Genomic DNA, 41,042 nt, shown 5'->3' with positions numbered 1-41,042 from the left:
CCCCGGCCCCCAGTCCGGGGTCCGCCCACGCCTACCCGAGGTACCGCGCGGCGAAATCGATCTCCAGCCGGACCTGCTTGATCCGCTCCTCCACCACCAGCGAACCGTGCCCCGCGTCGTACCGGTACACCTCGTACGCCGCCCCCCGCGCCTCCAGCCGGTCCACGTAGTTCTCGACCTGGCGGATCGGGCAGCGCGGATCGTTGACGCCCGCCGAGATGTACACCGGCGCCTTGACCGCGTCGACGTACGTCAGCGGCGACGAGGCCGCGAAGCGCTCCGGCACCTCCTGCGGCGTACCGCCGAACAGCGTGCGGTCCAGCGCCTTCAGGGCCTCCATCTCGTCGTGGTACGCCGTCACGTAGTCGGCGACCGGCACCGCCGCCAGCCCCACCGCCCAGGCGTCCGGCTCCGTGCCGAGCCCGAGCAGCGTCAGGTACCCGCCCCACGAACCGCCCGCGAGCACCAGCTTCGCCGGATCCGCGAGCCCGGACGAGACGGCCCACTGCCTCACCGCCGCGATGTCCTCCAGCTCGATCAGCCCGACCCGGTGCTTGAGCGCGTCCGTCCACGCGCGCCCGTACCCGGTCGAACCCCGGTAGTTGACCCGCACGACCGCGTAACCGTGGTCCACCCACGCCGCCGGCCCGGCCGCGAAGGCGTCGCTGTCGTGCCAGGTCGGGCCGCCGTGGATCTCGAAAACCGTCGGGAACGGCCCCTCACCGGCGGCCGGCCTCTGCACGAGCGCGTGGATCCGCCCGCCCGGGCCCTGGACCCACACGTCCTCGACCGGCACCGAGCCCGGCGCCTTCATCCCCGGCGGATCGAGCACCACGCCCCCCGACGTCGACCGCACCACCGGCGGCTCGGCGGCCGAGGACCACAGGAACTCCACCGTCCCGTCCGGCCGGGCCGTGGCCCCGGACACCGTCCCGGCCGGCGTCGGCACCACCGTGAGCCGCCCGGTGGCGACGTCGTACCGCCACAGCTCGCTGCGGGCCTCGAAGCTGTGCGCGACGAGCAGCGCGGAGCCGTCCGGGTACCACTCGGCCGCCACGTCACCCGGCAGCTCGATCCCGAGCTGCGTCTCCTCGCCCGACGCGACGTCCCACACCATCGGCTCCCAGCGGCCGCGCCGCTGGTGCCGGACGAGCAGCCGGGTGTCGCCGTGGACCGGCGCGAAGCCCAGTACCTCCAGCCCCAGCTCGGCCTCCCCGCCACGGGTGTCGTCCAGCTCGGCCACGGACGTGCCGTCCAGCCGCGTCACCCGCAGCGCGGAGTGCAGGGCGTCGCCGTGCTCGGTGTGCTCGATCGCGACCAGCGTCCCGTCGTACGACAGGTCCCCCACCCCGGCCGACTCCCGGTGCCGGTAGATCTCGACGGGCTCGGCGCCCGGCCGTACGACGTGCACCGTGGACCCGTCCTCGTCGGTCGAGCGCCCGACGACCGCCGTCCCGTCCCGGCCGAGCGCGAGCCCGGCCGGGTACGACGCCGCCAGGCCGGGAGCCGCGGGCTGGTCCTCGCCCCCGGCGAACGGCTGCCGCATCCAGACGCCGAACTCGTCCCCGTCCGTGTCGCTGAACCACCAGATCGACTCGCCGTCGGGCGTCAGCACCCCGTCGGTGGTGCCGTTCGGCCGGTCGGTGGCCTGCCGCTGCGCCCCGGTGGCCCGGTCCCACGCGTACAGCTCGTAGGTCCCCGTCGCGTTCGAAACGAACAGCGCCCGCTCCGGCGCCTCCTCGGCCCAGTCGGGCAGCGAGACCCGGGGAGCCCTGAACCGCTTCTCCCAGTCGGGCATGGCCACGTCCTGCACGTCCCCGGTCTTCTCAGTCATCCCCCTATTCTGCTCCGCCCCACTGACAGCGGTCCCGCCCCGGTGTCCCGGCCACCGGGCCGCCCCCGTCGTCCGCCCGCCGCTGCGACCGTCAGCCGAGGAGCGGCCAGGCGTGGAGAGCGGCACGAGCGAGCCACGAACCGCGCAGGGCGACCCGGTCCTCGTCCCAGGCGGCGGCCCACGTCTCGCCGCCCCCGTGCGCGCCGAGCCCCTCCGGTGCGGAGAGAACGGACGAAGTGGTGAGACGCATCAGGCTGTGAGAGCGGAGCTCCTCCTTCTTTCGCCCCCACGCCTGGTTGCTCAGTGACGGGTTGAGTTTCGTGGTGACGAGCGTGAGGTTGCCCAGCTGGTGCACGGCGTCCTGACGCCGCTTCAGCCGCTTCTCGTAGTCACCGTCACCATCACCGTCGGTCAGCGGCCAGTGCGTCTCCCACTTCTGCGGGAGGATGTGCTCGATGTTCAGGCTCGCGTCCGTACTCGACAGGACGGGGCCCGTCTCGGTCTTGGGCGTCCGCATGTGGTTCTCCAGCCCCACGAGCAACGCCTTGAGGCGGGCACGGTAGGAGCGGCGGTAGAGGTCCGGCGCGAGCAGCGCGTTCAGGAACATGTTGTCGTCGGGCCACAGGCGGGCTTCGGCGGTCTGTCCCCGCAGGCTCCGTACGACGGCGTCACCGGCCCCGGACGGGTCGCTCTGCCGTACATCGGCGAGGACCTGCACGAACAGCCGGTTGTAGTCCTTGGACGTCAGCAGGCAGACGGCCCGCCGCATGAGGAACGAGTCGATCGCCCGGGCCGCGATCGCACGCTGCTCCTCCGGCACGGCGTCCGTCGCGTGCAGGTACAGCAGAACCGGCCACGGGGTCGCCGTCATGGTCTGCATGCGGTCGAGGAGCCGCCCCGTCGGACTGGTCATGGGCAGTTCCCGCAGCCGCAGATAGGTGTCGGCGTAGTGCCTGATGTCCAGGATGACGTCGGCCGCCTGCGCGCCGCTGTTCCGCAGCCACGTCTTGAAGTCGGCGAAGAGGTGCTCCACCAGCACGTCCTCGCGCTTGTGGACCGTCAGCCAGTACGCCAGGAGCAGGTCGACCAGGGCACGTTTGATACGTCCGGTCGTGACCTGGCCGCGCCACGGCTCGGCGTCCAGCGGCAACCACCCCCGCATGAGCAGTTGTTCGGCGCGGTGGTGCTCGCCCTGGGCGTCCACCGTCTGGAAGAGCAGGTTCTTCACCAGGTCGGCCGCGTCGAGCCGCACACCGCGATGATTGAGCGCTTCGAAGATGACCTGCGGGTCGTCGCCGGCGTCGAGAACGATCTCGACGAGCTGCATCCGCTCCTGAAGGGTGTAGTAGAGGTCGTCCAGCCGCTGAACGGGCTTCTCCGCCCCCCTCGCCCAGTCGCCGATCTCCTGCTCGAACCACGAGCGGGCCCTGACGAGCCGGTGCTGCGCGTCGGGCGCGGCCCGCTGGTCCTCGTCCCGGCGTACGGCCCACAGGAAGGCGTCCCGGTCCTGCGGAAGGGGCCACACCTTGTAGCGGTCGTCCGGGAAGGCCTCGTGGACGGTCTCGGCCCGGTTCTCCAGCAGGCTCGTGAAGCGGCCGGCCACACTGTGCGCTCCCAGCCCCTGAGACACGGCGCGAGCCGCTGCGAAGAGGACCTGCAAGGTCGTCATGCGCTGCTGGCCGTCGATGATGTGCGACGATGCGAGCCGCCGCGGCGGCCGGTGTCGCTCCTGCACGACCACGGCGCCCAGAAAGTACGTACGCGCCTTCGCCGGTCCGCCCCCGCCACCCTCCCCGGCCTCGGCCTCCACCTCCTCGGCCGCGGTGCGGACATCGCCCCACAGGGGCTCCCAGTTGCGCTCCTGATCCCAGACGTAGGGCCGCTGGAAGATCGGAATCACGCTCTGGTGGTCGTTGGCGAAGACCTTTCCGAGCTTGACGTCACCAGCTTGCATCGCACCTCCGGTCGTACGGACGACAAGATCTCGGCAGCGTATCGACGCCTTGCACGACTGGGTGGCGTATCCGCGAACCCCGGCGGCCTCCACTCGGTCCGGGAGCCACGGCCGAGTACGCGTCGCTCTCGCTCCTCGCTCGCGCACATCGAGCTCCGGCCGGCGCCGCAAGCCCTTTACCGGGGGCGCCGGTTGGGTGATGCTGACCCGGCGTTGGAGAAATGATCAACGCCTGGGGGGCCGACCGGTCCGGAGGGGGAGACCGCCGTGGTGCGCGTGAAGTTGCTTGGGCCGATACAGGTGTACGCCGACGAGGGGACGCCGGTGGAGGTGGGCGGCGTCCGGCTGCGGATGCTCCTCGCCAGGCTCGCCCTCGACGAGGGCCGGGCGGTGTCCGCCGACTCGCTCGTCGACGGCCTGTGGGGGGAGGAGCCGCCCGCCGACGCGGCCAACGCGCTGCAGGCGCTGGTGTCCCGGCTGCGCAGGGCGCTGCGCGGGCACGCGACGGTGGAGTCCGCGTCCGGCGGCTACCGCCTCTCGGTGCGGGCCGAGGACGTGGACGTACACCGCTTCGAGGACCTGACCGCTCGCGGGCGGCGGGAACTCGCGGCCGGGCGGGCCGACGAGGCGGCCTCGCTGCTCACCACGGCGCTCGGGCTGTGGCAGGGCCCGGCGCTCGTCGATGTCCTGGACGCCCCGTTCGCCGCCCCCGTGGCCACCCGGCTCGACGATGTGCGGACCGCGGCCACCGAGGACCGCTGCGATGCCGAGCTGCGGCTCGGACGGTACGGAGAGGTACTGGCCGACCTCGAAGCGGCCGGGGCGGAGCGGCCGTTGAGTGAGCGGGTCGCCGGGCTGCGGATGCGGGCGCTGGCCGCGGCCGGGCGGCAGTCCGACGCCCTCGCGGTGTACGAGGCGGTGCGGGAGCGGCTCGGCGACGAACTCGGCGTCGATCCGTCGGCCGACCTGCGGGAGATCCACCTGGCCCTGCTGCGAGGTGAGCTGGAGACGCCCGTCGAGCGGGCCGAGGCCGCACCGAGCCGCCTCCCGGCCAGGCTGACCAGTTTCATCGGCCGCGACGAGGAACTGAGCCGGCTCGCCGACCAGTTGGTCCGCCACCGGCTCGTCACCATCGTCGGCCCCGGTGGCGCGGGCAAGACCCGGCTCTCCCTGGAAGCGGCCACCCGGGACCGCGCCCACGCGCGCGGCCGTGTCTGGTTCGTGCCGCTCGCCGGCGTGAGCGCACCGGACCAGCTGGCCGACGCGGTGCTCGGCGCCCTAAGCTCCACCGACGGCCGCCTCTACGACGCCGGCCCGGGGCAGCGGGCCACCCCGGTCGAGCGCATGGCCACACTGTTCGGCAGCGGCGACGCGCTGCTCCTGCTCGACAACTGCGAGCACCTCGTCGAGGCGGCGGCGGAACTCGCCGCGGAACTCCTCGACCAGCTGCCGGAGTTGCGGATCCTCGCCACCAGCCGCGAGGCCCTCGCCATCACCGGCGAGTCCCTGTGCCACCTCGGCCCCCTCGACGTGCCGACGGGGTCACCGGAGCCCGCCGAGGCCGCGCAGTCGCCCGCCGTCCGCCTCTTCGTCGACCGGGCCGTCGGAGTCCGGCCGGACTTCACGCTCGACGACACCACCCTGGACGCCGTCGTCGAGGTCTGCCGGCGGCTCGACGGGGTGCCGCTCGCCCTCGAACTGGCCGCGGCGAAGCTCCGCTCGATGAGCGTCGAGCAGATCGCGCGGCGCCTCGACGACCGCTTCCGCCTCCTCGCCTCGGGCAGCCGCACCGCCCTGCCCCGCCAGCGCACCCTGCTCGCGCTCGTCGAGTGGAGCTGGGACCTGCTCGACGAACCCGAGCGGACCCTCGCCCGCAGGCTCTCGGTGTTCCCGGGCGGTGCGACCGTCGCCGCGCTCGAAGCGGTCTGCGCGGACCCGTCGCTCCCGGCCGACGACATCCCGTACGTCCTGGACGCCCTGGTCGAGAAATCGCTGGTGCACACCGTCGACGAGGGGGCGGGCGAGCCGCGCTACCGGATGCTGGAGACGGTACGGGCGTACGCCGCGCGGCGGCTCGCCGACGCCGAACCCACCGATGCCGTGACCCAGCGCTTCGCCGCCTACTTCCTGGCCCTCGCCGAAGAGTACGAACCGCGCCTGCGCACCGGCGAGCAACTGCGCGCGATCGCGGTCTTCGACGCCGAACACGACAACCTCGTCCTCGCGCTGCGCTCGGTCGTCGACGCCCGGGACGGGGAGCTGTCCGCACGCTTCGCCAGAGCCATGTTCTGGTACTGGGGGATCAGGGGGATGAGCACCCACCTCGACACGTACCTGGCGGAGGCCGTCGGACCGGACACCCCGCGGGCACCGGGCACGCCGGGGGCAGGGGGCGGGGAACGTCCGGCCGCCGAGAGCGAGTCGGCGACGGCGCGCGAGTTCCACCCGGCCGTACTGCTCCTGCGGATGTCCCGGGTCTCCTTCACCGCCGACGGGTCGGGGCCGGGCGCGACCGCCGGCCAGGACCCCCTCGAATCCCCCGACCCCTGGGTGCGGGCCAGCGCCCACCTGGCACGGGACTTCGCCCTCACCGAACAGGGCGACCTGGTCACCGGCGCCGAGTCCCGGATCGAGGCACTGCGCGGCTTCGAAGAGGTGGGCGACCGCTGGGGGCTCGTGATGAGCCTGTTCCCGATCGGCCGCGACCACTCCCTGCGCGGCGAGTACCCCCAGGCCATCGCCACCTTCGAACGGACCGTGGCACTCAGCTCCGAGCTCGGCACCGAGGACTACCTCTACCTCAGCAAGGCCCGGCTCGCCCGCGAGCGCCGGCGCAGCGGCGACCTGGAGGGCGCCTTCCGCGATCTGCACGCCGCACACCGGCAGGCCCGCGAGCACGGACAGCTGCGCCTGGAGGCCAACATCCTGGTGGGCCTGGCCAATGTGCACCGCAGAGCCGGCGACCTGGCGCGGTCCGACGCGACCCTCGACCGTCTGGAGGCACTGAGCGCCCGCCGCCCCGCCCTGCGGGAGCTGGCCCGCGACCTGATCGTCAGCACCCGCATCGAGAACCGTCTCGCCGAGGGGGACGCCGTACGGGCCAGGGCCCTGCTCCCCGAGGCGGCCGGCTCCCTGTTCGGCCAGGGAGCGGGCGCCGCGCTCGCCTGGGTGGCCGAACTGCTCGGTGGCATACGCACGTTGGAGGGCGCTCCCGAAGAGGGCGCCAGGTCGCTCGGCATGAGCCAGGTGATGCGCGGCGCCTTCGACTGGGGCGAGCCGGAGTGGCGCGAGCTGGTCGACCGGATCGTGGCGACGCTGGGCGAGGAGGGCTTCAAGAAGGCGTACGACGAGGGGGCGGCGTACTCCCGCGAGGACGCGCTGCGGTGGCTGGAGGCGGAGACCCTGCGGGCGGTGGCGCGGATCTGACACGACGGCACGCGCGCCCACGCGGACAGCCGGGCGGGGTCCGCACTGTGCGTGCGGACCCCGCCCGGCGGGCCTGTCACCGGAGGATCAGCCGGCGTTCTTGCGGTAGGCGCGCATGGCCAGCGGGAAGAAGACCACGACCACGCCGGCCATCCAGGCGAAGGTGCCGAACAGGGAGTCGGCGACCGGGCCGCCGTTGAGCAGTCCGCGGACCGCGTCGGCGACCAGGGAGACGGGGTTGACGTCGGACCAGGCCTGGAGCCAGCCGGCCATGTCGTCCCGGGGGACGAAGACGTTGCTGGCGAAGGTGAGCGGCAGGATCAGGATGGTCATCAGGCCCTGCACGGAGGCGGGGTTCTTGATGAGCATGCCGAGGTACACCGAGATCCAGGAGAAGCTGAGGGCGAAGCCGACGAGCAGGGCGAGCGCGGCGAGCGAGGCGACCGGGCCGGTCTGGACGCGGTAGCCCATGACCAGGGCGAGGACGACCAGGGTGCCCAGGCAGACGACGTAGCGGATGATGTCGGCGAGTACGGCGCCGATCAGAGGGCTGGAGCGGGCGATCGGCATGCTGCGGAACCGGTCGAAGATGCCGGTGCTGGCGTCGGCGCAGAGCGAGGCTCCGATGCCGACGCTGGCCTGGAAGACGGCCATGACCATGACGCCGGGGGTGACGAGCTGCAGGTAGCGGTCGGTGTCGCCGCCGGACATGGCCTCCCCGAAGAGGTAGACGAACATCAGCAGGCTGATGATCGGGGTGAGGATCACGTCGACCAGCTGGATGGGCGACTTCATGAACTTGGTGACGCCGCGGCCGGCGAGGGCGAGGCTGTGCTGTGCGGTCTGCGCGAGGCCGATACGGCCGGGGAGCTCGGCGTGGGCGCTGAGGGGCTGGGTGCTCATGTCGGGGTCCTCTCGGGGGGAGTCTTCGCGTAAGTGGGGGAGCGGCGGGCTCAGACGGCGACGGGCTGGTCGCCGGTGACGGCGGGCGCGTGGCCGGTCAGGGCGAGGAAGACCTCGTCCAGGCTGGGCAGGCGAAGGCCGAGTTCGTCGGCTGTGATGCCGGCGCCGTCCAGGCGGCGGGCGACCGCGGCGACGATGAGCGGTTCGTCGGCCGGCACGGTGAGTACGCCGGAGTCCTGCGCGGGGGCGTGACCGGTCAGCTCGGCGAGCATCCCGGCCACCAGCGGCACGTCGGCGGCCACGGTGGGCCGGACCTGGAGGATCTGGCCGCCGACGCGGCGCTTGAGCTCACCGGGCCGGCCTTCGGCGACCTTGCGGCCCTTGTCGAAGACGGTGATGGAGTCGGCGAGCTGGTCGGCCTCCTCCAGGTACTGCGTGGTGAGCAACACCGTGGAGCCGTCGGCGACCAGTTCCCGTACGACGTCCCAGACTTCCTGCCGGGCGTGCGGGTCGAGGCCGGTGGTGGGCTCGTCCAGGAAGAGGACCCGCGGCCGGCCGACCAGGGAGGCGGCCAGGTCCAGGCGCCGCCGCATGCCGCCGGAGAAGGTGGCGATCGGCTTGCGGGCCGCCTCGGCGAGGGAGAAGCTCTCCAGGAGCGCGGCCGCCCGCGCCTTCGCGTCGCGCCGGGACAGGCCGAGCAGCCGCCCGATGAGCACCAGGTTCTCGGCGCCGGACAGGGTCTCGTCCACGGAGGCGTACTGACCCGTCAGCCCGATCAGCTGCCGGACCTTCACCGGGTCCTTGACGATGTCGTGCCCGCCGATGGTGGCGTGCCCGGCGTCGGGGCGCATCAGCGTGGCCAGGATGCGCACGGTGGTGGTCTTGCCGGCGCCGTTGGGCCCCAGGACGCCGACGACCTTGCCGGCCGGGACCTCCAGGTCGACGCCGTCCAGGGCCGTGAAGTCGCCGTACTTCTTGACCAGTCCCTCGGCCCGGATCGCGTACGCCATGTTCAACATCTCCTCGTCAGGTCCTCGTCGTTCTCGATGACCACGACGATGCCGAGCTCCCCTGACAGCCGGCGGACAGCGGCCTGACAGCGGCCGCCGTTACCTGTCAGGCGATGTCAGCGCACCCGGGAACAGCCGGTGCGGCTGCCGGCCGGAGACACGGGAAGGGCCTGACCCTCCACGAGGATCAGGCCCTTGACCTGGTACGACAGCGCCGGGTGTGGGCTTCGGGCCCCCGCCCGAGCCACGGCTCGAACGCCGCTAGGCGGAAGCCACGACCTCCCCGGCCAGGACGTGGGGAGGGTTGGGCAGCAGGGACGCGAGGTTGTCCCGCACGAAGTCCGCCGCCTTCGCGACCGATTCCTCGGCGCCGGCCCGGTCCTCGAAGACGCTGGTCGACACCATGACGCCGTTCCCGGCATCGAGCCAGTAGTAGGCCACGAAGCCGGGGACCTGGCGCATGAGCGGCACGAACCTCTCGTTCACCAGGCGTCCCGCCTCGGCCGGATCGGTCACCCCTTCGTACCGCCGGACTGCTGCGTACATGGCTGATCTCCTCGCCGGTTCCGGATTCGTCCTCTGCTCCTACCTCCGCGACACCCACCTCGCTCGCGACAGGCCCGGCAATCACCGGAAGGACGGCCGCCGGTGATCCGAATGGCGGCCTACGCCCCGGACACCACACACGGCAACGCCAGAGGGCCCTTACCTACCCGGTAAGGGCCCTCTGACCTGCTACTCAGCTGTCGGGGTGGCGGGATTTGAACCCACGACCTCTTCGTCCCGAACGAAGCGCGCTGCCAAGCTGCGCTACACCCCGATTGTCGCGCGCGTCGCGGCGACATCGATTACTTTAGCGGACTCACGGCCACAGGCGAAATCCGGTTTGAACGGCGCCGCAGGTCGGGGCCGAGGCTCGGGCGGATCCGGTCCATGTCGACGATCACCGGCCATGGCGTAGAAGGCCGCGCCGAGGAAGACGGAGTTGTCGGCCACCCCCACGTCCCCCTGTGCCCCGTCGGTCGAGGAAGGGGTACGGGTAGCGCGCCTCCGCGCCCGGGGAGAGCCGGGCGACAGCGAGGGCCGGCCCCGTTCAGGCGCGGGCCGCCGGGGCCCTGAAGGCGGCGGCGACCAGGACGTTCGACTGGATCGTGGAATAGCTCAGCCCGCGGCGGACGGCCCAGGGGCAGATCGATGACGAGGCCGGTGACCGCCGCCCGCAGACGAACGTACGGAAGGCGGCGGTGTACGGACGGCGGCGCGGCGGGACTGCGCGGCGCGGGGACGCCTGTGGGTACTGGCGCGATCATCGGCCCACGGTGGGTCCGCTGCCTCAGCGGCGCTCGACGAGGGTCAGCAGGGTCGCCTCCGGCGGGCACGCGAAGCGGACCGGGGTGTAGCGGTTGGTGCCGCAGCCCGCCGAGACGTGGAGGTACGCGCGCCGGCCGTCGGCGGTGTGCGCCGACAGGCCCTTCGCCCGGTCCTTGTCGATGTCGCAGTTGGTGACCAGCGCCCCGTAGAAGGGAACGCAGAGCTGCCCGCCGTGCGTGTGGCCCGCCAGGATCAGCGGATAACCGTCGCTGGTGAACGCGTCGAGCGAGCGCAGGTACGGGGCGTGCACCACGCCGATCGACAAGTCGGCCGAGGGCTCGGGGCCGCCCGCGACCTCGGCGTACCGGTCCCGCTTGATGTGCGGGTCGTCGACGCCCGCGAAGGCGATCTCCATGCCGTCGAGCCCGCCCAGCTTGATCCGGCCCCGCGTGTTGGTGAGGTTGACCCAGCCCGCCGCGTCGAAACCGTCGCGCAGCCGCTCCCAGGGGTTGTGCACGGCCCCGACGGCCGGCGGGTTGCCGTTCAGACCGTGCCTGCCCTGCGCCTTTTCCAGGAGGTAGCGGGCGGGGTTGCGCAGCTTGGGGCCGTAGTAGTCGTTCGAGCCGAAGACGTAGACGCCCGGGAACTCCATCAGCGGACCGAGCGCGTCCAGCACCTCGGGCACGGCCTCCGTGTCGGAGAGGTTGTCGCCCGTGTTGACCACGAAGTCGGGCCGCAGCCCGGCGAGCGACCGCAGCCACCGCTGCTTCTTGCGCTGTCCGCCGACCATGTGGATGTCCGAGACCTGGAGTACGCGCAGGGGGCCCGCCCCCGGTGGCAGTACGGGCACGGTCACCCGGCGGAGCCGGAACGACCGGGCCTCGAAGCCGGCGGCGTAGGCGATGCCGGCCGCGCCAACAGCCGTGATTCCCGCGGTGACTTTCAGGGGTACCCCGTAACGTGCGCGCATGCGCCCATCGTCGCAGACAGCGACCGCGCACGAAATCCGTGGGCGTCAGTGGGTGCGTACCTGCCACACTTGCCCCATGACCACGCTCAAGTCCAGGCTTCAGGAAGACCTCACCACCGCCATCAGGGCGCGTGACGAGCTCACCTCGTCCACGCTCCGGCTGACCCTCACCGCGATCACCAAGGAGGAGGTCGGCGGCAAGACGGCGCGCGAGCTCTCCGACGACGAGGTGCAGAAGGTGATCGCCAAGGAGGCGAAGAAGCGCCGCGAGGCGGCCGAGGCCTTCGCCCAGGGCGGCCGGACCGAGTCGGCCGAGCGCGAGAAGGCGGAGGGCGCGATCCTCGACGCGTACCTGCCCCAGCAGCTGAGCGACGACGAGCTGGACGCCGTCGTCGGGCAGGCCGTCGAAGAGGCGAAGGCCGCCGGGGCCGAGGGGCCGCGGGCGATGGGCGCCGTCATGAAGATCGTGAACCCGAAGGTCGCGGGCCGCGCCGAGGGCGGCCGCGTCGCCGCCACGGTGAAGCGGCTCCTGGCGGGCTGAGAGCGGGACCGAGTCCCGTCAGAGGTACGGCCGAGGAGTACGGCTGGGCCCGACCTGACGGGTGCCGCCGGGGTGTGAGGGGTACGGCGGGGCGCGCGAACCCGGCACCTGTCCGGTCGGGCCCCCTCGGATCCCGTCGGGAAGACGGAGCAGGCAGTACGCCGAAGGGGCGCCCGGTGGGAAATCCACCCGGCGCCCCTTCGGCGTACCGGCCCGGCGTGCCAGGCACGTCGTACAGCCGGCCGTCGCAAGACCGACCCGCCCCGACCCGACCTGCCCGCCCGGCCTTCCGCGTCGCCTACGGCCCGTTCCTGCCGCGGCCGCCGCCGTTGCCGTTGCCGCCGCCGATGAGGTCCGGCGGGAGGGAGATGTCCGGCCAGGGATCGCCGCCGTCGCCGCCGTCGCCGGGCTTGCCGTCCTCGTGGTCGCCGCCCCCGTCACCGCCGTCCCCGTCGTCGCCCCGGTCGCGGTCGCCCTTGTCCCTGCCCTTGTCCTTGTTGTGCTCCGGGATGTGGACGGTGTTGAAGCCGGGCGCCGGCTTGCCGTCCAGCGCGCCGCTCATCGCGTCCTTCCAGATCGGACCCGGGACCTGACCGCCGAAGACCTTGTCGTGGTAGACCCCGCCGATGGTGATGTTCTCCATCGGGACCTGCTTGGCGCCCGCCGCGCCGACCCACACCGCGCCCGCCATGTTCGGCGTGTAGCCGACGAACCAGGCGTTGTGCCGCCCGTCCGTCGTACCCGTCTTACCGGCGTTGTCCCGGCTGCTGAGCCCCGCCTGCTGACCCGTACCCGAGTCGACCACGCCCTTGAGCAGCGTGTTGATCGTGTCGGCGGTCCTCTCGGACATCGCCCGCGAGCAGGTCGACTTCGGCACCGGCAGGCTCTTGCCCTGCGCCGTCCTGACCGACTCGATGAAGACCGGGGTGCAGTAGGTGCCGCGGTTGGCGAAGGTCGCGTACGCGTTCGCCATGGTCAGCGGCGACATGCCCTCCGTACCCAGCGAGATCGCGGGCACTTCCTTGAGCTTCTGCCCGTCGGCCTGGATCACGCCGAGCTTGCTCGCCATCTGCGTCACCGGGCAGATGCCGATCTCGGAGATCATCTGGACGAAGTAGGTGTTGACCGACTTCGCCATCGCCTCCTTCATTGCGTACGGCCCGACCTCGGCCTCGTTCTCGTTCTCGACCGTGTCGCCGGTGTTGATCCACGGCTTGTCGCAGGTCTCCACCGGGCTCGGGTACGGCATGTCGTACGGCGCCGAGTAGGTCTTCGTCGCCGGAATGCCCTGCTCTATGGCCGCGGCCGCCACGAACGGCTTGAAGGTCGAGCCGGTCGGGAAGCCGTACGCCGATCCGCCCATGTTCTTGTTGGCGGAGAAGTTGATCGTCGTCTCGTTGCTCTTGAAGCCGTACGGCCGCGACTGGCCCATCGCGACGACCTTGCCCGTGCCCGGCTCGACCAGCGTGACCGCCGTGGCGATCTTGTCGGACTGGTAGACGTGGTCCTTGATCGACGCCTGCACCGACTCCTGTGCCTGCGGGTCCAGCGTCGTACGGATCTTCAGGCCGCCCTGGTTCCAGACCTTCGCCCGGTCCTCCTTCGTCTTCCCGAAGACCGGGTCGGACAGGAAGACCTCGCGCACGTAGTCGCAGAAGAAGCCCGCGCCGGTGACGGCCGTGATGCAGCCGTTCTTCGGCCGGCTGACGTTCAGTTTGATCGGGGTCGCCTTCGCGCGGTCGGCCTCGGCCTGCGAGACGTCGCGGATGTCCGCCATGCGCTGGAGCACGACGTTGCGCCGCTTGGTCGCCTCCTCGGCGTCGTTGACCGGGTCGTAGCGGCTCGGCGACTGCACGATGCCGGCCAGCAGCGCGGCCTCCTCCAGCTTCAGGTCCTTGGCGGACTTGCTGAAGTAGCGCTTGGACGCGGACTCGATGCCGTACGCCTGCTGTCCGAAGAAGGTGATGTTGAGGTAGTTCTCGAGGATCTTCTTCTTGCCCAGCTCCTCCTCGACCTGGATGGCGTACTTGAGTTCGCGCACCTTGCGGCCGAGCGTCTGCTGGGTGGCCTGGGCGACCTTGGTGGGGTCATCGCCGGCCTCCTCCACGAAGACGTTCTTCACGTACTGCTGCGTGAGGGTCGACGCGCCCTGGGACACGCCGCCCGACTGGGCGTTGCGGTTCGCCGCGCGCAGGACGCCCTTGAGGTCGATCGCCCCGTGCTCGTAGAAGCGCGCGTCCTCGATCGCGACGATCGCCTTCTGCATGTACGGGGAGATGTCCTTCAGGTCCACGACGGTGCGGTCACGCGAGTAGACCGTGGCGATCGGTTCGCTGCGCGCGTCGAGGATGGTGGTGCGCTGACTCAGCGGCGGTGTCTTGAGGTTCGCGGGGATCTCGTCGAATCCCTCGACCGTTCCCTTGGCCGCGAGTCCCAGCGCTCCTGCTGCCGGCAGTGCGATGCCCGCCAGCACAGCTCCGGAGAGCGCGGCGACACCGAGGAATTTGGCGGCCTGCTGGGCCTTGGTGAGACCCCCGCCCGAGCGCTTCTTTGGCATGGGGGCAGCCTACGTTCTCATTCGCCGGACACGCGTATATGCCTTGGCCTAAGCTGCTCTCAACTGTCACAGCGGTGGCGTGTCGCATCAAGCCCCCTGACACCGCCGGCGTCACCTCCCCCCGTTCCGAAGATCTGGCAGAGGCATGTCCGAATACGCCTCATGCGTCACCGGGTTTCCGTTGTGACCATGTCGAACTGCCCCGCATCGCCGGGTTGGTCTCGTATGCCCCCGCATCACTCCGTCGGGTGATCTGTCGCTTACGCATAGTCCGTTCGGGCCATTCAAGATTGGGCCCGAAGGGGGTGTTGCGCTGTGTCCACCTTCCGTAACGTCCTCAACTGGCAGCGGTGAATATGCCGCTGCCGCCGTGGGGGAGCCTCGATTCGGGAGAGGACGGCGCCGGTATGGGCTGGGTAACCGACTGGAGTGCGCAGGCAGCCTGCCGCACTACCGATCCGGATGAACTGTTCGTACAAGGAGCAGCGCAGAACAGGGCCAAGGCGGTGTGCACCGGATGTCCGGTGCGGACCGAGTGCCTGGCCGACGCGCTGGACAACCGCGTCGAGTTCGGCGTGTGGGGCGGCATGACGGAGCGGGAGAGGCGCGCGCTGCTGCGCAGGCGCCCCACCGTGACCTCCTGGCGCCGGCTCCTCGAGACCGCCCGTACTGAGTACGAGCGGAGCACGGGCATTCTGCCCGAGGACGACGAGAGCGGGGCGTTCATCGAGTACGCCGCTGTCGGTTAGCCCACGGGCCCGTCCGGGTGTCGGCTAGCCCACGGGCTGGTCCGACCGGTCGTACTCGACAGGCTCGACGGCCTCACGGGCGGCGAGCCGGTCAGCGATGGCCCGGAGCCCTGCGAGGTCGTGCACGTCGCCCGGCAGGGCGGCGACTTCGGTCACCGCCACCTCGGGATGGAGCGCGGTGAAGCGGTCGCGCGTTCGCTGTTCACGCGCGAGTACGTGCATGCGTTCCGCGTGCAGGCGCAGCAGACCCGCGGTCAGCTGCTCGACGGTGCGGGTGCCGCTCTGGCCCTCCGAGCCGCCTTGGCTGTCGGAGGTCTCGTCCGGTGTGGGTTCGGCTGTGGGAGAGGGCGCCGAGGAGTCACGAACTCCAGCATTCCCGGCCCCCTGATCCACAATGCCGCCCTCGTCAAGATTTTCCGCGGCGGCAAGTGCCCGCTCGGCCGAGAGCTGAGGGGCACCGCTGCCGTGGACCCGGTTGAGCACGAGCCCGGCGAACGGCATCTCCTCCGCCGCCAGCCGCTCGACGAAGTACGCGGCCTCGCGCAGGGCGTCCCGCTCCGGTGCGGCGACCACCAGGAACGCCGTACCGGGCGCCTGGAGCAGCCGGTACGTCGCGTCCGCGCGCGTCCTGAAGCCGCCGAACATGGTGTCCATGGCCGCCACGAACGTCTGGACGTCGCGCAGCAGCTGTCCCCCCATCAGCTTGCTGAGGGTGCCCGTCATCATCGACATGCCGACGTTCAGGAACTTCATCCCCGCCCGGCCGCCCACCTTCGCGGGCGCCATCAGCACCCGGATGAACTTGCCGTCCAGGAACGATCCGAGCCGCTTCGGCGCGTCGAGGAAGTCGAGCGCGGAACGGCTCGGCGGGGTGTCGACGACGATCAGGTCCCACTCGTCGCGGGCCCGCAGCTGGCCCAGCTTCTCCATCGCCATGTACTCCTGCGTGCCTGCGAAGCCGGCCGACAGGGACTGGTAGAACGGGTTCTCCAGGATCGCGCGGGCCCGCTCGGCGTCGGCGTGCGCCTCGACGATCTCGTCGAAGGTCCGCTTCATGTCGAGCATCATGGCGGACAGCTCGCCGCCGGCCGTCTCGTCTATGCCCTTCACGCGCCGCGGCGTGTTGTCGAGTTCGTCGATGCCCATGGACTGGGCCAGCCTGCGGGCCGGGTCGATGGTGAGGACGACAACCTTGCGGCCGCGCTCGGCCGCCCGTACACCCAGTGCCGCCGCGGTCGTCGTCTTGCCGACGCCGCCCGCGCCGCAGCACACGATGATGCGGGTGGCCGGGTCGTCCAGGAGCGGGTCGATGTCCAGGGCGGGCGTGGCGGCCATGGCGTCGTCGCCGGTGGTGGCGCCGGTGCTGGTGGCCGTGTTGCTGTCCGTGCCGGTGTCGGTGCCACTCACGGTCATGAAGTTCCCCCAGGGGCGAGACGGGTCCGCAGTTCCTTCGCCAGCCGGTAGAGCCCGGCGAGGTCCATGCCCTCGCCGAGCAGCGGCAGTTCGTACGTCGCCAGGTCCAGCCGGGCGAGTACGGCGCGCTGCTCGCGCTCCAGCTCGACGCGCTGCGCGTGCTCCGCGGCCTGTTCGAGGAGCGGGTCCACGAGGCGCTCGGCCAGACCGCCGCGGCGGGCGCCGCCCAGTCCGGCCTGGGAGAGCGCCTTGGCGACGGCGGTGCGCCGCTCGCCGGCGGCGGTGCGCAGGGCGTCCTCGTCGAGGAGGTGCGGGCGGACCATGTTCACGATGACGTTGCCGACCGGCAGTTCGGCGGCGCGCAGCTCGGCGATGCCGTCGGCGGTCTCCTGGACCGGCATCTCTTCGAGCAGCGTCACCAGGTGGACCGCCGTCTCGGGCGACTTGAGGACTCGCATGACGGCCTGCGCCTGATTGTGTATCGGCCCGAACTTGGCCAGCCCGGCCACCTCGTCGTTCACGTTCAGGAAGCGCGTGATGCGGCCGGTGGGCGGTGCGTCCATCACGACGTAGTCGTACGCGTAACGGTTCTGCTTGTCCCGGCGGCGCACCGCCTCGCACGCCTTGCCGGTCAGCAGCACGTCTCTGAGACCCGGCGCGATGGTGGTCGCGAAGTCGATCGCGCCCAGCTTCTTGAGCGCTCTGCCGGCCCCTCCGAGCTTGTAGAACATCTGGAGGTAGTCGAGAAGGGCGCGTTCGGCGTCTATCGCGAGGGCGTACACCTCCCCGCCGCCCGGTGCGACAGCGATCTTGCGCTCTTCGTACGGAAGCGCTTCCGTCTCGAAGAGCTGCGCGATGCCCTGCCTGCCCTCGACCTCCACGAGAAGGGCGCGCTTGCCCTCCGTCGCGAGGGCGAGCGCGAGTGCCGCGGCCACCGTGGTCTTGCCGGTACCGCCCTTGCCACTGACGACCTGGAGCCTGCTCACGTCCTGAGCCTAACCAGTCGGCGCCCGGGCTACGCAGGAGGTGTCTGTGGCAGGCACTACAGTCGCCGTATGACCAAGTGGGAATACTCGACCGTGCCCCTTCTCGTGCACGCGACCAAGCAGATCCTGGACACCTGGGGCGAGGACGGCTGGGAGCTCGTCCAGGTCGTGCCCGGGCCGAACAACCCCGAGCAGCTGGTGGCCTACCTGAAGCGGGAGAAGCAGGCATGACCGGTGTGGTCGAGGCGAAGCTCGCCGAGCTCGGCCTGACGCTTCCGGAGGTTGTCCCTCCGCTCGCCGCGTACCAGCCGGCCGTGCAGTCCGGCGTGTACGTCTTCACCTCGGGCCAGCTCCCGATGGTGGAGGGCAAGCTGCCGTGCACCGGCAAGGTCGGTGCGGAGGTCACGCCGGAAGAGGCGAAGAACCTGGCGCGTACGTGCGCGCTGAACGCGCTGGCCGCCGTCAAGTCCGTCGCCGGTGACCTCGACCGCGTCGCGCGTGTCGTGAAGGTCGTCGGCTTCGTCGCCTCCGCCGCCGACTTCACCGGCCAGCCGGCCGTGATCAACGGAGCGAGCGAGCTGCTGGGCGCGGTCCTCGGCGACAAGGGCGTGCACGCGCGCAGCGCGGTCGGCGTGACCGTGCTGCCGCTGGACGCGCCGGTCGAGGTCGAGATCCAGGTCGAGCTCACCTCCGCCTGACGCCGTCGAGCCGGCCTTCGCCGGCCCGGTCCGCCGGCCCGTGGTCGTGGCCCGGCCTCCGGACCTGGTGCTCTCGAACATCCGACCGGGAGCGGATAGCCTCCGGCCATGTCCAATGGTCAGTGGTACCCGCCCGAGTGGCCGGACCGGATCCGCGCTCTCGCCCGTGGCGAGCTGACGGTCGCGCCCCCCAAGCGGGCCGCCACCGTCATGCTCCTGCGGGACACGGCCGGCGGTCCCACCGTGCACATGCTGCGCAGACGCGCCTCCATGGCCTTCGCCGGGGGCGCGTACGCGTATCCGGGCGGCGGCGTCGACCCGCGCGACGACGACCACCAGGTGGGCTGGGCGGGCCCGTCCCTCGGCGACTGGGCCCTTCGCCTCGGTGTGGACCCGGCGTCGGCGCAGGCCATCGTGTGCGCGGCGGTGCGCGAGACGTACGAGGAGGCCGGCGTGCTGCTCGCCGGACCGACGGCCGGCACGGTGGTCGGTGACACCACCGGGGACGACTGGGAGGCGGACCGGCAAGCCCTGGTCGCCAGGGAGCTGTCCTTCGCGGACTTCCTCCAGCGGCGGTCGCTGGTGCTGCGCTCCGACCTGCTGGGCGCGTGGGCGCGCTGGATCACCCCCGAGTTCGAGCCGAAGCGGTACGACACGTGGTTCTTCGTCGCCGCGCTGCCGGCCGGCCAGCGGACCCGCAACGCCTCCACGGAGGCGGACCGTACGGTGTGGACCAGTCCCTCCGAGGCCGCCGCCGGCTACGACAGGGGTGAGCTGCTGATGATGCCGCCGACGATCTCCACGCTGCGGACGCTCCAGCCGTACGCCACGGCCGCCCAGGCGCTCGCGGGCGCGGCGGAGCAGGACATGACGCCGGTCCTGGCGCAGGCGCGCCTGGAGGGCGACGAGGTGGTTCTGAGCTGGCCGGGGCACGATGAGTTCACGAAGCGCGTCGGGACGGGAGGTGTCGCATGACCGACGCAGCCGCGCTGCCCGGGCAGCCCCGGGGCGGAGTGCTCTCCGGGCCGGCCACCGACCGCGCCGTGAACGTCCTCGCCCCGAACCCCTCCCCGATGACCCTGGACGGCACCAACACCTGGATCGTCTGCGAGCCGGACTCGGACCTGGCGGTCGTCATCGATCCGGGGCCGCTCGACGACGTACACCTGCGGGCGGTGATCGACACCGCGGAGAGGGCGGGCAGGCGCGTCGCGCTGACCCTGCTGACGCACGGGCACCCCGACCACGCGGAGGGCGCGGGGCGCTTCGCCGAGCTGACGCGTACGTCCGTACGGGCCCTCGATCCGGCGCTGCGGCTCGGGGACGAGGGGCTGGCGGCGGGGGACGTCATCACCACCGGGGGCCTGGAGCTGCGCGTGGTGCCGACGCCCGGCCACACCGCCGACTCGCTCTGCTTCCACCTGCCCGCCGACCGGGCCGTACTGACGGGCGACACGGTCCTGGGGCGCGGCACGACGCTGGTGGCCCACCCGGACGGGCGGCTCGGCGACTACCTCGACTCGCTGCGGCGGCTGCGTTCGCTGACGGTCGACGACGGCGTGCACACCGTGCTGCCGGGCCACGGGCCGGTCCTGGAGGACGCGCAGGGCGCGGTCGAGTACTACCTGGCGCACCGGGCGAACCGCCTCGCGCAGGTCGAGACGGCGGTCGAGAACGGGTACGCGAGCGCGCCGGAGGTCGTCGCCCATGTGTACGCGGACGTGGACCGCTCCCTGTGGCCGGCGGCCGAGCTGTCGGTGCGGGCGCAGCTGGAGTACCTGCGGGACCACGGCCTGATCTGACGGCGGAAGGGCTGGCCCCACGAGGGGGCGGCCCTTCCGGCGTCGTAGCGGGGTCGTCCTAGCGGGAGCGCTTCGCGAGGCGCTCCACGTCCAGCAGGATCACTGCCCGCGCCTCCAGGCGCAGCCAGCCGCGGCCCGCGAAGTCCGCGAGGGCCTTGTTGACCGTCTCGCGGGACGCGCCGACCAGCTGGGCCAGCTCCTCCTGCGTCAGGTCGTGCACGACGTGGATGCCCTCCTCGGACTGCACGCCGAACCGGCGCGACAGGTCGAGGAGCGCGCGGGCGACACGGCCCGGCACGTCGGAGAAGACCAGGTCGGACATCTGGTCGTTGGTTTTGCGCAGCCGGCGGGCGACCGCGCGCAGGAGGGCCGTGGCCACCTCCGGGCGGGCGTTCAGCCAGGGCTGGAGGTCGCCGTGGCCGAGGCCGAGCAGCTTGACCTCCGTGAGGGCGGTGGCGGTGGCGGTGCGCGGGCCCGGGTCGAAGAGCGACAGCTCACCGATCAGCTCGCCGGGTCCGAGGACGGCCAGCATGTTCTCGCGGCCGTCGGGGGAGGTGCGGTGCAGCTTCACCTTGCCCTCGGTGACCACGTACAGGCGGTCGCCGGGGTCGCCCTCGTGGAAGAGGGCGTCGCCGCGAGCGAGCGTCACCTCACTCATCGAGGCGCGGAGCTCCGCGGCCTGCTCGTCATCGAGCGCCGCGAAGAGCGGGGCGCGCCGCAGAACGTCGTCCACGAGTTCTCTCCTTGTCGACCTGCTCATCACGGGAACCGTGGTCTCCATGATGCCGGACGGTAAAACAGTGCGATCAATCACAAGTTTGACGTACCGGCGTGCCCGACCGTGCGGCAGGGGGCCGATTGGGTTGGCAATTGCCTGTGACCGGGGCGGATGTCAGTGCCGGGCTTTAGGCTGGCCGGGTGTCCAAATCGCCGGTGAGAGTGGAGCCCGAGGGGGCCGGACAGGTGACTGAAGGCCGTAATTCCGCTGTGGGCGAACAGGTCCCGGCTCAAGTTGAGAATGCCGCGAATGGGGTGAAAAGGTCCAAGTCCGGGGCGGGGGCGAAGCCCGGGAAGCCCGAGTCGCGGCTGGCCATGGTCCGCCGCGCCCGGCGGACGAACCGTGAGCTGGCCGAGGTCTACCCGTATGCCCATCCGGAGCTCGACTTCGAGAATCCCTTCGAGCTGCTGGTCGCCACGGTCCTCTCGGCCCAGACCACGGACCTGCGGGTCAACCAGACCACCCCGGCCCTCTTCGCCGCGTACCCCACGCCCGAGGACATGGCCGCGGCGGACCCCGAGGTGCTGGAGCAGCTGATCCGGCCGACCGGCTTCTTCCGCGCCAAGGCCCGGTCCCTGCTCGGCCTCTCCGCCGCGCTCAGGGACGATTTCGGCGGCGAGGTGCCCGGCCGTCTCAAGGACCTCGTCACGCTGCCCGGCGTCGGCCGCAAGACCGCCAACGTGGTCCTCGGCAATGCCTTCGGGGTCCCCGGCCTGACCGTCGACACGCACTTCGGCAGGCTCGTGCGGCGCTGGAAGTGGACCGAGCACGAGGACCCGGAGAAGGTCGAGGCGGACATCGCCGCGATCTTCCCCAAGAGCGAGTGGACGATGCTCTCGCACCGGATCATCTTCCACGGCCGCCGCGTCTGCCACTCCCGCAAGCCGGCCTGCGGCGCCTGCCCGATCGCGGATCTGTGTCCGTCGTACGGCGAGGGCGAGACGGACCCGGAGAAGGCCAAGAAGCTGCTGAAATACGAGATGGGCGGCCACCCGGGGCAGCGCCTGAAGCCCCCGCCGGACTATCCCGGCAAGCCCGCGCCGACGTTGGGAGCCGCCGAGTGACGGGCCGGGTGAGGGGTCGCACGGCGGGCGAGGTGGCGAGAAGAGCGGCGGGCCGGGTGGCGGGTGCGCGCGACCGCGCGGAACGAACGGGCCCGGTTCGGGCGTTGTGACGACGGGGGTGCCTATGACGCGTGGGAGCGAGAGATACGACGGCGGCCGGGCGGCCGCGCCGTCCGGGGCGGCCCGGACGGCCGAGGCGGCCGGCCTTGCCGAAGTCGACGTGACGAGCCGGGGGCTGCCCGCCTGGCTCGGCCCGGTGGCCGAGGTCGCCCGGTCCGTACGCCCCGAGCAGCTCAGCCGCTTCCTGCCGCCGGAGAGTGGCGCCGGGCGCCAGTCGGCCGTCCTGATCCTCTTCGGCGAGGGGGAGAAGGGGCCCGAACTGCTCCTCATGGAGCGGGCCGGGAGCCTGCGTTCGCACGCGGGCCAGCTCAGCTTCCCCGGTGGCGCCCTCGACCCCGCCGACGGTGATCCGCAGACCACGGGCCCCCTGCGCGCCGCGCTCCGCGAGGCCGAGGAGGAGACCGGCCTCGATCCCTCCGGTGTCCAGATCTTCGGCGTACTGCCCCGCCTCTACATCCCCGTCAGCAACTTCGTCGTGACGCCGGTCCTCGGCTGGTGGCGCGAGCCGAGCCCGGTCGGCGTCGTCGACTCCGCCGAGACGGCGAGCGTGTTCACCATTCCCGTGGCGGATCTCACGGATCCGGCCCACCGCGTGACGAGCGTGCACCCGCGCGGCCACAGCGGCCCCGCGTTCCTGGTCGGACCCGCTCTGGTCTGGGGTTTCACGGCCGGCGTGATCGACAAGATCCTTCACTACGCGGGATGGGAGCGGCCCTGGGACCGCTCCCGGCAGGTCCCGCTCGACTGGCACGCGTGACAGGGTGGCCATGTGAACGTCCTGGACATCTTGTTGCTGGTCGCGGCGGTGTGGTTCGCGATCGTCGGATACCGACAGGGATTCGTCGTCGGCATCCTGTCGGTGATCGGCTTTCTGGGCGGCGGCCTCGTCGCCGTCTACCTGCTGCCGTTCCTGTGGGACCAGCTGACCGACGGTTCGGAAGTCAGCTCGACGGCCGCCGTCGTCGCGGTCATCGTCGTGATCGTGTGCGCTTCGGTGGGGCAGGCCTTCACCACCCACCTCGGGAACAAGCTCCGCAGATACATCACCTGGTCGCCCGCCCGCGTCCTGGACGCCTCGGGCGGCGCGCTGGTCAACGTCGTCGCGATGCTGCTGGTCGCCTGGCTGATCGGCTCCATGCTCGCGCAGACCTCGCTGCCCACGCTGGGCAAGGAGGTCCGCAACTCCAAGGTGCTCCTCGGCGTCTCGCGGGTGCTGCCCGAGCAGGCGGACATGTGGTTCACGGACTTCAGGTCCGTCCTCACGCAGAACGGCTTCCCGCAGGTCTTCAGCCCCTTCTCCAACGAGCCGATCACCGAGGTCAAGGCCCCCGACCCGGCGCTCGCCGGCAGCCCCGTCGCCGCCCGCGCCAAGAAGTCCATCGTGAAGGTCGTCGGTACGGCGCAGAGCTGCGGCAAGGTCCTCGAAGGCACCGGCTTCGTCTTCGACGAGCGCCGCGTCATGACCAACGCGCACGTCGTCGGCGGCGTGGACGAGCCCACCGTGCAGATAGGCGGTGAGGGCCGCCGGTACGACGCCACCGTGGTGCTCTACGACTGGGAGCGCGACATCGCCGTACTGGACGTCCCCGACCTCGACGCCCCGGCGCTGGAGTTCACGGACGCCGACGCCCGCACCGGCGACAGCGCCATCGTCGCCGGCTTCCCGGAGAACGGCGCGTACGACGTCCGGTCCGCCCGTGTCCGCGGCCGGATCAACGCCAACGGCCCGGACATCTACCACCGCGGCACGGTCCAGCGCGACGTCTACTCGCTCTTCGCGACCGTCCGTCAGGGCAATTCGGGCGGCCCGCTGCTGACGCCCGACGGCAAGGTCTTCGGCGTCGTCTTCGCCAAGTCCCTCGACGACGCCGACACGGGGTACGCCCTGACGGCCGACGAGGTCCAGGAGGACGTCCGCCTCGGCCGCGCCGCCAACCAGCAGGTCGACAGCGAGGGATGCGCGCTCTGAGCGGAGCGCTGCGAAGAGGCGGCGGGGACAAGCACATGCGTCTGACGATTCTCGGCGGCGGCGGCTTCCGCGTCCCCCTCGTGTACGGCGCGCTCCTGCGCGACCGCGCCGAGGGCCGCGTCACCCAGGTCACCCTGCACGACCTCGACCGGGCGCGGCTCACCGCGATCGCCCGGGTCCTGGCCGACCAGGCCGACGGGGTCGCGGACGCGCCGTCCGTGACCGTGACCACCGACCTCGACGAGGCGCTGCGCGGCGCCGACTTCGTCTTCTCCGCCATCCGGGTCGGCGGCCTGGAGGGCAGGGCCGCCGACGAGCGCGTCGCGCTGGCCGAGGGTGTCCTGGGCCAGGAGACGGTCGGCGCCGGCGGCATCGCGTACGGGCTGCGCACGGTCCCGGTCGCCGCCGACATCGCTCGCCGGGTGGCGCGGATCGCCCCCGAGGCGTGGGTCATCAACTTCACCAACCCGGCCGGCCTGGTCACCGAGGCCATGTCCCGCCACCTCGGCGACCGCGTCATCGGCATCTGCGACTCGCCGGTGGGCCTCGGCCGGCGCGTCGCCCGGGTGCTCGGCGTCGCGGACCCGGCGGCGGCGCGGCTCGACTACGTCGGCCTCAACCACCTCGGCTGGCTGCGCGGCGTGTACGACGACGAGGCACCCGGCGGCGGGAACCTGCTCCCGGCCCTCTTCGACGACGAGCGCGCGCTGACGTCGTTCGAGGAGGGCAGGCTCTTCGGCGCCGCGTGGCTGCGCTCGCTCGGCTCCGTCCCCAACGAGTACCTGCACTACTACTACTTCAACCGTGAGACGGTCACCGCCTACCGCGAGGCGAACCAGACCCGCGGCGCCTTCCTCCGCGACCAGCAGGCGCGGTTCTACGACGGCATGGCGGGCCGTACGTCGGGCGCCCTGGCCGCGTGGGACCGTACGCGCGCCGAGCGTGAGGCCACGTACATGGCGGAGAACCGGGAGGCGGCGGGCGCGGGAGAGCGCGCCGCCGACGACCTGGAGTCCGGTGGCTACGAGTACGTCGCGCTCGCCCTGATGCGGGCGATCGCCCGCGACGAGCGCGCCACGCTGATCCTCAACGTCCGCAACGGCCTCGGCGGGAGCGACGGCGCGGTGCCGTTGCCGCTGCTCGACGAGGCAGCCGTCGTCGAAGTCCCGTGCCTGGTCGACGCGACCGGCGCGCGCCCCGTCGCCGTATCACCGCTGACCGGCCATGAGGCGGGCCTGGTGGCCGCGGTCAAGGCGGTGGAGCGGTGCGTACTGGAAGCGGGGGAGAGCGGATCGGCGCGGGCAGCGGTGAAGGCGTTCGCCCTGCACCCGCTCGTCGACTCGGTCGGGGTGGCGCGGCGGCTGCTCGACGGCTACCGCGGCGCGCACCCCGGACTCGGATACCTCAGGTTCGAAGCGGAGTAGTACGGATCCGGCCTGCCTCAGTCGCGGGGATGGCGCAGTCGCGCCGAGACCCAGCGGGCCCGGCGGCGGAGGATGCGCGGAATCCCGATCGCGCGGGAGGGCGGGCCGTGGCCCTGGTCCCGAGGACCGCCCCCTTCGTGGGTGCTCAGCGCTGTGGCCGAGCGGCGGTTGCGTGCTGCGTCACCGTAGTCGTGCGTCCAGCCCATACCCCGACGTTTGCCCGGGCCCCATGGTCCGTAATCGCGTCGGGGGCAGCCAATTGGCCTATGCGCGAGGCAATTGGCTGTTCGTAGGACAAGCGTTCCGGCGGCCGTCGGCCGGCTGCCGGCCGGTCAGCGGTCGGGCTCGGGGTCCTTCAGCCAGTTGACCAGCTCGGTCGAGAACGCCACCGGGTCCTCCTCGTGCGGGAAGTGGCCCAGACCGTCGAACAGCCGCCACCGGTACGGGGCTTCGACGTACTCGCCGGAGCCCGCCGCGCTGCGCGTGCGCATGACCGGGTCCAGCGATCCGTGCAGATGCAGTGTGGGCACTCGTACGGGCCGCTTCATGCGCCGGTTGAACTGGATGCCGTCCGGGCGCGCCAGCGACCGCACCATCCACCGGTACGGCTCGACCGAGCAGTGCGCCGTCGACGGAATCGACATCGCCCGCCGGTACACGTCGACGTCCTCGTCGTCCGGCAGCCGGGGCCCGGACCAGTCGCGGATCAGCCGGCCCGTCAACGCCGCGTCGTCCGCCGTCAGCTGACGCTCCGGCAGCCACGGCCGCTGGAAACCCCAGACGTACGATCCGGCCCGCGTCTGCGACAGGTCGGAGAGCATCGCCGAGCGCCAGCGCCGGGGGTGCGGCATCGAGGAGACCACCAGGCGGCGCACCAGCTTGGGCCGCATGACGGCCGCCGTCCACGCCAGGTATCCGCCCAGGTCGTGCCCGACGAGCGCCGCGTCCGGCTCGCCGAGCGAGCGCACCACGCCGGTGATGTCGAGCGCGAGGTTCGCCGGGTCGTAACCCCGCGGCGTGCGGTCGCTGCCGCCGACGCCCCGCAGGTCCATCGCCACGGCCCGGAACCCGGCGTCGGCGAGCGCGGTCATCTGGTGCCGCCACGTCCACCAGAACTGCGGGAAGCCGTGCAGCAGCAGCACGAGCGGGCCGTCCCCGACCTCCGCGATGTGGAAGCGCGCGCCGTTGGCCGCGACGTCGCGGTGGGTCCATGGGCCGTCGGGACGTACGACGGAAAGAGGCGTGGCGGAGCCGGAATCTGGGGCGGTCATGTGGATGAGCGTGCCACAGCCACCGCCTTGTCACCGACCTGGCGCGGGTGAGGCTTGACGCCCTGCAGTACGGCCGCCGTCTGCTTGGCCGAGGAGATGCTCTTCTCCGGCGGCTTGACCTTCTTGAACTTGGTGACGGCGATCAGCGCCAGCAGCCCCGCCAGCAGCAGAAACGCTCCGCCGACGATCAGGAAGGACCAGGCGAGCCCGAGCCCCAGGTTGTGGATGCCGTACGCCGCGGCGAAGCTCAGCACCGGCAGGGAGAAGAGCGCGAACACCCCCGCGACCCCGATCGCCGTGCCGCCCATGCCGACGCGCTTGGCGTCCTGCCGCAGCTCGGCCTTGGCCAGCGCGATCTCGTCGTGCATGAGTGCGGACATCTCGGCGGTCGCTGTCGCGACCAACTGGCCGAGGCTGCGGTCGACGCTGTCAGCCGTCGCTGTGCGGGCGGGGTCGCTCATCGCTCTCTCCCTCTTCTCCGTCTGTCTGTATCTGATGTCGAATCATGCCGGACTGTCGTCCTTGCCGCTGGATGCCCCCGCGAGTTCCGCGAGCTTGCGGTGCTCGGCGGCCTTCGCGTCGTGGATCGCGGCCATCCTCAGGTGGTATTCGCGCTGGCCGTGCTCGTAGATGTCCGGAATGCCGTCCTGGTCCTCGTCGCGCTCCTCCTCCTCGACCAACGCGCGGTACTTGCGTACCCGGAGCTTGAGCAGGATCCCGGACAGCAGGGCGGCGATCAGCGAACCGGCGAGCACGGCGGCCTTGATCCGGCCGGTGAGTGCGGCGTCACCGGTGAAGGCGAGTTCGCCGATGAGCAGGGACACGGTGAAGCCGATGCCGGCCAGCGAGGCCACGGCGAAGACGTCTGGCCAGGCGAGGTCGTCGTTGAGCTCGGCCTTGGTGAAGCGGGCCGCGAGCCACGTGCCGCCGAAGATGCCGACGGCCTTGCCGACGACCAGGCCGAGGACGACGCCGAGCGTCTCGGGCCGGGTGAACACGTCGCCGATGGCCGCACCGGACACGGAGACCCCGGCGGAGAAGAGGGCGAACAGCGGTACGGCGACGCCCGCCGAGACCGGCCGTACGAGGTGCTCGATGTGCTCGCCGGGGGAGTGCGCCTCGCCCTCCTCGCGGGAGCAGCGCAGCATCAGCCCCATCGCCACACCGGCGATCGTGGCGTGCACGCCGCTGTTGTACATCAGGCCCCAGATCACCAGGGCGAGCGGTACGTAGAGGTACCAGCCCCGTACGCGCTTGCGCAGCAGCAGCCAGAAGACGGCCAGCGCGGCCACCGCTCCGCCGAGCGCGGCGAAGTTGAGGTCGTTGGTGAAGAAGACGGCGATGATCAGGATCGCGAACAGGTCGTCGACGACGGCCAGGGTGAGCAGGAACGCGCGCAGCGCCGACGGCAGCGAGGTGCCGATGACCGCGAGGACGGCGAGCGCGAAGGCGATGTCGGTGGCGGTCGGGACGGCCCAGCCGTCCATGCTTCCGCCCCCGGCGGCGTTGACCACGACGTACACGAGGGCCGGCGCCAGCATGCCGCTGAGGGCGGCGATGACGGGGAGTGCGGCGGCCCTGGGGTCGCTCAGTTCGCCCGCCACCAGTTCGCGCTTGAGCTCGATGCCCGCGACGAAGAAGAAGACGGCGAGGAGGCCGTCGGCGGCCCAGTGCTGGACGGAGAGGTCGAGGCCCAGGGAGGCGGGTCCGAAATGGAAGTCGCGTACGGACGCGTAGCTTTCGCTGAGAGGGGTGTTCGCCCAGACCAGCGCGGCGATGGCCGCCACGAGGAGCAGTACGCCGCCGACCGTCTCGGTGCGCAGCGCGTCGGCGACGAAGGTGCGCTCGGGGAGCGAGAGGCGTCCGAGGAACTTCCGGCCGCCCTGCGGGGCCGACGGGCTGGGCGAGGCGGTCGGGCGGGGCGCGGTCACGGGTGGAACCTCCGGTCGGTGGGCAGCATGGAGCACATTGCCGACCAGACTTCCCGGCGCACCTGTGGAGTTTTGACGCGTTCCTGACGCGGTCGACCACTCTACCCGGGAGCGCAAGGGCGTAATCCGGCAATCGTCACCTTACGAGCAGAATGCCCATGATGTCCTGAACCACCAGAACGTGAGGTGCGCGTACGAACGGGCACCCGGCGCGGGGGCGGGGTGCCCGTTCTGGACGCTGGCTGAGCCGCTGAGGCGGACTGCTGCCGTCAGTCCTCGCTGGACGCGCTCGGCAGCTTCGTCTGGATGAGGTCCATCACCGAGGAGTCGGTGAGGGTGGTGACATCGCCCAGCTGCCGGTTCTCGGCGACGTCCCGCAGCAGCCTGCGCATGATCTTGCCGGAGCGGGTCTTGGGCAGCTCGGCCACCGGCAGGATCCGCTTGGGCTTCGCGATAGGACCGAGGGTGGCGCCGACATGGTCGCGCAGCTCGCCCACGAGCGTGTCGGTCTCCGAAGCCGTACCGCGCAGGATGACGAACGCGACGATGGCCTGGCCGGTCGTCTCGTCGGCCGCGCCGACGACCGCGGCCTCGGCGACGGACGGGTGCGACACGAGCGCCGACTCGACCTCGGTGGTCGAGATGTTGTGACCGGACACCAGCATCACGTCGTCCACCCGGCCGAGCAGCCAGATGTCGCCGTCGTCGTCCTTCTTGGCGCCGTCGCCCGCGAAGTACTTGCCGGGGAAGCGGGACCAGTAGGTGTCGAGGAAGCGCTGGTCGTCGCCCCAGATCGTACGGAGCATGGAGGGCCACGGTTCGGTGAGCACGAGGTAGCCGCCGCCTCCGTCGGGCACCTCGTTCGCCTCGTCGTCGACGACGGTCGCGCTGATGCCGGGCAGTGCGCGCTGGGCGGAGCCGGGCTTGGTGGCGGTGACGCCGGGCAGCGGCGAGATCATCATCGCGCCGGTCTCGGTCTGCCACCAGGTGTCCACGATCGGGGTCTTGCCCGCGCCGATGTTCTCCCGGTACCAGATCCACGCCTCGGGGTTGATCGGCTCCCCGACCGACCCGAGCACGCGCAGGCTGCTCAGGTCGAACTTGGCGGGGATGTCGTCGCCCCACTTCATGAACGTGCGGATCGCGGTCGGCGCGGTGTAGAGGATCGTGACGCCGTACTTCTGCACGATCTCCCAGAAGCGCCCCTGGTGCGGCGTGTCGGGCGTGCCCTCGTACATGACCTGGGTCGCGCCGTTGGCCAGCGGCCCGTACACGATGTACGAATGCCCGGTCACCCAGCCGATGTCGGCCGTGCACCAGTACACGTCGGTCTCCGGCTTGAGGTCGAAGACGGCGTGGTGGGTGTACGCGGCCTGAGTGAGGTAGCCGCCGGAGGTGTGCAGGATGCCCTTCGGCTTACCCGTCGTACCGGACGTGTAGAGGATGAAGAGCGGGTGCTCGGCGTCGAACGCCTCGGGGGAGTGGTCGGCGGACTGGCGGCCGACGATCTCGTGCCACCAGACGTCCTTGCTGTCGTTCCACGCGGTGTCCTGACCCGTGCGGCGTACGACCAGGACGTGCTCCACCTGCGGGCACTTGGCGACGGCCTCGTCGATGGCGGGCTTGAGGGCGGAGGGCTTGCCGCGCCGGTAGCCGCCGTCCGAGGTGATGACGATCTTGGCGTCGGCGTCCTGGATGCGGGAGGCGACGGCGTCGGCCGAGAAGCCGCCGAAGACCACCGAGTGCGCGGCTCCGATGCGGGCGCAGGCCAGCATCGCGACGGCGGCCTCGGGGATCATCGGCAGGTAGACGGCGACCCGGTCGCCCTTGCGGACGCCCAGTTCCGTCAGGGCGTTGGCGGCGCGGGCGACCTCGTCCTGGAGCTCCGCGTAGGTGATCGCGCGGGTGTCGCCGGGCTCGCCCTCGAAGTGGATGGCGACCCGGTCGCCGTTGCCGGCCTCGACGTGGCGGTCCACGCAGTTGTACGCGACGTTGAGCCTGCCGTCGGCGAACCACTTGGCGAACGGCGGGTTCGACCAGTCGAGCGTCTCGGTCGGCTCGGTGGCCCAGGTGAGCCGCCGGGCCTGCTCGGCCCAGAAGCCCAGCCGGTCTGCCTCGGCCTGTTCGTACGCCTCCGCCGTGACGTTGGCGTCGGCGGCCAGCTCGGCAGGCGGCGAGAAGCGGCGCTCCTCCTTCATGAGGTTGGCCAGGCTTTCGTTGCTCACGACATCTCCCATTCCCAGGGCGTCCGATGTGTCCCGTGCCCTAGCTCATCAGTCCCGTGCCCGGGTGACAAGAGCCTTCCGGAAATTGGTTTAGACCTGTGAGTCGGGTGGGTCACATCCGCGCCGTGTTGGTGGCGGCGTACGGCCCCTCCCCGCAGGGCGGCGCGAGGAGGGGCCATACGGTCTCACGGGCGCGGCGGCCGGTCGGTTCAGACGCGCGACTCCTTCAGGGAGCCTTCTGCCTCCGGGTCTTCGACCGGGCCGACCCGGTCGAAGACCGCGTCGGTCTCACCGATCCGGACGCCGTCCTGGAGCAGATACGCCTGGGCCTCGCCGACATGGAAGTACATGCCGTGCAGTTCGAGGGTGCCCTCTTCGAGCCGCCGGCGCACCGCCTCGTGCGTGTGCAGATGCTCCAACTGCTGCACCACGTTGGTCAGGCAGAGCTGCTCGACCGCGTCGGCCGGCATCCTCCCCGAGATCCTCGCCCAGGAGTGCTTCTTGCTGCGCATCCGCTCCAGGCTGGGTACGGCGTGCCGCAGCCAGCGCCGCAGCGGCGTACGGTCCTCGTCCGGCGGGGTGTCGGGCGGCGAGTTGAGCAGGGCCTGCATCGCACCGCAGCCGGAGTGCCCGCAGACGGTGATGGACTGCACCTTCAGCACGTCCACGGCGTACTCGATGGCCGCCCCCACCGAGTCGTCCGCGCTCTCCGCGCCGGGCGGCGGCACCAGATTGCCCACGTTGCGCACGGTGAAGAGGTCGCCGGGGCCGCTGGAGGTGATCATGCTCGTGACGAGGCGGGAGTCGGCGCAGGTGATGAACAGCTGCGACGGCGTCTGCCCCTCGCGCGCGAGCCGGGCCAGCTCCTCGCGCACCAGCGGCGCCGTGTTGCGCTGGAACGCGCTCAGCCCGGTGGCGAGTTGGCCCGCGCTGCGCCCACCGCGGCCCGCCGCGGCCGGCGACGGGGCGGCGGCGCGGTGGTCGCAGTGGTGGTTGCGCCAGGGGGTCCACGGGCGGCAGCAGGTGTGGGTGGAGTGGGCGCCGTGAGGGCCGGTGCCGGCGGACTCTCCGGCCCCTGTGCCGGAGAGCGGACCGGTGAACCGGTTGCCCGAGCGGCCGGTGATGTCCACGCGGCCGCCGCGCGCGGTGTGCGCGTCCTGCCAGTAGTGGAGCGTCTCGTACGCCGCGTGGTCCATGAACGACCCGTCCAGTTCGACGACGACGGTCGCCCCTTCGGGCACCTGGTTCAGCGCACGGCTGAGCCGGGGCACCGCGAGGAACGTCAACTGGCCGCGCACCTGGACGTGATGGGCGCCGTCCGCCGTGGTGGCGGTGGTGATGTGCGTCTTGGCCAGCCGGTGGAGGGCTACACCGACCCCCATCGCGATGCCGATGGCCACTCCCTCCAGTACGCCGAGGAGGGCGACACCGGCCGTCGTCACCGCGTAGACCAGCATCTCCCGGTGCCGGGAGGCGCTGCGGATGTGCGTGATGCTCAGCATCTGGAAGCCGACCACCATCACCAGCGCGGCGAGCGCGGGCAGCGGGATCAGATCGATGACCGGTACGAGGAACAGCGCGGCGAGGACGATCCACAGGCCGTGCAGCATCGTGGAGTGCCGGCTGACGGCGCCCGACGAGACGTTGGCGACGCTCCGGACGGCGACGCCCGCGACCGGCAGGCCGCCGAGGGCTCCCGACACGATGTTCGCGGCGCCCTGCCCGGCCAGCTCTCGGTCGAGGTTCGAGCGCTGTACGTCGGTCGGCGGTTCCTTGCGGGCGGCCACCAGCTTGTCCACCGCGACGGCCGACAGCAGCGACTGGACGCTGGTGACCAGAGTGATGGTGAGCACGGCCGCGGCGATCCCGAGCACGGGGCCTTCCGGCAGCCCCGGCAGCGCGTGACTGCTCCAGGAGGGCAGGTCGACACGCGGCACGTTCATTCCCGTCAGCACCGTGAGCACGGCGGCGGCGGCCACGGCGACGAGCGCGCCGGGGACCTTCCGGGCGATCCGGCCCGTACGCCCCGGAAGGTGCGGCCAGGAGAGCAGCACGGCGACGGTGAGGGCGCTCACCAGGACGGCCGGTCCGTGCAGGTTCGCCAACTGGGCGGGCAGCACCCGCACGTTGTCCACGGCTGAACTCTCCGGGCTGCCGCCGAGGACGATGTGGAGTTGGGAGAGCGCGATGGTGACGCCGATGCCGGCGAGCATCCCGTGCACGATCGCGGGGCTCACGGCGAGGGCGGACCGGGCCACGCGCACGGTGGCCAGTACAAGTTGGGAGAGGCCGGCCAGCACGGTGATGGCGCAGGTCGTGCGCCAGCCGTACCGCTGGATCAGCTCGGCCGTGACGACGGTGAGGCCCGCGGCCGGCCCGCTGACCTGAAGCGGGGCTCCGCCGAACCGGCCGGCGACCAGTCCGCCGACGGCGGCGGCGACCAGCCCGGCCTGGAGGGGGGCGCCGGTGGCCAGCGCGATGCCCAGGGAGAGCGGCAGCGCGATGAGGAAGACGGCGATCGACGCGGACAGGTCCGCTCCCGCGATGCGGAAGCGGCGGCGGGGACCACCGCCGGTCGGGGGGCTGTGCGGACGCTGGAACTGGGACGCGTCCGTGACGGACGAAGAGTGGTCGGTGCTGGTCGGGACGCAAGCAGTCATGGTTCCCGTCTCCTCCGGGGCAGCGCGGTCGCGGAACGTGGGGACGCGGCCGTGGGTCACGGCGTGCAGCGGCGGGATTTCTCAACTCTCGGTAAATGAATCGTAATGCTGAGTAAAGAACGAAGGGTGTGAATAGGGCTAAACGGCGCAAGCTTTCACCCTTTGCGGTGAAGCGAGAATCTAAGCGGCTTGTCATATCAATACCTCTGCCGGGACATGCGAAGTTTGCTCCGCTGTATAGGCATTTCAGCGGATAAGCAGATAAATCCGACAGGAAGAGGTGGGCGGATGATGGCCGCTACGAAGAGGATGGCCTTCGGCGTCGCCGCCGCGGCCCTGGCCGGCGCGCTCGCCGCCTGCTCGGGGCCGCCCGGGGGCGCTTCCGGAGCCAAGGAAGGCGCGCACGGAGCGAAGAAGCAGGCGCCCAAGGCGGCGCCCAAGAGCGCGGTGCGTCTGATCGGCGACGGCTCGACGGCGTACACCGGCAAGCAGCCGCACGTGTCCCCGCCCGAGCGGCTGAAGCCCGGTCAGACGCCGCCGCAGTTCGTCGTGTTCTCGTGGGACGGGGCGGGTGAGGACAGCCAGCGGCTCTTCTCGCACTTCCGCGAGGTCGGCAAGAAGTACGACGCGACCATGACGTACTTCCTCAGCGGTGTGTACCTGCTGCCGGAGGACAAGCGGCACCTCTACGACCCGCCGCAGCACTCCCCGGGGCGCTCCGACATCGGCTTCAACGACGTCGCGGGCATCAGCGACACCGTCGACCAGCTACGCGGCGCGTGGCTCGACGGCAACGAGATCGGGACGCACTTCAACGGCCACTTCTGCGGCAAGGACGGCGGCGTCGGCACGTGGTCGACGCAGGAGTGGAAGAGCGAGATCGCGCAGGCCAAGGCGTTCGTGAAGCGCTGGAAGACGAACTCGGGCCTCAAGAACGCCAAGCCCCTGCCCTTCGACTACGACAAGGAGCTCGTCGGCGCCCGCACCCCCTGCCTCGAAGGGCAGAAGAACATGATGCTGGCGGCGAAGGAGCTGGGCTTCCGCTACGACTCCAGCGGAGTCGGCAAGCAGGTGTGGCCGAAGAAGACCGAGGGCCTGTGGGACATGCCGCTCCAACTGGTCCCGGTGCCGGGGCGGGCCTTCGAAACGCTCTCGATGGACTACAACTTCATGGTCAACCAGTCGGGAACGGTCAAGGGTGATCCGTCCCGGCACAGGTTCTGGGGCAACCAGATGCGCGACGGTCTGCTCCAGGCATTCGACCGCTCGTACAACGGCAACCGCGCCCCGCTGATCATCGGCAACCACTTCGAGTCCTGGAACGGCGGCACGTACATGCGCGCCATCGAGGAGACGATCAAGACCGTCTGCGTGAAGCGCGACGTGCGCTGTGTCTCGTTCAAGCAGGTCGCCGACTGGCTGGACGCGCAGGACCCGGAGGTCCTGGCGAAGATGCGCACCCTGGAGGTCGGTGAGGCGCCGAAGGAGGGCTGGGCGTCGTTCCTGACCAAGCCGGCTCCGGCCGCCCCGAGCGCCGGGGCGGCCTCGCAGGTCAAGCGGGCTGAGCGGCACTAGCCTCGGCGAAACGCTCCCCGAGGACGAAGGCGGGGTCGACCTGGGCAGCCAGGTCGGCGCCCGTCTTCGCGTTGCCCCAGCTCTCGGCGTTCCTCAGGTGGAAGTGCACCATCTGGCGCGTGTAGCGCTCCCAGTCGCGCTCCGCGTACGAGTCCTCAGCGGCGTTCTGCAGGGTCTGCAGGGCCAGGCGGTTGTCCGCCTCCAGCAGCTCGAAGCGGGACGGGCGGCCCTTCTCCATGGACCGCACCCAGTCGGACGCGCGGACGGTGACCAGGAGGTCGTCACCCACCTGCTCGCGCAGGAAGTCGATGTCGTCCTGCCCCTGCACCTTGTTGCCCACGACCTTGAGGGACACCCCGAAGTCCCGGGTGTACTCCTTGTACTGGCGGTACACCGACACGCCCTTGCGGGTCGGCTCGGCGACCAGGAAGGTCATGTCGAAACGGGTGAACAGGCCCGAGGCGAAGGAGTCGGAGCCGGCCGTCATGTCGACGACGACATACTCCTCGGGGCCGTCCACGAGGTGGTTCAGGCACAGCTCCACCGCCCCCACCTTGGAGTGGTAGCAGGAGACGCCCAGGTCCGACTCGGTGAAGGGCCCTGTGGCCATCAGCCGGATCTCGCCGTCGTCCAGCCGGACGGTACGGGCGCACGCGTCGTACACCGGGTTGTCCTCACGCACCCGGAGCAGGCGCGAGCCCTCTCCCGGCGGCGTGGTCTTGATCATCGTGTCGGCGGAGGTGATGCGCGGGTTGGTGCCGCGCAGATAGTCCTTGATGAGCGGCAGGTGCGCGCCCATCGCGGGCATTGCCGCGGCCTGCGCCTCGTCCAGGCCGAGTGCGGCGCCCAGGTGCTGGTTGATGTCGGCGTCCACGGCGACGACCGGGGCCTCGTTGGCGGTGAGGTGGCGGATGAAGAGCGAGGACAGCGTGGTCTTGCCGCTGCCGCCCTTCCCTACGAAAGCGATCTTCATGTTCACCAAGGGTAATCGCATGATTGCGTGCCGTGCGCACATGAAGTGAAGAAGACCACTCCAAGGTGGGGTGCGTGCCAGGGGTGCGTAGGCTCCTTACCTATGAGTACGACTGCTGATCCACTCGCGGCGCTGGGCGCGCTGCCCGGCGTGCCCGAGGCCGTGGACTCCGTACGCAAGGCCGTCGACCGGGTCTACGGACACCGCGTCATGCGGCGCCGCAGCAACGAGATCACCGCCGAGGCGGCGCTGCGCGGCGCACGCGGGTCGGCGGCGCTCTCGGGTGCGGACTGGGCGCTGGAGGAGGTGCGTCGGCGTACCGACTTCAGCATCGACGAGGAGTCCCGCACGGTCGGCGCGGCGCTGCGGCTGACCGCCGAGGCAGGGCAGCTCCTGTCCATCTGGCGCCAGTCGCCGCTTCGCGTGCTGGCCCGGCTGCACCTGGTGGCGGCGGGCGGCGCCGGCGTGTCGGACGAGCTGGTGGGCCGGCCGCGGCTCGCGGGCGAGCCGGTGGACGAACCCCTGGTCGAGCTGCCGCTGCCGTCCGCCGGTGAGGTGGCGGGCCGGCTCGAAGGGCTGTCGGAACTCATCATCGCGGGCGGCTCCGCGCCGGCGCTGGTCACGGCGGCGGTGGTGCACGGCGAACTGATGGCGCTGCGCCCCTTCGGCTCCCACAACGGCCTGGTGGCGCGCACCGCCGAGCGCATCGTCCTGATCGGCAGCGGGCTGGACCCGAAGTCGGTCTGTCCCGCCGAGGTGGGGCACGGAGAACTCGGGCGCGCGGCGTACGTGGCGGCGTTGGACGGCTACGCGTCGGGAACGCCGGAGGGAATGGCGGCGTGGATCACCCACTGCGGGCGCGCGGTGGAGCTGGGGGCCAGGGAGTCGACGGCCGTGTGCGAGGCGCTGCAGCGCGGCGCCGCCTGAGGGGCCGCCCTCCGCACCTTTCCGGCCAGGTTCGGCCGCGCGAGGCGCCGGTCGTGCCGGCGGGATCGTCCGGTCAAAGGGTTGCGGCGGTACCGGTCACCGGTACCGCCGCTGGCATGTCCGCCCAGTTACCAAGCGTCCTCGATATATGCCCATCAGGTCGGGTGCTTTGCCCGTCACCTGGTGCGGCTGGCCCGTAATCGACGGGTCGACGTCGCGTGGGTGCTCGGCTTCCATGCTCGGTCCGTGGGGCCTTACTGCGTTCTAGGTCATCCTCTCGGATGTCCCTGGTCTCGCGGGCCGTTAAGTCCTTTGTACTCCTGAAGCCGGGGAAGCGAAAGCCCTGGACGTGCTTCTTTGCTTATCGGTTCAAATACGGGCAAAGCTTTCCTGGGTGCGGCGCGCTCTGCGGCCCGGCCGGCGGCTGACGTACCAGACGAGACCCGCGGTGGCGGCGGCCGCTCCGACCGCCGCGGCGGCGACAAGTGCGGGCCGGGGCGGCATGGAGAAGGCGGGCAGCCGCTGCTTGAGGCGGACCGGCCGGTTGAAGGTGAGAACCGGCCATTCGCGGGCGAGCGCTTCCCGGCGCAGCGCCCGGTCCGGATTGACGGCGTAGGGGTGGCCGACCGATTCGAGCATCGGCACGTCGGTGGCCGAATCGCTGTACGCGTAGCAGCGCGATAGGTCGTACCCCTCGGACGCCGCCAGCTCCTTGATCGCCTCGGCCTTGGTCGGGCCGTACGCGTAGTACTCCACTTCACCGGTGAAGCAGCCGTCGTCGCCCACGACCATCCGGGTCGCCACGACGCGGTCGGCTCCCAGGAGCTCACCGATCGGCTCGACCACCTCCGCGCCGGACGTGGAGACGATCACCACGTCGCGGCCGGCGGTGTGGTGCTCCTCGATGAGGGAGGCCGCCTCGTCGTAGATGATCGGGTCGATCAGGTCGTGCAGGGTCTCGGCGACGATCTCCTTGACCTGCTGCACGTTCCACCCCTTGCACAGCGCGGAGAGGTACTCGCGCATGCGCTCCATCTGGTCGTGGTCCGCGCCGCCGGCGAGGAAGACGAACTGGATGTACGCGGTGCGCAGAGCGGCTCTGCGGCTGATCAGTCCGCCTTGATAGAAGGACTTGCTGAAGGTCAGCGTGCTCGACTTCGCAATGACGGTCTTGTCGAGGTCGAAGAAGGCGGCTGTTCGCGGCAAGGAGCGTTTTTCCACGAGGCGAGCATAGGCGCCCACCATTCGGCGTACGCTGTGGCGCGTGGGTTTGCCTGAGAAGGCTCTCGGGTACACCATGGAAGTCACGGATCGTTCGCGACCGTGCTACCCCGGTCCGACTCCTCCCCCCCCGAGTCGGCCGTGGAGACGACCCCCGTTCTCCCCCCCGACGGGGGTCGTCGCATGTCCGGATACTTTTTCGCCTTCCGGTGCTGATCATTTCTCCTCCTCTTGGCCCGTGGCCGCCAATGCCTTCCCCTCGTGAGACGTGTCACGCTCTGTAGTCGTTCCGCCGCTCTCCGGAAGTCACTGGTATAGGTGAGCGGGATATTCACAACCGATGACTTGTCCACAGTTTTTCAGCAAGATCCACACGATTTCCCAAGTCCCGTCACGGTGATTCCGTCCGCGAAGTTCGTGGACAGCAGGAATCGCTGGGAGAGGGGGCGGAGATCGTGGCCGGATCCATCACACCCGACCGACCGCAGGTGGCCGAGGCGCGGCAGGGCGGACCGCTGATCGTCACCGAGGACGTCGACCTGCTCGACGATCTGCTGCGGCTGTGCGCCGCGGCCGGAGCCGAGCCGGAGGTCCATCACGCGGTGCCCGAGCGCAGGGGCAGCTGGGAGAGCGCGCCGCTGATCCTCGTCGGCGACGACGCCGCCGAGCGGGTGCGCGGGGCGGTTCTAGGGCGCGGGGGCGCGCGCAGAAGCGGCGTGCTGCTCGTCGGCAAGGACCAGGACGACCCCCACGTGTGGCGGCGGGCCGTCGAGATCGGCGCCGACCACGTGCTGCGGCTGCCCGACGCGGAGGGCTGGCTCGTCGAGCGCATCGCCGATGTGGCGGAGGGCGTGGGACGCCAGGCCGTGACCGTGGGAGTGATCGGGGGCCGCGGCGGGGCAGGGGCCTCCACGCTGGCGTGCGCCCTGGCGGTCGCGGCCGCCCGTGCGGGCCGGCGCACCATGCTCGTCGACGGAGACCCGCTGGGCGGCGGGCTCGACGTCCTGCTCGGCGGGGAAGCCGTGGAAGGCATGCGCTGGCCGGATTTCGCCGAGTCCCGGGGACGGGTCGGCAGCGGCGCGCTGGAGGAGTCGCTCCCCGAGCTGCACGCGCTGCGAGTCCTCAGCTGGGACCGCGGCGACCGTGTGGTGATCCCGCCGGAGGCGATGCGGGCGGTGCTGGCCGCCGCGCGCAGGCGCGGCGGGGTGGTGGTCGTCGATCTGCCGCGACGGGTCGACGAGGCGGTGGCCGAGGCGCTGGCCCAGCTCGACCTCGGCCTGCTGGTGGTGCCGGCGGAGCTGCGTGCCGTCGCGGCGGCCGGACGGGTCGCGTCGAGCGTCGGCATGGTGCTGCGGGACCTGCGGGCGGTGGTGCGCGGGCCCTTCGCGGCCGGCCTGGACGAGGAGACGGTCGCGAGGCTGCTGGGCCTTCCCCTGGCCGGAGAGCTGCCGGTGGAGGCGGGGCTGCTGGAAGCGCAGGCCGGGGGAACGCCACCGGGGGGCAGTGCGCGCGGACCCCTGGCCCGGTTCTGCACCGCGTTCTGGGAGCGGGCGCTGACCGGGGGCGGTGTGTCATGAGCGCGGGAATGCTGGACGCCGTGCGGCGGCGGCTCGCGGAGAGCGGTGCCGAGCCGACTCCGGCGCGGGTGGCCGCCGCACTGCGGGCGCAGGGCCGGCTGCTGGGCGACACGGAGGTACTGGGGGCGGCCGAGGAGCTGCGCTGCGAGCTGGTGGGCACGGGAACGCTGGAACCGCTGCTCGCCGACCCCTCGGTGACCGATGTGCTGGTGTCCGCACCCGACCGCGTCTGGGTGGACCGGGGCGGCGGTCTCGAACTCACCCCGGTCTCCTTCGCCGACGCGGCGGCGGTGCGCAGACTCGCCCAGCGGCTCGCGGCCGCGGCGGGGCGGCGACTGGACGACGCGAGGCCGTGGGTGGACGCCCGGTTGCCCGACGGGACGCGGATGCACGCGGTGTTGCCGCCGGTCGCCGTCGGCTGCACGTGCCTGTCGCTGCGGGTGGTCCGCCCGAAGGCGTTCTCGCCGGCCGAGCTGGTCGCCGCAGGGACGGTGCCGCCGGGCGGGGAGGCGGTGCTGCGGGCGCTCGTCGAAGCCCGGCTGTCGTATCTGGTCAGCGGCGGCACGGGCACGGGGAAGACCACGCTCCTGTCGACACTTCTGGGGCTGGTCGGAGAGCGGGAGCGGATCGTGCTGGCCGAGGACTCGGCGGAGCTGAGGCCCGATCACCCGCATGTGGTGCGCCTGGAGTCGCGGCCCCCGAATCAGGAGGGCGCCGGGCAGGTCACGCTCCGAGACCTGGTGCGGCAGGCACTGCGGATGCGGCCCGACCGGCTGGTGGTCGGTGAGGTGCGCGGCGCCGAGGTCACGGAGCTCCTGGCCGCGCTCAACACCGGACACGAAGGCGGGTGCGGCACCGTGCACGCCAACGCGGCGGCGGATGTCCCGGCCCGGCTGGAGGCGCTGGGTGCGGCGGCGGGGCTCGACCGGGCGGCGCTGCACAGCCAGTTGGCCGCCGCTCTCGGTGTGGTCGTGCATCTCGCGCGAGGTCCGGGCGGGTCCCGGCGGGTCGCGGAGGTGCACGTGCTGGAGCGGGACCCGGCGGGGCTGGTGGTGACGGTGCCGGCGCTGCGGTGGGGCGCGCGGGCCTTCTCGTACGAACGCGGCTGGCCCCGGCTGCGCGCGCTGCTCGGCGGTGGGGCGTGACGGGGGCGGGCGCGGAGCCGGTGTACGC

33 protein-coding genes and 1 tRNA gene are annotated in these 41,042 nt (G+C 71.5%); 15 read left to right on the top strand and 19 right to left on the bottom strand.

The genetic code is table 11. From position 1 onward, the window contains the following. Positions 1-31: 31 nt before the first annotated feature. Both E2E34_RS04755 and E2E34_RS04750 read right to left on the bottom strand, forming a co-directional pair. On the bottom strand, positions 32-1,834 hold the full coding sequence (locus E2E34_RS04755) for a S9 family peptidase (RefSeq protein ID WP_138900635.1): 1,803 nt from the start codon (positions 1,832-1,834) through the stop codon (positions 32-34). Between the two features lie 91 nt (positions 1,835-1,925). Continuing rightward, positions 1,926-3,788, bottom strand: coding sequence for a DUF262 domain-containing protein (locus E2E34_RS04750; protein WP_138900634.1), 1,863 nt, complete (start codon positions 3,786-3,788; stop codon positions 1,926-1,928). Between the two features lie 267 nt (positions 3,789-4,055). Between E2E34_RS04750 and E2E34_RS04745 the strand changes: the two genes are divergently transcribed. After that, entirely contained in the window at positions 4,056-7,214 is a 3,159-nt protein-coding gene (locus E2E34_RS04745) for an AfsR/SARP family transcriptional regulator (RefSeq protein ID WP_244315515.1), read from the top strand. An 87-nt stretch (positions 7,215-7,301) separates the two neighbouring features. Here the strand turns inward: E2E34_RS04745 and E2E34_RS04740 are convergent, their stop codons facing one another. The 5 genes from E2E34_RS04740 to E2E34_RS04720 all read right to left on the bottom strand — a co-directional run bounded on the left by E2E34_RS04740 (position 7,302) and on the right by E2E34_RS04720 (position 11,408). After that, entirely contained in the window at positions 7,302-8,117 is an 816-nt protein-coding gene (locus tag E2E34_RS04740) for an ABC transporter permease (RefSeq protein ID WP_138900633.1), read from the bottom strand. A gap of 50 nt (positions 8,118-8,167) precedes the next feature. Further along, positions 8,168-9,127 carry an ATP-binding cassette domain-containing protein gene (locus E2E34_RS04735; RefSeq protein WP_138900632.1) on the bottom strand — a complete coding sequence of 320 codons (960 nt, stop codon included), beginning with the start codon at positions 9,125-9,127 and terminating at the stop codon, positions 8,168-8,170. Between the two features lie 261 nt (positions 9,128-9,388). Further along, positions 9,389-9,673, bottom strand: coding sequence for a hypothetical protein (locus E2E34_RS04730; RefSeq protein ID WP_138900631.1), 285 nt, complete (start codon positions 9,671-9,673; stop codon positions 9,389-9,391). A gap of 200 nt (positions 9,674-9,873) precedes the next feature. After that, positions 9,874-9,947, bottom strand: a tRNA-Pro gene (locus E2E34_RS04725). A gap of 513 nt (positions 9,948-10,460) precedes the next feature. Beyond that, complete coding sequence (locus E2E34_RS04720) at positions 10,461-11,408, bottom strand: metallophosphoesterase (protein WP_138900630.1); 948 nt, start codon at positions 11,406-11,408, stop codon at positions 10,461-10,463. Positions 11,409-11,484: 76 nt separating this feature from the next. Here E2E34_RS04720 and E2E34_RS04715 point away from each other — a divergent pair, with 76 nt between their 5' ends. Next, positions 11,485-11,949: a GatB/YqeY domain-containing protein gene (locus tag E2E34_RS04715; protein ID WP_138900629.1), complete on the top strand. Its 465-nt coding sequence runs from the start codon at positions 11,485-11,487 to the stop codon at positions 11,947-11,949. A gap of 298 nt (positions 11,950-12,247) precedes the next feature. Here E2E34_RS04715 and E2E34_RS04710 read toward each other — a convergent pair whose 3' ends face one another. Beyond that, positions 12,248-14,506 (bottom strand): transglycosylase domain-containing protein, encoded by a 2,259-nt coding sequence (locus tag E2E34_RS04710; protein WP_138900628.1) that lies wholly within the window; start codon positions 14,504-14,506, stop codon positions 12,248-12,250. 407 nt (positions 14,507-14,913) lie between these two features. Here E2E34_RS04710 and E2E34_RS04705 point away from each other — a divergent pair, with 407 nt between their 5' ends. Next, the gene (locus E2E34_RS04705; RefSeq protein WP_189715524.1) at positions 14,914-15,255 is read left to right on the top strand and encodes a WhiB family transcriptional regulator; all 342 of its coding nucleotides are present in this window, start codon (positions 14,914-14,916) and stop codon (positions 15,253-15,255) included. A gap of 24 nt (positions 15,256-15,279) precedes the next feature. Here E2E34_RS04705 and bagB read toward each other — a convergent pair whose 3' ends face one another. Together bagB and bagA are read right to left on the bottom strand one after the other, a co-directional pair. Then, complete coding sequence (bagB, locus tag E2E34_RS04700) at positions 15,280-16,590, bottom strand: ATPase BagB (RefSeq protein WP_138900636.1); 1,311 nt, start codon at positions 16,588-16,590, stop codon at positions 15,280-15,282. 74 nt (positions 16,591-16,664) lie between these two features. After that, positions 16,665-17,654 (bottom strand): ATPase BagA, encoded by a 990-nt coding sequence (bagA, locus tag E2E34_RS04695; protein WP_138900627.1) that lies wholly within the window; start codon positions 17,652-17,654, stop codon positions 16,665-16,667. 69 nt (positions 17,655-17,723) lie between these two features. Between bagA and sp36 the strand changes: the two genes are divergently transcribed. The 4 genes from sp36 to E2E34_RS04675 all read left to right on the top strand — a co-directional run bounded on the left by sp36 (position 17,724) and on the right by E2E34_RS04675 (position 20,154). Then, on the top strand, positions 17,724-17,885 hold the full coding sequence (gene sp36 / locus E2E34_RS04690; protein WP_019355547.1) for a Sp36 family protein: 162 nt from the start codon (positions 17,724-17,726) through the stop codon (positions 17,883-17,885). Next, complete coding sequence (locus tag E2E34_RS04685) at positions 17,882-18,352, top strand: RidA family protein (RefSeq protein ID WP_138900626.1); 471 nt, start codon at positions 17,882-17,884, stop codon at positions 18,350-18,352. Before sp36 ends, E2E34_RS04685 begins: the two co-directional genes overlap by 4 nt. A gap of 108 nt (positions 18,353-18,460) precedes the next feature. After that, the gene (locus E2E34_RS04680; RefSeq protein ID WP_138900625.1) at positions 18,461-19,327 is read left to right on the top strand and encodes an NUDIX hydrolase; all 867 of its coding nucleotides are present in this window, start codon (positions 18,461-18,463) and stop codon (positions 19,325-19,327) included. Then, the gene (locus E2E34_RS04675; RefSeq protein ID WP_138900624.1) at positions 19,324-20,154 is read left to right on the top strand and encodes an MBL fold metallo-hydrolase; all 831 of its coding nucleotides are present in this window, start codon (positions 19,324-19,326) and stop codon (positions 20,152-20,154) included. The genes E2E34_RS04680 and E2E34_RS04675 overlap by 4 nt, the downstream gene beginning before the upstream one ends. A gap of 58 nt (positions 20,155-20,212) precedes the next feature. Here E2E34_RS04675 and E2E34_RS04670 read toward each other — a convergent pair whose 3' ends face one another. Continuing rightward, entirely contained in the window at positions 20,213-20,887 is a 675-nt protein-coding gene (locus tag E2E34_RS04670) for a Crp/Fnr family transcriptional regulator (protein ID WP_014046869.1), read from the bottom strand. 359 nt (positions 20,888-21,246) lie between these two features. Here E2E34_RS04670 and nth point away from each other — a divergent pair, with 359 nt between their 5' ends. The 4 genes from nth to E2E34_RS04650 all read left to right on the top strand — a co-directional run bounded on the left by nth (position 21,247) and on the right by E2E34_RS04650 (position 25,509). Then, entirely contained in the window at positions 21,247-21,996 is a 750-nt protein-coding gene (gene nth / locus E2E34_RS04665; protein WP_244315516.1) for an endonuclease III, read from the top strand. 124 nt (positions 21,997-22,120) lie between these two features. Then, a complete protein-coding gene (locus tag E2E34_RS04660) occupies positions 22,121-22,873 on the top strand; it encodes an NUDIX hydrolase (protein ID WP_138900622.1) in 753 nt (250 codons plus the stop codon). 12 nt (positions 22,874-22,885) lie between these two features. Continuing rightward, a complete protein-coding gene (locus E2E34_RS04655; protein WP_138900621.1) occupies positions 22,886-24,085 on the top strand; it encodes a MarP family serine protease in 1,200 nt (399 codons plus the stop codon). Between the two features lie 35 nt (positions 24,086-24,120). Next, the gene (locus tag E2E34_RS04650) at positions 24,121-25,509 is read left to right on the top strand and encodes a 6-phospho-beta-glucosidase (protein ID WP_138900620.1); all 1,389 of its coding nucleotides are present in this window, start codon (positions 24,121-24,123) and stop codon (positions 25,507-25,509) included. 17 nt (positions 25,510-25,526) lie between these two features. Here E2E34_RS04650 and E2E34_RS36235 read toward each other — a convergent pair whose 3' ends face one another. The 6 genes from E2E34_RS36235 to E2E34_RS04620 all read right to left on the bottom strand — a co-directional run bounded on the left by E2E34_RS36235 (position 25,527) and on the right by E2E34_RS04620 (position 33,596). Continuing rightward, a complete protein-coding gene (locus tag E2E34_RS36235; RefSeq protein ID WP_078606705.1) occupies positions 25,527-25,715 on the bottom strand; it encodes a hypothetical protein in 189 nt (62 codons plus the stop codon). A 126-nt stretch (positions 25,716-25,841) separates the two neighbouring features. Next, a complete protein-coding gene (locus E2E34_RS04640; protein ID WP_138900619.1) occupies positions 25,842-26,780 on the bottom strand; it encodes an alpha/beta fold hydrolase in 939 nt (312 codons plus the stop codon). Further along, positions 26,777-27,241: a phage holin family protein gene (locus tag E2E34_RS04635; protein WP_138900618.1), complete on the bottom strand. Its 465-nt coding sequence runs from the start codon at positions 27,239-27,241 to the stop codon at positions 26,777-26,779. Before E2E34_RS04635 ends, E2E34_RS04640 begins: the two co-directional genes overlap by 4 nt. 42 nt (positions 27,242-27,283) lie before the next feature. Beyond that, positions 27,284-28,711 (bottom strand): Na+/H+ antiporter NhaA, encoded by a 1,428-nt coding sequence (nhaA, locus tag E2E34_RS04630; protein ID WP_244315514.1) that lies wholly within the window; start codon positions 28,709-28,711, stop codon positions 27,284-27,286. Positions 28,712-28,980: 269 nt separating this feature from the next. Further along, positions 28,981-30,936, bottom strand: a complete 1,956-nt coding sequence (gene acs, locus E2E34_RS04625; protein WP_138900616.1) for an acetate--CoA ligase — start codon at positions 30,934-30,936, stop codon at positions 28,981-28,983. A gap of 209 nt (positions 30,937-31,145) precedes the next feature. Then, positions 31,146-33,596, bottom strand: a complete 2,451-nt coding sequence (locus E2E34_RS04620; protein ID WP_138900615.1) for a bifunctional SulP family inorganic anion transporter/carbonic anhydrase — start codon at positions 33,594-33,596, stop codon at positions 31,146-31,148. Between the two features lie 288 nt (positions 33,597-33,884). Here E2E34_RS04620 and E2E34_RS04615 point away from each other — a divergent pair, with 288 nt between their 5' ends. Beyond that, entirely contained in the window at positions 33,885-35,171 is a 1,287-nt protein-coding gene (locus E2E34_RS04615; protein ID WP_138900614.1) for a polysaccharide deacetylase family protein, read from the top strand. Here E2E34_RS04615 and E2E34_RS04610 read toward each other — a convergent pair. Then, a complete protein-coding gene (locus E2E34_RS04610; protein ID WP_138900613.1) occupies positions 35,149-36,150 on the bottom strand; it encodes an ATP-binding protein in 1,002 nt (333 codons plus the stop codon). The genes E2E34_RS04615 and E2E34_RS04610 overlap by 23 nt on opposite strands. 96 nt (positions 36,151-36,246) lie before the next feature. Between E2E34_RS04610 and E2E34_RS04605 the strand changes: the two genes are divergently transcribed. Next, positions 36,247-37,071, top strand: coding sequence for a Fic family protein (locus tag E2E34_RS04605; protein WP_138900612.1), 825 nt, complete (start codon positions 36,247-36,249; stop codon positions 37,069-37,071). Positions 37,072-37,440: 369 nt separating this feature from the next. On the opposite strand, the gene E2E34_RS04600 is transcribed toward E2E34_RS04605, so the two are convergent. Beyond that, complete coding sequence (locus E2E34_RS04600) at positions 37,441-38,316, bottom strand: HAD family hydrolase (RefSeq protein WP_138900611.1); 876 nt, start codon at positions 38,314-38,316, stop codon at positions 37,441-37,443. Between the two features lie 431 nt (positions 38,317-38,747). On the opposite strand from E2E34_RS04600, the gene ssd reads away from it, so the two are divergent. Together ssd and E2E34_RS04590 are read left to right on the top strand one after the other, a co-directional pair. Next, positions 38,748-39,869: a septum site-determining protein Ssd gene (gene ssd, locus E2E34_RS04595; protein ID WP_138900610.1), complete on the top strand. Its 1,122-nt coding sequence runs from the start codon at positions 38,748-38,750 to the stop codon at positions 39,867-39,869. After that, positions 39,866-41,014, top strand: a complete 1,149-nt coding sequence (locus E2E34_RS04590) for a TadA family conjugal transfer-associated ATPase (RefSeq protein ID WP_138900609.1) — start codon at positions 39,866-39,868, stop codon at positions 41,012-41,014. Before ssd ends, E2E34_RS04590 begins: the two co-directional genes overlap by 4 nt. Positions 41,015-41,042: the final 28 nt, after the last annotated feature.

Origin of the sequence: Streptomyces albidochromogenes (assembly GCF_005981925.1) — a bacterium.
Classification (GTDB): domain Bacteria; phylum Actinomycetota; class Actinomycetes; order Streptomycetales; family Streptomycetaceae; genus Streptomyces; species Streptomyces albidochromogenes.
This window is presented reverse-complemented; position numbering and strand designations above follow the sequence as displayed.

What these genes read in the sequence shown, in the direction of transcription:
- E2E34_RS04755 (WP_138900635.1), bottom strand. Translation starts at nt 1,834, where the DNA reads ATGACTGAGAAGACCGGGGACGTGCAGGACGTGGCCATGCCCGACTGG.
- E2E34_RS04750 (WP_138900634.1), bottom strand. Translation starts at nt 3,788, where the DNA reads ATGCAAGCTGGTGACGTCAAGCTCGGAAAGGTCTTCGCCAACGACCAC.
- E2E34_RS04740 (WP_138900633.1), bottom strand. Translation starts at nt 8,117, where the DNA reads ATGAGCACCCAGCCCCTCAGCGCCCACGCCGAGCTCCCCGGCCGTATC.
- E2E34_RS04735 (WP_138900632.1), bottom strand. Translation starts at nt 9,127, where the DNA reads ATGGCGTACGCGATCCGGGCCGAGGGACTGGTCAAGAAGTACGGCGAC.
- E2E34_RS04730 (WP_138900631.1), bottom strand. Translation starts at nt 9,673, where the DNA reads ATGTACGCAGCAGTCCGGCGGTACGAAGGGGTGACCGATCCGGCCGAG.
- E2E34_RS04720 (WP_138900630.1), bottom strand. Translation starts at nt 11,408, where the DNA reads ATGCGCGCACGTTACGGGGTACCCCTGAAAGTCACCGCGGGAATCACG.
- E2E34_RS04715 (WP_138900629.1), top strand. Translation starts at nt 11,485, where the DNA reads ATGACCACGCTCAAGTCCAGGCTTCAGGAAGACCTCACCACCGCCATC.
- E2E34_RS04710 (WP_138900628.1), bottom strand. Translation starts at nt 14,506, where the DNA reads ATGCCAAAGAAGCGCTCGGGCGGGGGTCTCACCAAGGCCCAGCAGGCC.
- E2E34_RS04705 (WP_189715524.1), top strand. Translation starts at nt 14,914, where the DNA reads ATGGGCTGGGTAACCGACTGGAGTGCGCAGGCAGCCTGCCGCACTACC.
- bagB (WP_138900636.1), bottom strand. Translation starts at nt 16,590, where the DNA reads ATGGCCGCCACGCCCGCCCTGGACATCGACCCGCTCCTGGACGACCCG.
- sp36 (WP_019355547.1), top strand. Translation starts at nt 17,724, where the DNA reads ATGACCAAGTGGGAATACTCGACCGTGCCCCTTCTCGTGCACGCGACC.
- E2E34_RS04685 (WP_138900626.1), top strand. Translation starts at nt 17,882, where the DNA reads ATGACCGGTGTGGTCGAGGCGAAGCTCGCCGAGCTCGGCCTGACGCTT.
- E2E34_RS04680 (WP_138900625.1), top strand. Translation starts at nt 18,461, where the DNA reads ATGTCCAATGGTCAGTGGTACCCGCCCGAGTGGCCGGACCGGATCCGC.
- E2E34_RS04675 (WP_138900624.1), top strand. Translation starts at nt 19,324, where the DNA reads ATGACCGACGCAGCCGCGCTGCCCGGGCAGCCCCGGGGCGGAGTGCTC.
- nth (WP_244315516.1), top strand. Translation starts at nt 21,247, where the DNA reads ATGGTCCGCCGCGCCCGGCGGACGAACCGTGAGCTGGCCGAGGTCTAC.
- E2E34_RS04660 (WP_138900622.1), top strand. Translation starts at nt 22,121, where the DNA reads ATGACGCGTGGGAGCGAGAGATACGACGGCGGCCGGGCGGCCGCGCCG.
- E2E34_RS04650 (WP_138900620.1), top strand. Translation starts at nt 24,121, where the DNA reads ATGCGTCTGACGATTCTCGGCGGCGGCGGCTTCCGCGTCCCCCTCGTG.
- E2E34_RS36235 (WP_078606705.1), bottom strand. Translation starts at nt 25,715, where the DNA reads ATGGGCTGGACGCACGACTACGGTGACGCAGCACGCAACCGCCGCTCG.
- E2E34_RS04640 (WP_138900619.1), bottom strand. Translation starts at nt 26,780, where the DNA reads ATGACCGCCCCAGATTCCGGCTCCGCCACGCCTCTTTCCGTCGTACGT.
- E2E34_RS04635 (WP_138900618.1), bottom strand. Translation starts at nt 27,241, where the DNA reads ATGAGCGACCCCGCCCGCACAGCGACGGCTGACAGCGTCGACCGCAGC.
- E2E34_RS04620 (WP_138900615.1), bottom strand. Translation starts at nt 33,596, where the DNA reads ATGACTGCTTGCGTCCCGACCAGCACCGACCACTCTTCGTCCGTCACG.
- E2E34_RS04615 (WP_138900614.1), top strand. Translation starts at nt 33,885, where the DNA reads ATGATGGCCGCTACGAAGAGGATGGCCTTCGGCGTCGCCGCCGCGGCC.
- E2E34_RS04605 (WP_138900612.1), top strand. Translation starts at nt 36,247, where the DNA reads ATGAGTACGACTGCTGATCCACTCGCGGCGCTGGGCGCGCTGCCCGGC.
- E2E34_RS04600 (WP_138900611.1), bottom strand. Translation starts at nt 38,316, where the DNA reads ATGGTGGGCGCCTATGCTCGCCTCGTGGAAAAACGCTCCTTGCCGCGA.
- E2E34_RS04590 (WP_138900609.1), top strand. Translation starts at nt 39,866, where the DNA reads ATGAGCGCGGGAATGCTGGACGCCGTGCGGCGGCGGCTCGCGGAGAGC.